The sequence below is a fragment of the Brevibacterium sp. LE-L genome (genome assembly GCF_050214925.1).
Taxonomy (GTDB): Bacteria; Actinomycetota; Actinomycetes; order Actinomycetales; family Brevibacteriaceae; genus Brevibacterium.
Genome location: NZ_CP189759.1, coordinates 1 through 56859, shown reverse-complemented (window position 1 = coordinate 56859; position 56859 = coordinate 1). Strand labels below are relative to the sequence as shown.

General features: G+C 67.0%; 52 protein-coding genes (1 of these 52 only partly in view). 28 read left to right on the top strand and 24 right to left on the bottom strand.

Features of this window, described 5'->3' with window-relative positions:
• From ACQE2J_RS00260 to ACQE2J_RS00240, 5 genes are all read left to right on the top strand, one after another.
• Positions 1–620: the 3' portion of an electron transfer flavoprotein subunit alpha/FixB family protein gene (locus ACQE2J_RS00260; protein ID WP_135537595.1), read on the top strand. The gene continues 361 nt to the left of window position 1, outside the view; the window shows 620 of its 981 coding nt (coding positions 362–981); its start codon lies beyond the left edge, outside the window; it ends in the stop codon at positions 618–620.
• A 1-nt stretch (position 621) separates the two neighbouring features.
• Positions 622–3042, top strand: coding sequence for a cytochrome b/b6 domain-containing protein (locus ACQE2J_RS00255; RefSeq protein WP_135537594.1), 2421 nt, complete (start codon positions 622–624; stop codon positions 3040–3042).
• Positions 3043–3265: 223 nt separating this feature from the next.
• On the top strand, positions 3266–4615 hold the full coding sequence (locus ACQE2J_RS00250; protein ID WP_135537856.1) for an MFS transporter: 1350 nt from the start codon (positions 3266–3268) through the stop codon (positions 4613–4615).
• Positions 4616–4682: 67 nt separating this feature from the next.
• Complete coding sequence (locus ACQE2J_RS00245; RefSeq protein ID WP_135537593.1) at positions 4683–5936, top strand: aminopeptidase P family protein; 1254 nt, start codon at positions 4683–4685, stop codon at positions 5934–5936.
• 28 nt (positions 5937–5964) lie between these two features.
• Positions 5965–6657: an IclR family transcriptional regulator gene (locus tag ACQE2J_RS00240; protein WP_135537592.1), complete on the top strand. Its 693-nt coding sequence runs from the start codon at positions 5965–5967 to the stop codon at positions 6655–6657.
• Positions 6658–6677: 20 nt separating this feature from the next.
• On the opposite strand, the gene ACQE2J_RS00235 is transcribed toward ACQE2J_RS00240, so the two are convergent.
• Positions 6678–7799: a YkvI family membrane protein gene (locus tag ACQE2J_RS00235; protein WP_135537591.1), complete on the bottom strand. Its 1122-nt coding sequence runs from the start codon at positions 7797–7799 to the stop codon at positions 6678–6680.
• A 168-nt stretch (positions 7800–7967) separates the two neighbouring features.
• Positions 7968–8630, bottom strand: a complete 663-nt coding sequence (locus ACQE2J_RS00230; RefSeq protein ID WP_135537590.1) for a GntR family transcriptional regulator — start codon at positions 8628–8630, stop codon at positions 7968–7970.
• Between the two features lie 136 nt (positions 8631–8766).
• Here ACQE2J_RS00230 and glyA point away from each other — a divergent pair, with 136 nt between their 5' ends.
• The 7 genes from glyA to purU are packed head-to-tail and all read left to right on the top strand — an operon-like array spanning position 8767 to position 17756.
• A complete protein-coding gene (gene glyA / locus ACQE2J_RS00225) occupies positions 8767–10146 on the top strand; it encodes a serine hydroxymethyltransferase (protein WP_135537589.1) in 1380 nt (459 codons plus the stop codon).
• A complete protein-coding gene (locus tag ACQE2J_RS00220; RefSeq protein ID WP_135537588.1) occupies positions 10146–11363 on the top strand; it encodes a sarcosine oxidase subunit beta family protein in 1218 nt (405 codons plus the stop codon). Before glyA ends, ACQE2J_RS00220 begins: the two co-directional genes overlap by 1 nt.
• A 26-nt stretch (positions 11364–11389) precedes the next feature.
• Positions 11390–11686, top strand: coding sequence for a sarcosine oxidase subunit delta (locus ACQE2J_RS00215; protein ID WP_135537587.1), 297 nt, complete (start codon positions 11390–11392; stop codon positions 11684–11686).
• A complete protein-coding gene (locus ACQE2J_RS00210; RefSeq protein ID WP_135537586.1) occupies positions 11683–14658 on the top strand; it encodes a 2Fe-2S iron-sulfur cluster-binding protein in 2976 nt (991 codons plus the stop codon). The genes ACQE2J_RS00215 and ACQE2J_RS00210 overlap by 4 nt, the downstream gene beginning before the upstream one ends.
• Complete coding sequence (locus ACQE2J_RS00205; RefSeq protein WP_135537585.1) at positions 14651–15388, top strand: sarcosine oxidase subunit gamma; 738 nt, start codon at positions 14651–14653, stop codon at positions 15386–15388. The genes ACQE2J_RS00210 and ACQE2J_RS00205 overlap by 8 nt, the downstream gene beginning before the upstream one ends.
• On the top strand, positions 15388–16857 hold the full coding sequence (locus ACQE2J_RS00200; RefSeq protein WP_135537584.1) for an L-serine ammonia-lyase: 1470 nt from the start codon (positions 15388–15390) through the stop codon (positions 16855–16857). The genes ACQE2J_RS00205 and ACQE2J_RS00200 overlap by 1 nt, the downstream gene beginning before the upstream one ends.
• 44 nt (positions 16858–16901) lie before the next feature.
• Positions 16902–17756 (top strand): formyltetrahydrofolate deformylase, encoded by an 855-nt coding sequence (gene purU, locus ACQE2J_RS00195; protein ID WP_135537583.1) that lies wholly within the window; start codon positions 16902–16904, stop codon positions 17754–17756.
• Between the two features lie 108 nt (positions 17757–17864).
• Here purU and ACQE2J_RS00190 read toward each other — a convergent pair whose 3' ends face one another.
• Entirely contained in the window at positions 17865–19409 is a 1545-nt protein-coding gene (locus tag ACQE2J_RS00190; protein ID WP_135537582.1) for an aminotransferase class I/II-fold pyridoxal phosphate-dependent enzyme, read from the bottom strand.
• Positions 19410–19483: 74 nt separating this feature from the next.
• Here ACQE2J_RS00190 and ACQE2J_RS00185 point away from each other — a divergent pair, with 74 nt between their 5' ends.
• Positions 19484–20398, top strand: coding sequence for a LysR family transcriptional regulator (locus ACQE2J_RS00185; protein WP_135537581.1), 915 nt, complete (start codon positions 19484–19486; stop codon positions 20396–20398).
• A gap of 79 nt (positions 20399–20477) precedes the next feature.
• On the opposite strand, the gene ACQE2J_RS00180 is transcribed toward ACQE2J_RS00185, so the two are convergent.
• A complete protein-coding gene (locus ACQE2J_RS00180) occupies positions 20478–21401 on the bottom strand; it encodes an IclR family transcriptional regulator (RefSeq protein ID WP_135537580.1) in 924 nt (307 codons plus the stop codon).
• A gap of 264 nt (positions 21402–21665) precedes the next feature.
• Between ACQE2J_RS00180 and ACQE2J_RS00175 the strand changes: the two genes are divergently transcribed.
• Both ACQE2J_RS00175 and ACQE2J_RS00170 read left to right on the top strand, forming a co-directional pair.
• Positions 21666–22502 (top strand): ABC transporter ATP-binding protein, encoded by an 837-nt coding sequence (locus tag ACQE2J_RS00175; protein ID WP_135537579.1) that lies wholly within the window; start codon positions 21666–21668, stop codon positions 22500–22502.
• A 339-nt stretch (positions 22503–22841) separates the two neighbouring features.
• On the top strand, positions 22842–23027 hold the full coding sequence (locus ACQE2J_RS00170; protein WP_135537578.1) for a hypothetical protein: 186 nt from the start codon (positions 22842–22844) through the stop codon (positions 23025–23027).
• A gap of 44 nt (positions 23028–23071) precedes the next feature.
• Here the strand turns inward: ACQE2J_RS00170 and ACQE2J_RS00165 are convergent, their stop codons facing one another.
• Together ACQE2J_RS00165 and ACQE2J_RS00160 are read right to left on the bottom strand one after the other, a co-directional pair.
• The gene (locus tag ACQE2J_RS00165) at positions 23072–24070 is read right to left on the bottom strand and encodes a serine/threonine dehydratase (protein WP_135537577.1); all 999 of its coding nucleotides are present in this window, start codon (positions 24068–24070) and stop codon (positions 23072–23074) included.
• Positions 24071–24168: 98 nt separating this feature from the next.
• Positions 24169–25536, bottom strand: a complete 1368-nt coding sequence (locus ACQE2J_RS00160; protein WP_135537576.1) for an MFS transporter — start codon at positions 25534–25536, stop codon at positions 24169–24171.
• Between the two features lie 328 nt (positions 25537–25864).
• Between ACQE2J_RS00160 and paaZ the strand changes: the two genes are divergently transcribed.
• Positions 25865–27901, top strand: coding sequence for a phenylacetic acid degradation bifunctional protein PaaZ (gene paaZ, locus ACQE2J_RS00155; RefSeq protein ID WP_135537575.1), 2037 nt, complete (start codon positions 25865–25867; stop codon positions 27899–27901).
• A 65-nt stretch (positions 27902–27966) separates the two neighbouring features.
• Here paaZ and ACQE2J_RS00150 read toward each other — a convergent pair whose 3' ends face one another.
• From ACQE2J_RS00150 to ACQE2J_RS00140, 3 genes are read right to left on the bottom strand one after another with little or no spacing between them, the layout of a single operon-like run.
• Positions 27967–28878 carry a diacylglycerol/lipid kinase family protein gene (locus ACQE2J_RS00150; RefSeq protein ID WP_167854329.1) on the bottom strand — a complete coding sequence of 304 codons (912 nt, stop codon included), beginning with the start codon at positions 28876–28878 and terminating at the stop codon, positions 27967–27969.
• A complete protein-coding gene (locus ACQE2J_RS00145; RefSeq protein ID WP_426936847.1) occupies positions 28875–30527 on the bottom strand; it encodes an FAD-binding oxidoreductase in 1653 nt (550 codons plus the stop codon). Before ACQE2J_RS00145 ends, ACQE2J_RS00150 begins: the two co-directional genes overlap by 4 nt.
• 5 nt (positions 30528–30532) lie before the next feature.
• Positions 30533–32089 (bottom strand): glycerol-3-phosphate dehydrogenase/oxidase, encoded by a 1557-nt coding sequence (locus ACQE2J_RS00140; RefSeq protein ID WP_135537572.1) that lies wholly within the window; start codon positions 32087–32089, stop codon positions 30533–30535.
• 77 nt (positions 32090–32166) lie between these two features.
• Between ACQE2J_RS00140 and ACQE2J_RS00135 the strand changes: the two genes are divergently transcribed.
• Entirely contained in the window at positions 32167–32799 is a 633-nt protein-coding gene (locus tag ACQE2J_RS00135; RefSeq protein ID WP_167854328.1) for a TetR/AcrR family transcriptional regulator, read from the top strand.
• Positions 32800–32891: 92 nt separating this feature from the next.
• Here ACQE2J_RS00135 and ACQE2J_RS00130 read toward each other — a convergent pair whose 3' ends face one another.
• The 3 genes from ACQE2J_RS00130 to paaI all read right to left on the bottom strand — a co-directional run bounded on the left by ACQE2J_RS00130 (position 32892) and on the right by paaI (position 35624).
• Positions 32892–33575: a TetR/AcrR family transcriptional regulator gene (locus ACQE2J_RS00130; protein WP_135537570.1), complete on the bottom strand. Its 684-nt coding sequence runs from the start codon at positions 33573–33575 to the stop codon at positions 32892–32894.
• 50 nt (positions 33576–33625) lie between these two features.
• Complete coding sequence (locus ACQE2J_RS00125) at positions 33626–34921, bottom strand: AMP-binding protein (protein WP_135537854.1); 1296 nt, start codon at positions 34919–34921, stop codon at positions 33626–33628.
• A 166-nt stretch (positions 34922–35087) separates the two neighbouring features.
• Positions 35088–35624 (bottom strand): hydroxyphenylacetyl-CoA thioesterase PaaI, encoded by a 537-nt coding sequence (paaI, locus tag ACQE2J_RS00120; RefSeq protein ID WP_426936846.1) that lies wholly within the window; start codon positions 35622–35624, stop codon positions 35088–35090.
• A gap of 647 nt (positions 35625–36271) precedes the next feature.
• Here paaI and paaA point away from each other — a divergent pair.
• The 9 genes from paaA to ACQE2J_RS00075 all read left to right on the top strand — a co-directional run bounded on the left by paaA (position 36272) and on the right by ACQE2J_RS00075 (position 44139).
• Positions 36272–37324 carry a 1,2-phenylacetyl-CoA epoxidase subunit PaaA gene (gene paaA, locus ACQE2J_RS00115; protein WP_167854327.1) on the top strand — a complete coding sequence of 351 codons (1053 nt, stop codon included), beginning with the start codon at positions 36272–36274 and terminating at the stop codon, positions 37322–37324.
• Positions 37321–37644 carry a 1,2-phenylacetyl-CoA epoxidase subunit PaaB gene (gene paaB, locus ACQE2J_RS00110; RefSeq protein WP_135537569.1) on the top strand — a complete coding sequence of 108 codons (324 nt, stop codon included), beginning with the start codon at positions 37321–37323 and terminating at the stop codon, positions 37642–37644. The genes paaA and paaB overlap by 4 nt, the downstream gene beginning before the upstream one ends.
• 13 nt (positions 37645–37657) lie before the next feature.
• Positions 37658–38638 carry a 1,2-phenylacetyl-CoA epoxidase subunit PaaC gene (gene paaC, locus ACQE2J_RS00105; protein ID WP_135537568.1) on the top strand — a complete coding sequence of 327 codons (981 nt, stop codon included), beginning with the start codon at positions 37658–37660 and terminating at the stop codon, positions 38636–38638.
• A gap of 5 nt (positions 38639–38643) precedes the next feature.
• On the top strand, positions 38644–39171 hold the full coding sequence (gene paaD / locus ACQE2J_RS00100; protein ID WP_426937534.1) for a 1,2-phenylacetyl-CoA epoxidase subunit PaaD: 528 nt from the start codon (positions 38644–38646) through the stop codon (positions 39169–39171).
• The gene (paaE, locus tag ACQE2J_RS00095) at positions 39171–40289 is read left to right on the top strand and encodes a 1,2-phenylacetyl-CoA epoxidase subunit PaaE (RefSeq protein WP_135537567.1); all 1119 of its coding nucleotides are present in this window, start codon (positions 39171–39173) and stop codon (positions 40287–40289) included. Before paaD ends, paaE begins: the two co-directional genes overlap by 1 nt.
• An 84-nt stretch (positions 40290–40373) precedes the next feature.
• Positions 40374–41540, top strand: a complete 1167-nt coding sequence (locus ACQE2J_RS00090) for a thiolase family protein (protein ID WP_135537566.1) — start codon at positions 40374–40376, stop codon at positions 41538–41540.
• On the top strand, positions 41537–42403 hold the full coding sequence (locus tag ACQE2J_RS00085) for an enoyl-CoA hydratase/isomerase family protein (protein WP_135537565.1): 867 nt from the start codon (positions 41537–41539) through the stop codon (positions 42401–42403). Before ACQE2J_RS00090 ends, ACQE2J_RS00085 begins: the two co-directional genes overlap by 4 nt.
• Complete coding sequence (locus ACQE2J_RS00080) at positions 42400–43284, top strand: 3-hydroxyacyl-CoA dehydrogenase family protein (protein ID WP_135537564.1); 885 nt, start codon at positions 42400–42402, stop codon at positions 43282–43284. Before ACQE2J_RS00085 ends, ACQE2J_RS00080 begins: the two co-directional genes overlap by 4 nt.
• A gap of 78 nt (positions 43285–43362) precedes the next feature.
• Entirely contained in the window at positions 43363–44139 is a 777-nt protein-coding gene (locus tag ACQE2J_RS00075; RefSeq protein ID WP_135537563.1) for an enoyl-CoA hydratase/isomerase family protein, read from the top strand.
• 4 nt (positions 44140–44143) lie between these two features.
• Here the strand turns inward: ACQE2J_RS00075 and ACQE2J_RS00070 are convergent, their stop codons facing one another.
• From ACQE2J_RS00070 to ACQE2J_RS00040, 7 genes are all read right to left on the bottom strand, one after another.
• Positions 44144–44740 (bottom strand): dihydrofolate reductase family protein, encoded by a 597-nt coding sequence (locus tag ACQE2J_RS00070; protein WP_135537562.1) that lies wholly within the window; start codon positions 44738–44740, stop codon positions 44144–44146.
• Between the two features lie 119 nt (positions 44741–44859).
• Complete coding sequence (locus ACQE2J_RS00065) at positions 44860–45639, bottom strand: TVP38/TMEM64 family protein (protein WP_425119186.1); 780 nt, start codon at positions 45637–45639, stop codon at positions 44860–44862.
• Positions 45640–45749: 110 nt separating this feature from the next.
• A complete protein-coding gene (locus tag ACQE2J_RS00060; protein WP_426936845.1) occupies positions 45750–47111 on the bottom strand; it encodes a S1C family serine protease in 1362 nt (453 codons plus the stop codon).
• A 134-nt stretch (positions 47112–47245) separates the two neighbouring features.
• A complete protein-coding gene (locus ACQE2J_RS00055; protein WP_135537559.1) occupies positions 47246–47854 on the bottom strand; it encodes a DUF998 domain-containing protein in 609 nt (202 codons plus the stop codon).
• A gap of 291 nt (positions 47855–48145) precedes the next feature.
• On the bottom strand, positions 48146–48316 hold the full coding sequence (locus tag ACQE2J_RS00050) for a hypothetical protein (protein ID WP_426936844.1): 171 nt from the start codon (positions 48314–48316) through the stop codon (positions 48146–48148).
• A 15-nt stretch (positions 48317–48331) separates the two neighbouring features.
• Complete coding sequence (locus ACQE2J_RS00045) at positions 48332–49702, bottom strand: L-lactate MFS transporter (protein WP_135537557.1); 1371 nt, start codon at positions 49700–49702, stop codon at positions 48332–48334.
• A 199-nt stretch (positions 49703–49901) separates the two neighbouring features.
• On the bottom strand, positions 49902–50678 hold the full coding sequence (locus ACQE2J_RS00040) for a SurA N-terminal domain-containing protein (protein ID WP_240689554.1): 777 nt from the start codon (positions 50676–50678) through the stop codon (positions 49902–49904).
• Between the two features lie 211 nt (positions 50679–50889).
• Between ACQE2J_RS00040 and ACQE2J_RS00035 the strand changes: the two genes are divergently transcribed.
• Positions 50890–51261: a VOC family protein gene (locus tag ACQE2J_RS00035; protein ID WP_425119191.1), complete on the top strand. Its 372-nt coding sequence runs from the start codon at positions 50890–50892 to the stop codon at positions 51259–51261.
• 106 nt (positions 51262–51367) lie between these two features.
• Here ACQE2J_RS00035 and ACQE2J_RS00030 read toward each other — a convergent pair whose 3' ends face one another.
• Together ACQE2J_RS00030 and ACQE2J_RS00025 are read right to left on the bottom strand one after the other, a co-directional pair.
• Positions 51368–52609 (bottom strand): epoxide hydrolase family protein, encoded by a 1242-nt coding sequence (locus ACQE2J_RS00030; protein ID WP_426936843.1) that lies wholly within the window; start codon positions 52607–52609, stop codon positions 51368–51370.
• A 56-nt stretch (positions 52610–52665) separates the two neighbouring features.
• Positions 52666–53499: an NAD(P)H-dependent oxidoreductase gene (locus ACQE2J_RS00025; protein ID WP_135537554.1), complete on the bottom strand. Its 834-nt coding sequence runs from the start codon at positions 53497–53499 to the stop codon at positions 52666–52668.
• Between the two features lie 67 nt (positions 53500–53566).
• Between ACQE2J_RS00025 and ACQE2J_RS00020 the strand changes: the two genes are divergently transcribed.
• The gene (locus tag ACQE2J_RS00020) at positions 53567–53902 is read left to right on the top strand and encodes a winged helix-turn-helix transcriptional regulator (protein WP_205683282.1); all 336 of its coding nucleotides are present in this window, start codon (positions 53567–53569) and stop codon (positions 53900–53902) included.
• Positions 53903–53976: 74 nt separating this feature from the next.
• Here the strand turns inward: ACQE2J_RS00020 and ACQE2J_RS00015 are convergent, their stop codons facing one another.
• From ACQE2J_RS00015 to ACQE2J_RS00005, 3 genes are all read right to left on the bottom strand, one after another.
• A complete protein-coding gene (locus tag ACQE2J_RS00015) occupies positions 53977–54639 on the bottom strand; it encodes a haloacid dehalogenase-like hydrolase (protein ID WP_426936842.1) in 663 nt (220 codons plus the stop codon).
• Between the two features lie 57 nt (positions 54640–54696).
• Positions 54697–55254: a dihydrofolate reductase family protein gene (locus tag ACQE2J_RS00010; RefSeq protein ID WP_135537552.1), complete on the bottom strand. Its 558-nt coding sequence runs from the start codon at positions 55252–55254 to the stop codon at positions 54697–54699.
• A gap of 126 nt (positions 55255–55380) precedes the next feature.
• Positions 55381–56754 carry an MFS transporter gene (locus tag ACQE2J_RS00005; protein WP_426937533.1) on the bottom strand — a complete coding sequence of 458 codons (1374 nt, stop codon included), beginning with the start codon at positions 56752–56754 and terminating at the stop codon, positions 55381–55383.
• Positions 56755–56859 lie beyond the last annotated feature (105 nt).

The window sequence follows — 56859 nt, the reverse complement described above, 5'->3', positions numbered from 1 at the left end:
CGATCGGCGTCGAGCGCGACTCCGAAGGCATCGTGGCCAATCACTCTGTCTACGGCGGCGGCTACACCGCCTCGTCGGCTCCGACCTTCGGCGCTCCCGTCATCACGGTGCGCCTCGGTGCGATCGAGACCCGTGCGGAAGCCCAGCCTGAGAACACGCAGGCCCTCGAGGTCGCCGATTCCGGCAAGCGTGCCGCCTCGATCGATTCGTTCGAAGCCATCGTCGAGACCTCCTCGCGGCCCGAACTGCGCGGTGCGCAGAAGGTCGTCTCCGGCGGTCGCGGCGTCGGCTCGGAAGAGTCGTTCGAACTCGTCGGCGAATTCGCCGACGTCCTCGGTGCCGCTGTCGGTGCTTCGCGTGCGGCCGTCGATGCCGGTTACATCGCGCAGTCGCATCAGGTCGGCCAGACCGGTGTCTCCGTGTCCCCGCAGCTCTATGTGGCACTCGGCATCTCGGGCGCGATCCAGCACAAGGCCGGCATGCAGACATCGAAGACCATCGTCGCGGTCAACAAGGATGCCGAAGCTCCGATCTTCGACATCGCCGACTTCGGCGTCGTGGGCGACCTGTTCAAGGTCGTTCCGCAGGCGATCGAAACACTGAACGAAAACAAGTCCTGATATGGCGACCTATTCCAGTTCACTGCGCTCGGGCCTGCCCCGGGTCGAAGGTGGTGACCCCTGGCCCCCGGAGGGCACCGTCGGTGAGCCCTTGGAAGAGGGCGCATCGTGGATCGCGGCGACGTCCGAGTCGGAGGAACTGGATGAAGGTTCCCCCGCCGAGGCGGCCGAGCCCGAGACGACCGACGTTGAGCAGACTGCCGCTGAGCCGGTGGCCGCTGAGTCGACTGCCGCTGAGTCCGTCGAGGTTCCGCTGCGTCGTGGGCTGCCACGCGTCGAAGGCGGCGAACCATGGCCGCCGGAGGGTCACGCTCCTGCCGGAGTGAAAGCCACCGGCGCGTCTGCGGCATCCGCTGCCGACTCGGACGTCGAGGCTGAGACCCCGAGCGATGAACCGACCGAAGAAGCCGACGAGCCGACCGAAGAGTCGGCGTCCGCAGCTCCGGCTGCAGCCGCTGCAACCGTCGGCGCCGGAGCCGCCGTTGCGACCGCTGCGACCGGCGCAGAAACCGAATCGGTCGAAGCCGAATCGTCGGCCGAACCTGCCGCCGAGGCTGCACCTGCGGCCGCGAGCGAGGTTCCGCTGCGTCGTGGTCTGCCCCGTGTCGAAGGCGGAGAGCCCTGGCCGCCGGAAGGCTTTGCGCCTGCCGGGGTCAAGGCCGCAGGAGGCACGTCCGCCGGCGCCGCCGCTCCGGCAGCGGCTGCGCCCGTCGACCGGGCCGCGGACGACACCGCAGCGCAGGCCGACTCTGCCGAAACCGCTTCAGCTGACACCTCAGCCGATTCCGCCTCCGAGTCGTCGTCCGCGGCTCCTGCAGCTGCCGCAGCAGGCGCCGCTGCAGCAGGCGCCGGTGCTGCCGCAGCCGCCGCGAGCGGTTCGGGCTCCGGAGAGCTCTCGGACGTTCCGCTGCGCCGCGGACTCCCCCGCACCGCCGGGGGAGACCCCTGGCCGCCGGAAGGCTTTGCCCCCGCAACGGCAGTGAAGACTGCCGGAGCCGGGCAGCCAGCCTCCGCTTCGGCACCGGGAGACGCGGCAGATTCGCCCTCGACCGACACCGCATCGGCTCAGGCAGACAAGCCTGCCGATGATGCGCAGTCGACCGCTGAGACGAAGCAGGACTCGAAGCCGACCCCCGGTGACGAATCGGGCGAGAAGAAGCCCCAGGGCCGACGCACCGGCATCGGCGGCGTAGGCGCCGGTGCGGCCGCCGCAGGTGCGGGAGCCGCCGCCGGTGCAGGTGCCGCCGCAGCGGGAGCCGCCTCGGCGAGTTCGGTGAAGTCCTCCGACGCGACCGAGAAGAAGCCCGCGCAGCGCCAACCCATGGGCAAGCCAGCAGCCAAGGCCACGGCCAAACCCACGCAGCGCAAGCCGATGGCCAAGCCCGCCGCGAAGTCGTCGGAGCAGTCCGCGGCACGCGCCGCGGACAAGCCGGCCGCAAAATCGGCACCGGCTGCGAAGGCCGCGTCTTCTGGTTCGGCCAGTACTGCCTCGGCGAAGCCTGCAGCGAAGAAGGAACCGGTAATGATCGGTTCGAAGTCGCTGGGACAGTGGTCCAAGCTCGTCGGGCTGGGGCTCGGCGGACTCATCGTCGTGGCCGGAATCCTCATCCTCGCCGCGCGCGGAGTCACGACTCTGCCGGGCGTGCCCGAGTTCCTCGAACGCTACCCGGGCGAATACCACATCCCGGACTTCGTTGATCCGGGCTTCCCGGGCTGGGTGCGGTGGACGCACTTCCTCAACATCTTCTTCATGGTGCTCATCATCCGCTCGGGTCTGCAGGTGCGCCATCAGCAGAAGCCGCCGGCGTTCTACACCCCGAAGAAGGGCGGGAAGAAGGTCAGCATCAACCTCTGGCTGCACACGGGTCTCGACCTGCTGTGGTTGGCCAACGGTGTCGTCTTCGTGGTGCTGCTCTTCGTCTCCGGACACTGGGCGCGCATCGTGCCGACCAGTTGGGAAGTGTTCCCGAATGCTCTGTCGGCGATGCTGCAGTACGCGACGATGGAATGGCCGATGGAAGACGCGTGGGTCAACTACAACGCGCTCCAACAGCTCATGTACTTCATCGTCGTGTTCATCGCCGCGCCTCTGGCAGCGATCACGGGCGTGCGCATGAGCGAATGGTGGCCGAAGGACGCTTCGACGCTGAACAAGATCTACCCGGCGCCGCTGGCTCGGGCGATCCACTTCCCGACGATGCTGTTCTTCGTGTTCTTCATCCTCGTCCACGTGTTCCTCGTGTTCACGACCGGACTGCGACAGAACCTCGGCTACATGTTCGCGGGAACCGACGTGGTCGGATGGGCCGGGCTGATCTGGTTCATCGTGGCCATGGTCGTGGTTGTGGCCGGGTGGTTCGCGGCCAGGCCGCTGCTGCTGGCACCGATCGCGAACCTCTTCGGGCGCGTCTCGAGCAGGTAGGCGGAAGCGCCCGATCCCGGTGCCGCGGCACCGGAGGGCTGGGACTCACAGGCGAAAGGCCCCGTCGGACATGCGGTCCGGCGGGGCCTTTCGCATGCCTTCTGCGCATTGCCGGGAAAAATCTCTTGACCGGGGACCGGTGACGCAATAGCCTTTAATGCAACCACGTTGTAAAGAATGCAACATGGTCGAAGCGTCACCGTTCACGACGATGGAGAAGACAATGAAGTCCGACCTCGCTCCAGAGGACAATGATGCGGCGAAGACCGAAGGGTCTTCACCCGCCCAGCCCACGCTCGAACAGAAGCGCACCCTGCGGCGCGTCGTCTCCGCAAGCTTCGTCGGCAACTTCGTCGAATGGTTCGACTACGGCGTCTACGGATACTTTGCGACCACCATCGCGCTCGTCTTCTTCCCCGCTTCCGAGGGCAACCTCGCTCTGCTGTCGACCTTCGCGGTCTTCGCCGTCTCCTTCGTCGTCCGTCCCATCGGCGGTTTCATCTGGGGGCACATCGGTGACAAGATCGGGCGACGTTCGGCACTGTCGATCTCGATCCTCATCATGTCCGTCGCGACCTTCGCGATCGGGCTCCTGCCCAGCTATGCCATGGCAGGCTTCTTCGCCCCGGTTCTGCTGCTCATCGTCCGTCTCGTGCAGGGCTTCTCGGCCGCCGGCGAATATGCAGGCGCTTCGGCGTTCCTCGTCGAATACGCCCCTCCTCGCCGCCGCGGACTCTATGCGGCCGTGGTGCCTGCCAGCACCGCGACGGGGCTGCTGCTGGGCTCTGTGCTCGCGGCGGTGCTTTCGGCCACGCTCAGCGATGGCCAGCTGGAGAGCTGGGGCTGGAGACTGCCGTTCTTCCTCGCCGCGCCCATGGGGCTGATCGGCCGCTACATCCGCACTCGGCTCGAAGACACACCGGCGTTTCGCGAACTCGCACAGCAGGACGAGGTCATCAAGGCGCCCGTCTTTGCGATGTTCCGCGATTACTGGCGACCGCTCCTCATCGCGATGTGCGCGGTTCTGCTCAACGCGGTCGGGTTCTACGTCGTCCTCACCTACATGCCCACGTACCTGACAACCGAACTCGGCTACGCGGCGACCGAGTCATTCATCGCCACGACCATCGCGCTCGTGACCTACATCGGCTTCATCCTGCTCACCGGGCTGGCCTCGGACCGGTTCGGTCGCAAGCGGATGCTCACCATCGCCTCCATTGCCTTCATCGTCCTCACGGTTCCCGCCTTCATGCTTCTCGACGCCGGCAGCTTCACCGTCGTCATCCTCGTCGAGGTCGGACTCGGCGCGATGCTCACGCTCAACGACGGGACGCTTCCCAGCTTCCTTGCCGAGATGTTCCCGACGAGGATCCGATACACCGGCTTCGCGGTGAGTTTCAACGTCTCGAACGCGCTGTTCGGCGGCACTGCCCCCTTCATGGCGACACTGCTCATCGGTCTGACCGATTCGAACCTGGCCCCCGGCTGGTATCTCATGGCTGCGGCCGCCATCTGTCTCGGCGCCGTCGTCTGCGCCAAGGAGACCTTCCACAAACCCCTGCGCGAAGTCTGAACCTGCGCAGAATCACCCTCACGGTTGGACCAAGTGTGCAACCGTGCCCAAGGAACAGGAGAAATCAATGACCACTTTTGCCGACAGCACCTCCGTCGCCGACCTCGACCGCCTCAAGGTCCTCCACAACGGGGCCAAGACGCCGTTGACCTTCTCCGATGCGGAGATGGAGCGGCGGCTGACCGGCCTGCGTGCGATCATGGCGGAGAAAGAGCTCGACGCAGTAGTCCTCACCTCGTATCACAACATCAAGTACTACTCGGACTTCCTCTTCACCTACTTCGGACGGTCCTATGCGATGGTCGTCACCGCCGATGACACGGTGACCATCACTGCGAACATCGACGCCGGAATGCCGTGGCGGACGAGCTACGGCGAGAACATCGTCTACACTGACTGGCGCCGCGACAACTACTACTACGCAATCCAGGAGGGTCTGCGCCAGCGCGGCATCGGCAATCCTCGCCGACTCGGCGTCGAAGACGACAACCTGCCGTTGGACAACCGCAACCGAATCCAAGCGGCCTTCCCCGATGCCGAGCTCGTCGACGTCGCACAGGCGGCCATGCGCCAGCGGATGATCAAATCGGCCGAAGAGATCGAGGTCATCAAGCACAGTGCTCGGATCGGCGACCTCGGCGGTGAGGCGATCAAGGCCGCGATCACCGAGGGCATCAGCGAGTACGAGGTCGCTCTCATCGGCACCGAAGCGATGGTCCATGAGATCGCGAAGACCTTCCCGGACCAAGAGGTGCGAGACACCTGGGTGTGGTTCCAGTCCGGAATCAACACCGACGGCGCGCACAACTGGGCGACGACACGGAAGATCCGCAAGGGCGATATCCTCAGCCTCAACTGCTTCCCGATGCCCTCGGGCTACTACACAGCGCTGGAGAGGACGCTCTTCTACGGTGAACCCGATGAGCGATCACTTCAGCTGTGGAACGTCAACGTCGAGGTGCATAAGCGCGGCCTCGAACTCATCAAACCAGGGGCGGTGTGCAAGGACATCGCTGCCGAACTCAACGAGATCTATATCGAGCACGGGCTGCTGGCCAACCGGACGTTCGGATATGGGCATTCCTTCGGTGTGCTCAGCCACTACTACGGTCGGGAGGCCGGGCTCGAGCTGCGTGAGGACATCGACACGGTCATCGAACCGGGCATGGTCGTTTCCATGGAGCCGATGATCACCGTCCCCGAGGGGCAGCCCGGCGCCGGCGGATACCGTGAACACGACATTGTCATCGTCGGCGAGAACGAGTCCGAAGACATCACGAAGTTCCCGTTCGGGCCCGAGCACAACATCATCCCGGCCTGATCCCTCGGGGGGCGAATATACTCACACTATGTCCCGACAATCGCCCGACAATCCACGCCGTGGTGCCTCGGTCATCGAGAACACCGTCGCCATCCTGCGCTGCTTCGCACCGGATCGACAGGAGCTCGGTGTCACCGAGATCGCACCGCGCGTGGGGCTGCACAAGAGTACGGTGTCTCGCATCCTCGCATCGCTCGAGCAGGAGGGCATCGTCGAACAGGGGGCATCACGGCGATACCGGTTAGGACTCGGAATCATTGCGATCGCCGGTCCCCTGCTGGCGGACCTGGATGTGAGACGAGCGGCCTATCCCATCCTGCAGGACCTCACGCAGAGGACCGGAGAGACGAGCGCCCTCATGGTCTGGGACGGGTCCGAAGCGATCACCGTCGAACAGATTCCGAGTCCGCAGCCGGTCAAACACACCTCGACGCTGGGCTCGCGCTATCGGACCGAGCAGAGCGCATCGGTCCAGGTCTTCCTCGCCGCAGAGAGCGGCGAGGAGGCGACCTGGGACGTCGGCTTCGCACTCAACGACGCCGAGACCTCCCCGCACGAGGTCGGGGTGGCCGCGGCCGTGCGCGATCATCGCGGAGAGGTCGTTGCGGCCGTACTCATCGCGGCGCCGAAATTCCGGGCAGATACCGCCCGGATCGCAGACCTCGGTGAGGCCTGCGTGCATGCGGCAGACGCCATCACCCGACGTCTGGGAGGCGGTTGAGTCGCATCACCTCGGTGAGGTCAGTGACTGCTGCGGGCAGTGAGATGTCTGATCGTGCGGATGATCATGAGTGCGAGGAGCACGATCCCGACATAGCCGTTGATGACATAGACGATGTTGACCATCTGCGAGAACGGTAGGACCAGGCCGACGATCGTGCCGAGGGCCGCGAGGGCGATCGTGAGGTACTTGAACTTCTTCGTCTTGTCATCGAAGAACCGTGCAGAAACCGTCCACAGCAGGGGAATGGCCGTGGTGTAGATGCCGGCGAGGATCATCGCCGAGATGAGCGCGCCGACCCAGGGGCCGAGGTCGCCGGCGAGGACGAGCATCGGGATCTCCGCATCGTAGACCTGTTCGATGTTCGCCAGCAGTCCGAGGCCGACGACCATGCACGCGGCCGAGAACGCGATTCCGCCGAGGAGTGCTCCGCCGGTGGCTTCACGTTGGTTCTTCACTGTCTTGCCCAGTGCTGAGAGGAAGGCCGCGAGCCAGAGCATGCAGAAGCCGACGTATGACAGGCCCGCCAGGAACCAGTTCGACGAGGCCTGCGTGACATCGAGGCTCGGAAGGATCGCATTCCCGGTCGAGATCCCCTCCGGGTCGCGCATGATGCCGTAGACGCCCAGAGCGATCGCCACGACGACGATGACGGGTCCGATCTTTCCGATGACATCGACGAGGCTCGTCAGCCCGAACCACACCGTGAGTCCGACGGCGGCGGCCAGGGCGACACCGCCGATGTACTTCGACAGACCGTAGTACTCCTCGAAAACTGCTCCGGCGCCGGAGATCATGACCGTGAAGCTCAGGAAGACGAACAGGATCGAGAAGAAGTCGAAGAACGTGCCGAGGTACCTGCCGCAGTAGTGGTAGAAGACTCCCGAGGGTTTCTCGAACTGCTCGCGGCGGCCGGTGAGGAAGAATTCGACAGCGACGTAGGAGATGAGCACGAGGACGAGCAGGCCCGTGCCGAAGACACCCCAGAATCCGTAGGACGCGTAGTACTGGAGGATCTCCTGACCGGTCGCGAAGCCCGAGCCGATGAGGAACGCGATGATCGCCCCCGCATAGGTGATGACGCGCAGGATGCTGGTCTTCTCGGTCGTGGCCAGATGGGCGGCAGCAGAGGTGTCAGTCATGGAAGTCCTTCTTCTTTGAGGGATGGAGCGATCGCCGATCATCAGATCGACAACTGATATATCACCTGGACAAACGTTAGTGCCGCAGCTCCGATGCGTCAACGGGCGGAGAGGGTGCGACGCGGATCGATCCCCTCCGACTGGAGTCGGTTCCGCCTCGGTGAGGGCTCAGCCCAGGGTGGAGCGGACGGTCTTGTCGAACTCGCGGACGTGCTCGGCGGCACGGGCGGCAACCGATTCCTCATCGCCGTCGAGGATCGCCTCGAGCAGATCGATGTGCTCGCGGATGTGGCCGATGAGATCGGGGATCCCAGGGATGACGAGGCACCAGATGCGGGTGGCCAGATCATCGAGCCGAATGAGCGTCTCGGACAGGTGCGGATTGTCGACTGAGCTGTAGATGAGGCGATGGACCTCGAGGTCGCGTTCCATGAGCGTGCGCTGCTCGTCGGTCGAGCCGAGGGCCCTGAGGTCGGAGATCGCTGCGGTGAAGTCCTGGCGTCGCTCGGGGGTGAGGCTGCGTGCGGCCCGTCTGGCCGCGATCGGCTCGAGAGCCTCCCGCATTTCGGAGATCGTCGCCAGATCCGTGAGATCGACATTGGTCGCGAAGGTCCCCCGGCGCGGGTAGGACACGACGAGGTGGTCGCGCTCGAGTCGCTTGAGGGCCTCGCGGATGGGGGTGCGGCCGACTTCGAGTTCCGCGCTCAGTGCCGCCTCGTTGATCGGGTCGCCGGGGCCGATGTCGAGCATGATGAGCCGGTGGCGAAGGATCTCATAGGCGCGATTCGCCAGAGTCGGCGTCGGTGACGTCGCGTCGGCGGGCGTGGCCATGGGGTGACTCCTGAAGAAAGTGCTGGCGAATCTGTTGCACTGAGCGGATTCCTCTGCATAGACTACAGGAACACAGCTGATATATTAGTTGCCGATCAGACGCCGAGGTCTGATCGCCACAGATCGAAGGAGATCCATGACAGAGCAGCTCGTCTCCCGTCCTGACAGCCTCGCCGAGGCGACCCCGGAGTCCGTCTTCCCCAGTCGTGAGCCTGTCGAACTGAGCACAGCGATCGCCGAACTCGATCCCGAGATCGCGGGCTTCATCGACGCCGAACTGGCCCGGCAGCGTGAGGGGCTTGAGATGATCGCCTCGGAGAACCACACCGCCGCAGCGGTCATGGCCGCACAGGGATCGGTGCTCACGAACAAGTACGCCGAGGGCTACCCGGGACGCCGCTACTACGGCGGCTGCGAACACGTCGACGAGATCGAACGCATCGCCATCGATCGGGTCAAGGCCCTCTTCGGCGCCGAGTACGCCAACGTCCAGCCGCACTCCGGCGCCCAGGCCAACGCCGCGGTCATGCACGCCCTCATCCGTCCCGGCGACACCGTGCTCGGCCTCAACCTCGCCCACGGCGGCCACCTCACCCACGGAATGAAGATCAACTTCTCCGGTCGCCTCTACTCGATCGTCCCGTACGGCCTCGACGAAGAGACCGGACGCGTCGACATGGCCGAGGTCGAACGACTCGCCAACGAGCACGAGCCGAAGCTCATCGTCGCCGGCTGGTCGGCGTACACCCGGCAGCTCGACTTCGCCGAGTTCCGCCGCATCGCCGATGCCGTCGGCGCCTACCTCATGGTCGACATGGCCCACTTCGCCGGTCTCGTCGCCGCTGGCCTCCACCCCTCACCGGTCCCGCACGCCCACGTCGTGTCCTCGACGACGCACAAGACCCTCGGCGGTCCCCGCGGCGGCATCATCCTCACCAATGAGGCCGACATTGCGAAGAAGATCAACTCCGCTGTCTTCCCCGGCCAGCAGGGAGGACCGCTGGAACACGTCATCGCCGGCAAGGCCGTGGCCTTCGGCCTGGCTGCCACCGACACCTTCGCCGACAAGCAGAGACGGACCCTGGCCGGAGCCTCGGAACTCGCGCGCCGCCTGACCGAAGACGATGTCGCCGAGCGCGGCATCGCGGTCCTCACCGGCGGCACCGACGTCCACCTCGTCCTCGTCGATCTGAGAGAGTCCGTCCTCGACGGCGCCCAGGCCGAAGACCTGCTCGCCGCCATCGGCATCACCGTCAACCGCAATGCCGTGCCCGACGATCCCCGCCCGCCGATGGTCACCTCGGGGCTGCGGATCGGCACCCCGGCCCTGGCCAGCCGCGGCTTCGGATCCGCTGCCTTCGCCGAGGTGACCGACATCATCGCCGAAGTGCTCAAAGCCGGTGCGACCGAAGGCGGCGCGAGCCCCGAGACCATTGCCGAACTGAGCCGCCGGGTCACCCGACTCGCGAACGACCACCCGCTCTACCCCACCATCTCAGAGATCGGAGCACGCTGATGGCTGACCAGCTACCCGAGCACCCAGACTTCCTGTGGCGCAATCCGGAACCGAAGAAGTCCTATGAGGCCGTCATCGTCGGCGGGGGCGGACACGGACTGGCCACCGCGTACTACCTGGCGAAGAACCACGGCATGAGAAACATCGCGATCCTCGAACGCGGATGGCTCGCCGGGGGCAACATGGCCCGGAACACGACGATCATCCGCTCGAACTACCTGTGGGACGAATCGGCCGCGATCTACGAGAAGTCACTCAAGCTGTGGGAACAGCTGCCCGAAGAGCTCGACTACGACTTCCTCTTCTCCCAGCGCGGTGTGCTCAACCTCGCCCACACCCTCCAGGACGTCCGCGAATCCCAGAGACGGGTCAACGCCAACGTCCTCAACGGCGTCGACGCCGAATGGCTCGACCCCAAACAGGTCAAGGAAGTCTGCCCCATCATCAACATCGGCGACGACCTGCGCTACCCGGTCATGGGCGCGACCTTCCAGCCGCGCGCCGGCATCGCCAAGCACGACCACGTCGCCTGGGCCTTCGCCCGCAAATGCGATGAGATGGGCGTCGACATCATCCAGAACTGCGAAGTCACCGATATCGAGCGCATCGGCGACAAGGTCGTCGGAGTCCAGACCACCCGCGGGCCGATCGCCACCGAGAAGGTCGCCCTGTGCGTGGCCGGAGACTCCTCGGTGCTCGCCGAGATGGCCGGCATCCGCCTGCCCATCCAGTCCCACCCGCTCCAGGCCCTGGTCTCCGAGCTCTTCGAACCCGTGCACCCGACCGTCGTCATGTCCAACCACGTCCACGTCTACGTCTCCCAGGCGCACAAGGGCGAACTCGTCATGGGCGCCGGAGTCGATCAATACAACGGCTACGGCCAACGAGGCGGCTTCCACGTCATCGAGGAGCAGCTGGCCGCCGCGGTCGAACTGTTCCCGATCTTCTCCCGAGCCCATGTGCTGCGCACCTGGGGCGGAAACGTCGACGTCACCCTCGATGCTTCGCCGATCGTGTCGAAGACCGAAGTCGAAGGACTCTACGCCAACTGCGGCTGGGGCACCGGAGGCTTCAAGGGAACTCCGGCGGCAGGTCTCACCTTCGCCCACACCATCGCGAACGACGAACCCCACCCGCTCAACGCCCCCTACGCACTCGACCGCTTCGAGACCGGCCACCTCATCGACGAGCACGGCGCTGCCGCCGTGGCCCACTGAGCCGATACGAGACGGAAAGGACCGACATGCTTCTCATCGACTGCCCGAACTGCGGGCCGCGCGACGAAACCGAATTCCACTACGGCGGTCAGGCCCACGTGCCCTACCCCGCCGACCCACACGCCCTGAGCGACAGGGAGTGGGCCGAATACCTCTTCTACCGCGACAACGACCGCGGTGCCTACGCGGAGATGTGGAGCCACAGCGCAGGCTGCCGCAAATGGTTCAACGCCGTCCGCGACACCGTGACCTATGACTTCATCGCCGTCTACCCGATGGGCGATAACCGACCGACAACACTCGAAGGCGAGGCCGGACAATGACAGACCCACGCTTGACCGACACCCGGATCGCCGGAGCCCGCGGCATCGATCGCAGCCGCCCGATCTCCTTCACCGTCGACGGACAGTCCTATTCGGGCTTCGCCGGAGACACCATCGCCAGCGCCCTCATCGCCGCCGGCCGCGTCGACTGCGGCAACTCCACCTACCTGTCGCGGGCCCGCGGAATCCTCGGCGCAGGCATCGAAGAGTCGAACGCTCTGGTGCGCGTCAAGGCCCGCGTCCCCGGGGACGTCTCCGAATCGATGCTGCCGGCCACACGCGTCGCCATCACCGAGGGGCTCGAAGCCGAATACCTCGCGGGTCTGGGCATCCTCGACCCCGGCCAGGACGAGCTCGTCTACGAACACAAGCACGTCCACACCGATGTCCTCGTCGTCGGAGCGGGACCGGCAGGCCTGGCCGCGGCCCGTGAGGCAGGCAGATCCGGTGCCCGGACACTGCTGCTCGATGATGGTCCCGCCCCCGGCGGATCGCTGCTGTCGGCATCGACGCCCTCCTCGGGCAGCTCGGCCGCGGAGACCATCGACGGACAGGACCCCGTCGAGTGGATCGAGACCACCCTCGCCGGATTCGCCGAGGACGAGGAACTGAGCTGCGTGCCGAACACCACGGTCTTCGGCAGCTACGACTCGAACTATTTCGTCGCCCTCGAAGACCGCACCGTCGAGCTCGTCGGCGCCGACGGGGCCGGAGATCCGGACAGCACAGGCACCGCATCGGCCCGCCCCGGCACCCGCCAGCGCGTCTGGCACATTCGAGCCGGACAGGTCGTGCTCGCCACCGGTGCCCATGATCGTCCGATCGTCTTCGCCGACAACGACCGCCCCGGCATCATGCTCGCCACGGCGGTGCGCACCTACCTCAACCGCTACGGAGTCGCCGCCGGTGACTCGATCGCCGTGGCCACGACGAACGACTCCGCCTACGAGCTCGTCTCGGACCTGCATGCAGCCGGCATCGACATCCCCGCGGTCATCGACTCCCGGACAACCGCCTCGGCGGCGGCGAAGCGCGTGAGCGAGGAGACGGGCGTACGACTCATCCTCGGCTCCGCCGTCAGCGGCACCGCAGGTGAGGGCCCGGCGGGACGGATCAGTGCGATCACGGTCTCCGGTCTCGACGAGGACGGTGTCGCAGAGGACGATGGTGAGGACATCGCCGTCGATCTGCTCGCCGTCAGCGGCGGACACTCACCGGTCATCCACCTCCACGGCCAGCGCAAGGGCCCGATCCACTGGCGAGCCGACATCGCCGCCTTCGTCCCGACGACCCCCGTGCCGAACCAGTCCACGGCAGGAGCGATCAACGGCGACTATTCGCTCGAAGCGGCCCTCAGGCAGGGGGCCGAAGCCGGCAATGCCGCAGCCGACCGCACCGGTTTCCCCATCGAACTCAACGTTCCGGCCGCCGCGCCGATGGCCTGCGCCCCGGCCCGCCCGCTGTGGCTGGTCACCTCGGCGAAGGACGAGCACACGGCTCTGACCACGCATTTCATCGACTTCCAGCGCGATCAGACCGTCGCCGACGTCCAGCGGGCGATGAATGCGGGGATGCGCTCGGTCGAGCACATCAAGCGCTACACCTCGATCTCGACGGCGAACGACCAGGGCAAGACCTCGGCGGTCAACGCGATCGGCGCGATCGCCTCGGTGCTGGGCGAAGCCGCGGACCTCGGACAGGTCGGTCACACGACCTTCCGCGCTCCCTTCGCCCCCGTCCCGTTCGCCGCTCTGGCCGGACGTCGCAAGGGCGAGCTGTTCGACCCGGCCCGCATCACGTCGATCCACTCGTGGCATGTCGCCCACGGCGCCGAGTTCGAGGATGTCGGACAGTGGAAGCGTCCCTGGTACTACCCGAAGCCGGGTGAGGACATGGACGCGGCGGTGCTGCGCGAGGGCAAGGCCGTGCGCGAATCCGTCGGCTTCCAAGATGCCTCGACGCTCGGCAAGATCGAGATCCGCGGCACGGATGCCGGAGAGTTCCTCGGTCGGATCTACACGAATGGGTTCAAGAAGCTGAAGGTCGGCAAGGGCCGCTACGGGCTGATGTGCAAGCCCGACGGGATGATCTTCGACGACGGCGTGACCCTGCGCGTGGCCGAGGACCGCTACTACATGACGACGACGACCGGCGGGGCGGCGACCGTCCTCGAATGGCTCGAGGAATGGCACCAGACCGAGTGGCCCGAACTCGACGTCGTCTTCACCTCGGTGACCGAACAGTGGGCGACCGTCGCCGTGGCCGGCCCCCGGTCGCGTGAGGTCATCGCCAAACTCGCCCCCAACCTCGACGTGTCGAACGAGGCCTTCGAGTTCATGGGCTTCCGGGAGACGACGCTGGTAGGCGGCATTCCCGCACGGATCTGCCGGATCTCGTTCTCCGGTGAGCTCGCCTTCGAGATCAACGTCGACACGTTCTACGGACTCGCCGTCTGGGAGGCCGTCGCCGAGGCGGGGGCCGAGTTCGACATCACCCCCTACGGCACCGAGGTCATGCACGTGCTGCGCGCCGAGAAGGGCTTCATCATCGTCGGCCAGGACACCGACGGCACCGTGACCCCGGCCGACGCCGGCATGGAATGGATCGTCTCGAAGTTCAAGGACTTCATCGGCAAACGCTCCTACTCCCGTGTCGACACGGCCCGGGAGGACCGCAAGCACCTCGTGGGCGTGCTGCCCGTCGACGGAACCACGCGTCTGGCCGAGGGGGCACAGCTCATCACCTCGGCCACGCCGGTGACGCCGGACGAGGGACCCGTGCCGATGATCGGCCACGTCACCTCCTCCTACATCTCGCCCAGCCTCGACCGTCCCTTCGGACTCGCCCTCGTCGAGAACGGCCGCAACCGCGAAGGCGAGATCGTGAAATCCCCGTTCGGCGACACCCTCGTCGACGTCGAGATCACCTCGCCCGTCTTCTACGACCCGGAAGGAAACCGCCGCGATGGCTGACACCACCTATTCCACCGACACCGCCCGCACTGCTCAGGGGAGTGCTGCCCAAACGGTTCGCGACCGCACCGATGCCGGTTCGCTCGAGGACCTGCGCATCTCCCCGGCGGCTCACCTGGCCGACGAGATGGCTCAGGCATCGGCCGCTGGGGGCCGAGCCGTGGCCCTGCGCGAACTGCCGTTCGCCGTCCAGCTCGGTGCCCGAGCCGAACCCGACTCAGCCTCGGGGCGAGTGCTCGAAGACGCCTTCGGTCTGCCGCTGCCCCGCCGGGTCGGCGAGGTCACCGGCGACAGTGCAGGGCTGCACATCCTGTGGCTGAGCCCCGACGAATTCCTCGCCGTCGACGTCTCCCGCCGGCAGCAGCCGGGGGAGACCCTCGTCGCCGAGGCGGGCCTCGAAGGGCTACCCGGACAGGCCGTCGACCTCTCGGCCAACCGCACGATCCTCGAACTCTCCGGTGGGAGAGCTCGCGAGGTGCTCGAGAAGAGCTGTCGCGCCGACCTCCACCCGCGCGCCTTCGGAATCGGCACCGCGATCGTCACCCAGCTGGGCCCCGTGCCGGTCATCCTCCACCACTCCTCGGAGGAGGCCTACCGTGTTTACCCGCGCGCGAGCTTCGCCGACTACCTGGTCCGCTGGCTGCTCGACGGCATGGCGGAGTTCCTCGGCGACGGTGCCGACGGTGCGACCGGCGCCGACCGCGGCGTGACAGCGGAGAGGACCGGCTGATGGCGCTCGGGGTCCTCGACCTGTTCTCCATCGGCATCGGCCCCTCCTCCTCGCACACGGTGGGGCCGATGCGAGCGGCGGTGCGCTTCGTCCGGGAACTCGAGGCCGCAGGGCTGCTCGGCCGCGTCGAAGCGATCCGGGTCGGACTCTACGGCTCGCTCGGAGCGACGGGAATCGGACACGGTTCGGATTCCGCCGTGCTCGCGGGACTGAGCGGATTGGAACCCGAGACCCTCGACCCGGATTCGGTGGGACCGCTGGTCGCCGAGGTGCGTGAGAAGGGCACGCTCCACCTCGGCGGGCGAATGTCCGTGCCCTTCGACGCACAGACCGACCTCACCCTGCACCTGCGCGAATCGCTGCCCGGCCATCCCAACGGGATGCGGATCAGCGCCGAGGTCGACGGTGGGCTCATCGAGCGCGAGTACTACTCGGTGGGCGGGGGATTCGTCGTCACCGCTGAGGAGCTCGCCGCGGAGAAGGAGGCCGCCGAGGCGATTGACACAGTCGGGGACGATCGGGACGGGCATGGTCGGGACGGGGACACCATCGAGTTCTCCACGGCCGATGAGCTTGTCGCACAGTGCCGTGCGCACCAGCTGAGCATCGCCGAGCTGATGGCGGTCAACGAACGTCAGCGCCAGGACGACGAGCTGCTGCGCAAACAGCTGCTCGACATCTGGGCGGTGATGCGCGAATGCGTGCACAACGGGTGCACACGCACGGAGACGACCCTGCCCGGCGGTCTCAAAGTGGGGCGGCGGGCCCCGCAGCTGCGATCGACGCTTGAGGCCGCCGAATACCGTGCCTCGGGTTCCCTCGATGCCCTCGAATGGGTGAATCTCTATGCCCTGGCCGTCAATGAGGAGAACGCCTCGGGCGGGCGCATCGTCACCGCCCCGACGAACGGGGCGGCGGGCATCATCCCCGCGGTGCTCCACTACATGGACCGGTTCGTCATCGGGGACGGGCCGGGTGGCGAGGGCGCCGTCGATGACGACGCCCCCGGTGATCCCGGCGCGGCGAGCGACGACGCGGTCGTCGAGTTCCTGCTCACGGCTGGGGCGATCGGGATCCTGTTCAAACGCAATGCCTCGATCTCCGGCGCCGAGGTGGGCTGTCAGGGGGAGGTCGGGTCGGCCTGTGCGATGGCTGCCGCGGGCCTGTGCGCCGTGCTCGGCGGGACGCCGGAGCAGGTGGAGAACGCCGCCGAGATCGGTCTCGAGCACAACCTCGGACTCACGTGCGATCCGGTCGGCGGAACCGTGCAGGTCCCCTGCATCGAGCGCAATGCCATCGCCTCGGTGAAGGCGATCAACGCCGCGAGGCTCGCCATGCACGGCGACGGCTCGCATCGAGTGAGCCTCGACCAGGCGATCGAAACCATGCGGCAGACTGGAGCCGATATGAAATCCAAGTACAAGGAGACATCGCGCGGTGGCCTCGCCGTCAACGTCGTCGAATGCTGAGCGGCCGCGATCCAGCCGAACCCCGACTGCAGAAGGAAAGAGACATGCAGGACTTCATCTTCACTCTCGAATGCGCCGAGCGTCCCGGTATCACCCATGCGGTGACCGGTGCGCTGCTCACCCACGGCGGGGACATCAAGGAGTTCAAACAGTTCGATGACCAGTCGACGCAGCAGCTGTTCCTGCGCATCGACTTCCGCGTCTCCGAGGAGCCGGGCAACGGGATCGAGGCGCTGCGGACCGACTTCGCGGCGATCGGCGAGGAGTTCGGGGCGACCTGGCAGCTGTGGCCGCAGGGCGAGAAGCGACGGGTGCTCATCATGGTCTCGAAGTTCGAGCACTGCCTCAACGATCTGCTCTTCCGCGCCCGCGTCGGCGAGCTGCCGATCGAGATCGCCGCCGTCGTGTCGAACCACCCCGACCACCGTGAACTCGTCGAATGGCATCACATCCCGTTCTTCCGGATCCCAGTGACGAAGGAGACGAAACCGGCGGCCGAGGCGAAGCTGCTCGAACTCGTCGACCGCTTCGAAGTCGACCTCGTGGTGCTCGCCCGCTATATGCAGATCCTCTCCGATGACCTCGCCCGCGAGCTCACCGGACGCGCGATCAACATCCACCACTCGTTCCTGCCTTCGTTCAAGGGCGCCAAGCCCTACCACCAGGCGTGGGAGCGCGGGGTCAAGACCGTCGGAGCGACCGCGCACTTCGTCAACAGCGAGCTCGATGAGGGGCCGATCATCGCCCAGCAGCTCGTCGAGGTCGACCATTCCTTCGCCCCCGAGGATCTCGTCGCTGCCGGCCGCGACGCCGAATGCAAAGCGCTGTCCAGTGCCGTGAAGTGGCATTGCGACGGTCGTGTCTTCCTCTCGGGCAAGAGGACGGTGGTTCTGCGCTGAGTCTGCGCTGAGTGCGGGGCGCGAGCCCGCTTCGCCGAGCGGACCACTTGGCTTCGAGCGAGCGGGTTGCGCCTGGTCCGGTCGACACCAAGTGGTCCCCTCGGTGCTTCAGGCTCGGGCCCGGGAGCGATCGCTCACGACCCGGAAGGTGTCCATCCGTGAGTCCTGGGCGCCGCGGACGTATCCCGACGGTGCGGCCGCGGTCATGCGGAGGAAGGAGACCACCTCGGCGCTGAGGACTTCCCCGGGCAGCACATTGGGCACTCCGGGCGGATACGCGGCCAGGGCGTCGGCCGAGACCTGACCGATGGCCTCGGCGGAGTCCACGACCTGTGAGTCCGCGAAATGCGCCTGGCTGATCTCCATGCGCTTGACGCAGCTGCCGGGGACGACGATCGGACGCTCCGGCTCGGACTCCGATCGCGGCAGCGCCTGCAGGGCGGACCAGAACCGTTCGACGTCGACCGGCGAGGTGGCACCGATGAGCAGGAGCAGCGCCGAGGGGGTTGCGAGTTCGCAGTAGATGCGGTGGTCGCGGATGAGCCGGTACTGGGCCTCGGCACCCGTGATTCCGGCGCCGCGGGTGTCGATGACGACCTTGAACGGATCGTGGTCGATCGCATCGTGTCCGCCGAGGATATCGGGCGTGGCATCACGGAAGCGGGTGTCGCTCTTCACCCGGGAGCGCAGCTCCGCGGCGGTGTCCAGGGCCGCGCCGATCGCCTCGGGGCGGGTGACCAGATGGCGTCTGGCCTCGTCGAGCGAAGCCAGCAGCAGAGAGCTGCTCGAGGTCGACTGGTAGGACTTCACGACCCGATCGACGAGACCGTCGATGCGGCGGGCGTGCCGGGAGTGGCCGAGGTGGATCATCGCGGACTGGGCCAGCGAACCCGCACCCTTGTGCGTGCTCGAGATGACGAGGTCGGCGCCGAGGCGGACTGCGTTGACCGGCAGATCCGGGTGCATGCCGAAGTGGGAGCCCCAGGCCTCATCGACGATGAGCGGGACATCGTGGGAGTGGGCCGCCTCGGCGATGGCGGCGATATCGGCCACGGCGCCGAAGTAGCTCGGAGAAACGAGGTAGACGGCGGAGCTGTCGGGATGCTGCCGGAGTGCGGATTCGACCTGGGCGACGGTGACGCCGTGGGAGGATCCGAGGCCGGCGTCGACCCGGGGGTGGACGAAATGCGGGCTCAGCTCGGCGTGGATGATGCCGTCGATGACGGAGGAGTGGACGCTGCGCTGGAGCACGAACTCTCGTCCCAGCCCGCGCACGACGGTGGTAGCGATGTGGTTGCCGCCGGAAGCGCCGTTCGTGATGAACCAGCTGCGCGAGGCTCCCCAGGCCTCGGCGGCGAGCTGCTGGGCGGCCGCGATCGGAGTCCGGCGATCGTGATCGATCATCCTCCAACTCTGCTGATCGATGCCGCTGAAGAGCATCGGGAAGTCGATGCTCATGCCGCTCTCACCGACGATGTCCGCCAGGCCCGGGGCATGTGCGCCCGAGCCCTGATGAGCCGGGACGTGAAGACGCTGCCAGTCCTGGGCGGCCAGAGCGCGGAGGGCATCCGCGTACGGGGCCTCGTGCTGGCGCGGGTCGATGTGGGCCACGGTGCCGGAGGGCAGTTCGGAGAGCTGGGAATCGGTGCGCATGGAACTCACGCTACGGAAGCGAAGAAACCTACGCTATAGCAAGAAATCGATCACACTGTCATAGTGTCTATACCATGATGAATCTGCAGCAGTTCCGGGTCCTCCAGGCCGTCCGGGAGGTGGGGAGCCTCAACCGCGCCGCCGAGGTGCTCGGCCACGGAGTGCCGACCGTGACCCACCACCTGCGAACACTCGAATCGCATCTGCGTGTGCAGCTCGTCGAGCGGGCCCGGAGCGGTGCCCGGCTGACGCCCTTGGGCGAGTCCTTCGCCGCGGAGATCGCGCCCGTGCTCGAGCGCATCGACCGCGCCGAACAGCTCGTGACCGCGCAGCGCGACGCGGGCGTGGTCACCCTGCGGATCGGGTCCTTCTCCTCGATCGGCTCACGCCTGCTGCCGGCCGCGATCGCCGAACTGCAGGCACAGAAGTCGGTGCGCGTCGAGGTCGTCGAGGCCGAGCCCAGCGAGGTGGTGCGCATGTTGCACAGCGGTGAGGTCCATGCCGGCCTCATCTACGACATCCCCGAACTGCCCGAATTCGCCGGGCCCGAACTGAGACTGCGCACCCTGCTCGACGAGCCCTACCGGGTCATGGTCGCCCGTGACGGGCAGCTGGCGAAGCAGGACGTGCTCGACGTCGAGCAGATGGGTGAGGTCGCGTGGGTGTCGAGCCGCAATGAGTCCGAAGCCTCGGTGCGCGTGCTCAATCGCGTCTACCGGTCACTCGGACTCGAGGTCCGTGAGCTCATGCGCAGCGACGACCTCTATATGATCCACGGACTCGTCGCCGAAGGACTCGGCTGTGCGCTGACGACGGAGGCCGCCGTCGATACGGGCTTCGCCGTTGAGATCAGACCGGCGAAGCAGGACCTCGGCACCAGGCGGGTCTCCTTCGTCACCCGCACGGGACCGAACCCGGCGGCGGTCGGATGGATGGGCGAGATCCTCGAAACGGTGGCAGCCGAACGCGGGGCCGCCTCGGCGGGGTGAGGTGTGCCGGCGGAACGAAAGGGCCGCGCGGCGGGGCGGAGCGAAGGGGCCGGGCGGACGAGCCAGATGAGACAGGGCCTCAGAGGTCGCCGGAGTCCGGGGCCGGGTCGGTCTGCGAGCTCAGCGCCTCGGAGATGGCCTTCGCCTCACGACGGAGCAGGGCGACGAGGCGTTCGACCCGGGGCCCGGTGACGCGGTCGGCGATGCTCGCGATCGACAGAGCCGCGCGCGGTCGGGAGCCGCGGATGCGCAACGGCACTCCCACGGCCCACGATCCCTGAGCGAAGAGTCCGGGATTGTGGACGAAGCCGTCGATGCGGGCCTGGTCGATGATGTCGCGCAGGTGCGGGACCGAGACCTTCGGATACCGTTCGGCGAGGATCTCGGCGTTGGCTTCGAACTGGGCGTCCACCTCGGCGGGGGAGAGCTCGGACAGGATCGCCAAAGACCCGGCCCCGATGCCCAGCGGGTGCCGGTCGCCCACGGACAGGGCGTTGTTGAAGATCTCGCCGAAGCCCTCCTCGCGGCGCGCGCAGATCGAGTAGCTGCCGGTGCGCAGGGTGAGGAACACGGTGTCGTGGCTGAGCTCGGCCAGGCGCAGCAGGCTCGACTCGGACTCCGTGACCAGGGGGTCGACCGATTTCTGCGCCAGCTGCCCGAGGATCTGGGACTGCACGCCGAGGCGGTACCCGCCTTCCTCGAGCCGTTCGACATAACCCATGGCGATGAGCGCCTGGAGCATGCGGTGGACGCTGGCCTTCGGACGGCCGCTGATCGAGGCGAGTTCGGACAGGCTTGCGCCTTCGCGTCGCTCACCGGCGATGAGGCCGACGAGGTTGAGCAGCGTCAGTGCGCGCTGGATGCTCTGGGCGCCGGTGCCGGGCTCGAGCGAGTCGACGGCATGAGCGACATTGAACGACGCGGAGCGGCGGAGGAGTCGACCACGCATCCTGATGCGATGTTCCTCGCGGAGTTCCTCATTCGGGTCGGCGCCATTGTGCATGCCCCCATTATGGCCCGTGCGCCCGAGCGGCGGAATGAAGGGTCGGACCGCGGGGCATCAGGCCAAGAACGCGCGTCGAGCGTCTCATTCTGCGATCGTCGACGAGTCAGAGGTCTTACTCCGCGATCCAATATGTGGAACGCGGCCGCGACCGATGGCGGCGGCTTCGACAAGGGGTGGGCCTAGACTCGAATGGGCCCGGCCGAACGGCGGGACCTTCGGCGTGGAACCCGCCGAGCAGCGAACTCAAGAGGAGAGTGGGACGTGGCCGAAACCGTCCTCGATATTGCCGGGGTGACGTTCCGACGGGGGCAGACGCATATCCTCCACGGCATCGACCTGCGCATGCGAGCCGGCGAACACTGGGTGCTCATCGGACCGAACGGGGCCGGAAAGTCCACTCTGCTCAGCTTCGCCTCGGCGCAGGTGTTCCCGACCTCCGGCACCGTCGACATCCTCGGATCCCGGATGGGCCGCGTCGAACTCGCCGCCCTCCGCCGCTTCATCGGGCACGTGAATCCGCGCCATCCGCTGCGCTCGAACCTGTCCGTGCGCGAGGTCGTCCTCACCGGCCTGACCGGCACCGTCGAACGCCCCCTGCGCTGGGAACCGGAACCGCACGAGGTGGCGAAAGCCGACTCCCTCATCGCCGAGGTGGGGCTGACCTCGCGTGCGGACGCGGGCTGGAAGGTGCTGTCGCAGGGGGAGCGGGGGAAGACGCTCGTGGCTCGTGCGCTCATCGCCGATCCGCAGCTGCTGCTCTTCGACGAACCGACCACCGGCCTCGACGTCGCAGCACGCGAACAGCTGCTCGAGACCATCGACGACCTGTCGGTGCGCTCGCCGCAGCTGGCGACACTGCTGGTCACACACCACCTCGAGGAGATCCCCGAGACGACGACGCACGCCGCACTCATCTCCGAAGGACGACTGACCGCCGCGGACTCCATCGGCGAGGTGCTCACCTCCGAAAAGGTCTCCGCCGCCTTCGACCATCCGATCGAGGTCGGTTTCGCCGACCGTCGCTGGTCGGCCCGCGCCGTGCGTACGGCCGGAGCCGTGCGAGCCGTCAGCACCGCCGGTGCCGAGCCGGTCGGCTGACCCGGCGCTCTGCCGAGGCGGCGCTCTGCTGGGGCGCCGGCCGACGTCGCGTCGCACTTCCACATCTCGTCCATATCATCATGACGCGAACTGATGGCCCGTACGTAATGTGACGGTGTTCTGCACCAAACCTGATGGCGAAGTGCACTAAAGGGGTGAGACCAGCCAGCTGGCGGGATGAGGGGTGCCGGAACGCCAGCTGGCGGGATGAGGGCGGGTATGTCAGCCGCTGGGATGAGGGCTGCCGGGATGAATCGCCATATGAGCCGGAGCTGGTGATCGGCTGGGATGGTGCGGGCCGTCATTGCACCCACCCGCGCTCGAGCCTAGGCTTGAGGCATGAAGATGAGTACCGTGTGGAGCATCATCGGCGCGATCATCGCCGTCATCATCGCCTGGTGGGTGGTCAACATCGCGTTCTCGATCGCGTGGTTCCTCGTCAAGGCCATCATTGCCGTGGTTGTCGCGATGGCGATCTTCGGTCTCATCAAAGCCTCGCTGAGGTCGAAGGACCGCCAGAGTTAAGGACCGTCAGCACTGGAATCATTCGGGCCGGGAATCCGCCGGCGTCACAGATCTCCGAGGCTGGTGTTCGCCCCGCACAGGATGACGCAGACCTTCTCGCCCGCAGCCGGCACATAGGCGCCTGGGCCAGAGGCGCCTGAACTGTCGGAACGGTCCGATCCACGCGACTGACCGGAGCGGTGCGGTCCGTCGATCCCCGCAAGTGCAGTCGCCGCCGCATGTTCGACGGCGAGCCGATGCTCGTCCCACAGGTGCTCCCGAGCGGCGTTGATCGCCGCATCGTCGACCAGCACCGAGGTGACCAGATCCGACCGCGCAGCCGCCACCCCCAGCGGCGTCGCCCGCCGGGCTCCGAGCGAATCCGCTGCCACCGAATCGACCGTGACATCGACCGGTTCGCCCGCTTCGAGTGCAGCATTGAGCGCCCGACAGTTCTTGGGCTCGACCGCGACCGTGCGCACTCCGTGATGGGCAGCGGCCGTCGCGACTCCGGCGAACAGCCCGCCCCCGCCGACCGAGACGACGACCGTGTCGAGATCGGGCACCTGCCCGAGGATCTCGGTCATGAGCGTGCCCGCGCCGGCGGCGATGAGCGGGTGGTCGTAGGCATGGGAGGCCAGCGCCCCGGACGACTCGACGAACTCGTCGCAGGCGGCGGCCGCCTCGGCGAATTCGCTGCCGACGAGCTCGACGCGAGCCCCGTAGGAGCGCAGCCGATCGACCTTGACGCTCGGGGCCGTGGTCGGCAGGAACACGGTCGCGGGCACCCCGGCCGCACGGGCCGCCCACGCACACGCGAGCCCCGCGTTCCCGCCCGAGGCGATCGTCACCCCTGCCTCGGGGAAGGTGCCGGCATCCAGGTGTGCGCGGATGAAATTCTGCGCACCGCGGGCCTTGAACGTGCCCGTGTGCTGGAGGAACTCGAGCGCGAAGAAGATCCCGTCCTCCGGCGCCGAGGTGACCGTGACCGGCCGTACCCGCCCGCCGGTCCGTGCGGCGGCCGCCTCGATGTCGGTGTGGCTCAGCTCCGTGGCCGGTGGCATGCGGGCATCCTCCTCGTCGTCGATCCAGGGCTCGTCCTGCCGGTCAGATCGGGCCCGTCACCAGCATAGAGGCAGCGAACGGGACCACTCCGGGCGTTTCAGCTCGTGTGCTTGGTGATGCCGAGGTCGACGCCCTTGGTCTCCTTGACGAGGCTGACGCCGATGAGCGAGATGATGCACACGATGATCATGTAGATCGCGATCGAGATGGACTTCCCGGTCTCCGCGAGCAGCGTTTCGGCGATGGTCGGGGCGAAGGCGCCGCCGAGGATCGCGCCGAGCGCGTAGCCGATCGACACACCGGAGTAGCGGACCTGGGCGGGGAACATCTCCGCGTACATCGCCGACATCGGACCGTAGGACAGGCCCATACCGACGGTGAGGACGAAGATGCCGATGCCGTAGGCCCAGATGTTGGCCATGTCGATCATGAGGAACGTCGGGATGAGCCAGACGATGAGGAGGATGTAGCCGATCTGGAAGGTGCGCACGCGGCCGAGCCTGTCAGACAGCGCCCCGCCCCACATCGTGAAGATCAGCCAGCCGAAGCTTGCCAGCGTCGTCGCCAGCAGCACGGGTGCGCGGTCGAGGCCGACGGATCCGCCGTCCTCGATCGGTCGGGAGGCGTAGGCGGCGAAGAACGCGATGATCATGTAGCCCACGGCGTTGTTGCCGATGAAGATGAGCGCGGAGAGGACGACTTCCTTCGTGTTCTTCTTGAACAGGGTGCCCAGCGGCGCGGAGGATTCGGCCTTGCGTTCGGCCAGCTCAGCGAAGACGGGGCTCTCTTCGACCTGGCGCCGGATGTAATAGCCGACGAGGACGAGGACGACGGAGAAGAGGAACGGAATGCGCCAGCCGAAGCTCGCGAACTGTTCGGGGCTGAGCACGGTGGTCAGGATCCAGATGACGCCGGTGGCCAGGATCATGCCGACCGGCACGCCGATCTGCGGGTAGGCACCGAAGATGCCGCGCTTGGAGATCGGTGCATGCTCGACCGACAGCAGTGCGGCTCCGCCCCACTCGCCGCCGGCGGAGAAGCCCTGAAGGATCCGCAGCAGAGTGAGCAGGATCGGGGCGCCGACGCCGATCATCGCGTAGTTCGGCAGCAGACCGATGAGCGAAGTCGCCGCCCCCATGAGAATGAGCGTGAGCACGAGCATCTTCTTGCGTCCGATGCGATCGCCGAGGTGGCCGGCGATGATCGCGCCCAACGGTCGGAAGAGGAACGAGATGCCCAGAGACGCCCACGCCATGATCTGGCCGAGTGCCGGATTGTCTGAGGCCAGCGGCCCGAAGTACTGGGCCGAGAGGACGAGCCCGGCGGCCTGCGCGTAGATGAAGAAGTCGTACCACTCGATGGTGGTGCCGACGAGGGTGCCGGCGAGGACCTTGCGCTCTTCGCGGGTGATCGATGCGGGTGCTGCCGGATGCGATGCGGACGGGCCGGATGCTGTCGTGGACATAAGCGGATCTTTCGGTTGCTGGGCGACATTGCCGTGCACCTCACCGGTGGCGGTGATACTCGACCGTGAGTGATCGCCGGTGCCGTCGGTGAACAGGTGGCGGGGGACTGACTGTCTGGTCAGTAATTGGTCTCGATCATAGGGCAGAACATGCGCCGTGTCACTCCTGCGCAGAGGCGTCGGCCGCATCCTGAGCGCGGCTCCGCCTCCGCCGTCGTCCGATGACAATTACCGACCGATTGGTTAGTATATTGTGGAGGAATCGGCAGCGGTGCCGAATGCGGTCGCCGTGAACCGGGAGACGTCGTTTCACCAGGGAGAGCAAAGCATGACCGAAATTCTCAGTTCCTATGTGGCAGGATCCTGGCACACGCCCGGTGCGACCGAGTCCGCCCGCTCCGTCCACGACGCCGCCACCGGTGAGCTCCTTCACCAGGTCAGTTCGGCCGGCCTCGACTTCGCCGCCGTCGACGAACATGCGCGCACGGTCGGCATCCCCGAACTGCAGAAGCTCACCTTCCATCAGCGCGGTGTGATCCTCAAACAGCTCGGCGCCCACCTCATGGAGCGGACGAAGGACTACCACGAGATCTCCTTCACCACCGGCACGACGAAGCGCGACGCCTTCGTCGACATCGAGGGCGGCATCGGCACCCTCTTCACCTACTCCGGCGTCGCCCGTCGCCAGATGCCGAACTCGACCGTCCACCTCGACGGCGGTGTCGAGCGACTGTCGAAGAACGGCACCTTCGTCGGTCGCCACATCCTGACCTCCCGACAGGGTCTGGCACTGCAGATCAACGCGTTCAACTTCCCCGTCTGGGGCATGCTCGAGAAGTTCGCCCCGATGTTCGTCGCCGGCGTCCCCGTCGTCGTCAAGCCCGCCACCGACACCGCTCACCTGACGCGCGCGGTCGTTGCCGACATGATCGATTCCGGCCTGCTGCCCGAAGGTGCCATCCAGCTCGTCAGCGGCGACGTCACCCCGCTCTTCGACCACCTCGCCGAGCAGGACGCCATCGCCTTCACCGGCTCGGCGGACACCGCCCGCCGCCTGTCCGGGCTCGACTGCGTCACGGAGCGCGGCACCCGATTCTTCGCCGAGGCGGACTCGCTCAACTTCTCCCTGCTCGGTCCCGATGCCGGACCCGGCACGCAAGAATTCGACCTGTTCGTCTCCGGCGTCGTCGCCGAGATGACGGTCAAAGCCGGCCAGAAGTGCACCGCGATCCGCCGCACCTTCGTCCCCGCTGCCCACGCCGAGGCGGTCAGCGAAGCCATCGTCGCGAAGCTCGCCACCCAGGGCGTCGGCGATCCGCGTGAGAAGTCGACCCGCCTGGGCCCGGTGGTCTCCGACAAGCAGCGCGCCGACGTGCTCGACTCCATCGACGAGATCCTCGCCGGCGGAGCGCACCTGCTCACCGGCGGGCGTGAGGAGTCAGATCGCCTCGCCGCCGAACACGGCGGCGCCTATGTCGCAGCCACCGTGCTCCAGGCCGATGACGCCTGGGCCGATGCCGTCCACGACATCGAGGCCTTCGGCCCCGTGACCTCGATCATCACGTATTCCGACACCGAGGAGGCCGTCCGTCTGGCCGCCCGCGGACGCGGTTCCCTGGTCGGCTCGGTCGTCACCCACGACCGCGAGTTCGCCACCGAATTCGTCCGCAGGATCGCACCCTGGCACGGGCGAGTGCTCGTCCTCGACCGTGACGACGCCGAGGAGTCGACCGGCCACGGTTCGCCTCTGCCGAACCTCATCCACGGCGGTCCCGGACGGGCCGGGGGCGGCGAGGAGATGGGCGGACTGCGCGGTGTCGAACACTTCATGCAGCGCACCGCGATCCAGGCCTCCCCGGACATGCTCACCGCGATCGGCGGGGAATGGGTGAGCGGATCGCAGCGCCGCCTCGGCGAGCATCCGTTCACGAAGTCGCTTGCGGACCTGCGCCTCGGCGACACCCTCGACTCGGAATGGCGCGAGGTCACGCTCGACGATATCGAGCACTTCGCGAACTTCACCGGGGACACGTTCTACGCACACATGGATGAGGAGGCGGCCGCCGCGAACCCGTTCTTCCCGGGACGCGTGGCCCACGGCTACCTCATCGTCTCCTTCGCCGCCGGACTCTTCGTCCAGCCGGACCCCGGCCCGGTGCTCGCGAACTACGGCCTCGAGGGGCTCAACTTCATCACGCCCGTCTCCCCGGGCGACAAGCTCAAGGTGACGCTGACCGCCAAGCGCATCACCCCGCGCGAGACCGACGAGTACGGGGAGGTCCGCTGGGACGCTCAGGTCGTCAACCAGAACGAGGAGCCCGTCGCGAACTACGATGTGCTCACCTTGGTGGCCAAGGAGTACTGAGGGCATCCGGGCTCGCGTGGGGCAACCCCGTCTCTGCCTGCGGCAGACGAGGAGCATCGGGTCGGTTACGCTCTCCGGTCCTGTGGAACGCGGACCTTGAGTGAGGCCGGTCGGATCGTGAGCGTGGCCGGCGTCCGAGCGACCGCATCGCCGTCGGCCATGATGACGACCGGATCCACGCCCGGGGGTGTGTCGATGCGGATCTCGGTGGCGTGACTGAGGCTGATGTGCGGGTGCCACCCAAGCCTGACCAGCATGAACGAGACCAGCTCCGCGGCCAGGCGCGGCACGAGCGTGTCTTCGAAGAGGACCACGTCGATGAGTCCGTCGTCGACCTGCGCATCGGGGGACAGCTTCAGCCCGCCGCCGTAGCGGCCGGAGTTCGCGAAACCTGCCGAGAGCCCATGGAATCCGCGCCTCTCGCCGTCGACTGTGAGGACGAGGTCGATGGGCGTCGGTCTCCTGATCGCGCGGATGAGTCCGTACAGGTAGACCCAGTGCCCCTTGATGCGGCGAGTCGAATCGGCGTAGTCCTGCACCGTCGTGTCCAAGCCGAGGCTGACATTGCCGACGCAGATGAGCCCGTCGAGGTCGAGGGTGTCGATGGCAAGGTCATATCCGTCGGCGATGACGGAGACGGCCGCCTCGACGTCCTTCGGAATGCCGAGCTTCGCAATGAAATCATTGCCGCGGCCACCGGCAATGATGCCCAGGGACGTCTGCGTCCCGAGGAGTCCGGCACCGACGGCGCGGACCAGGCCGTCTCCACCGAGCGAGACGACGAGGGGCGCACCGCGGCCGGCGAACTCGGCGGCGAGCTCCCCCGCGTGCGCCTCGCTGCGGCTCTCGACAACCTCGACCTGCAAGCTCCTCCGAGCGAAGGCGGCCTTCATCGGCCCGATCCGCCGCCCCACCTCTCCGTGACGGGCGGTCGGGTTGAGGATCACCGGCAGCGGCGGAGGCGAAGCGGCTGTCACAGCTGATCCGGTCCGTTCATGAGCTTGCCGGGATTCATGATCCCCACCGGATCCGCTTCGGCCTTCGCCGCGCGCAGCATCCGCACCCACAGCTCACCGGTCTCACGGGGAATCCACGGAGCGTGGTCGCGGCCGGTGGCATGGTGATGCGTGATCGTGCCGCCGCCGGCGATGATGGCATCGCTGGCCGCGGTCTTCAGCGCCTTCCACTGGGCGATCTCCCGGCCCTCCTCCTGGCGCGCGAAGATCGTGTAATAGAGGGAGCAGCCGGTCGAGTAGAGGTGGGAGATGTGGCACAGCACGAGTGCAGGGGTGCCCCGCTTCGCCAATGACTCCTCGATCTCCTGACCGATCGAGTCGTGGAGCTGTTCGATCGCGCTCCACGGAGCCGAGGTCTCCAAGGTGTCGACGAGCGTTCCCTCCGTGAGCAGCTGATCGCGCAGATACGGCGTCGAGAAGCGGTGCTTCTCCCACATGGTCTCCGGGGAGCCGCCGACGCTCACGCCCTTGTGTCTCTTGGCGATGTCGCGTCCATCGGCCCGCCGCATCCGCGCCGAGGCCCTCTGCCCGTCATAGCGCAGCACCAGCAGGCACGGGGTCGTGATGCCGCGGGCCCTGAGGACGGCGAGAACACCCTTGCGCTGAACCCCGCTGCCGAGCTGCGCGAGCCCGAAGGCCGTCTCGTTGACGTCGGAGAGCCGGGCGATATCCGGTCGCAGACCGGTCTGCTCCATCTCCCGCAGCGCCGCCGCACCGGAATGGAAATCGGGGAAGAACCAGGCATCGGGCAGGCTGACCTCCGGCAGGCGCGAGATGCCCAGCGTCACCTCGGTGATGATGCCGAGGGTGCCTTCGGAGCCGACGATCAGCTGCCGAGGATCGGGGCCGGCCGCCGAGGCGGGGGAGGGGCGCAGCTCGACGGGACCGGTGGGCGTCGAGCAGCGCAGACCGAGGACCTTGGCGTCGATGCGTCCGTATCCGGTCGACTGCTGACCGGCCGAACGGGTCGCGACCCAGCCTCCGACGGTGCTGAACTCGAATGACTGCGGGAAATGTCCGAGCGTGAAGCCGACTGCCTGAAGCCTCTCCTCGAGGTCGGGGCCGAAGACGCCGGCCTGAACGGTCACTGTCAGCGACTCCTCATCGATGTCGACGACCTCATCGAGCCGGGCCAGGCTGATGCACACGCTGCCGCTGAACTCGCCGCGCACGGTCTCGATGCCGCCGACGACGCTGGTGCCGCCTCCGAAGGGGACGACCGAGATCCGCTCCTCCTGGCAGATGGCCAGGAGCTCGTCCACCTCGGCGTCGGTGCCGGGATAGAGCACAGCATCCGGGGCCGAGCTCAGCACACCGCTGCGCAGACGGATGAGGTCAGGGGTGCTGCGACCGACGGAGTGCGAGACCCGCCGGGCATGATCGTCGCGGATGTGACCGGCGCCGAGCAGCTCGGCGATGCGCGCGAACGCCTCGGGCGGAAGTGCCGGGGCGGGCAGCTGCACGTCGTCGAGATCGATGGGCGGATTGACGACGCCGGCGGACCGACCGCAGACCTTGTTCAGCATCTTCTTCGCTCCAGGTTTGACGGGACCGTCGTGTCCGTCCTCGCCCCAGCCCCACCAGCGCATCCTCGGTTGAGGGGTGTCCATCAGCGTCATCCTTCTTCCTGTGTGTTCACGATCAGTTCGGGTGCCAGCCTGCGAACGGCAGAGGCGAAATCGGCGCGGTCGGCCTCAACGAGCCCCCACCGCGAACGGCGGTCGATGACATCGTCGACGGTGATGGCCAGTTCGTGGTCGACGGCGAAGCGGACCTCGGCGCCGCTGTAGGGGATGCCCGTGCGCACCGGGCCGCCGAGGGTCGGATCGGACTCGGCATAGGCCGCGACGCTGGCCGCGTCGGTGCCGTAGCGGCGGATCAGCGCCTCCGGCAGGTTCGGATCGGGGGTGCCGATGCCGACGAGTCCGAGCGACTTCGTCCGAGACGGGCCGGCCGTGAGGCCTCCGCCTTCGACGACGGCGTCGACGGCATCCTCGGCCATGCGCCGATACTCCGTGAGTTTGCCTCCGACGATGGTCAGCGCATCGGTGCGCGGGTCCCGCAGCAGTGCGTGCCTGCGGGAGAGATCGGCGCTGGAAGAGCCCGAGGTTTTCAGCAGCGGCCGGAACCCGGCGTAGCTGCCGACGATGTCGTCCAGGGCGAGAGGCTCGGCCAGGGCGGTGTTGATGGTTGCGAGCAGGAAGTCGAGGTCCTCGTCATCGGGCATCGCCCGGTCGGGAACCGCACCATGGTGCGGGGAATCGGTGAGACCGACCATGACGAGCCCCTCGTGCCAGGGGACCGCGAAGACGAAGCGACCGAAATGGCCGGGCACCGGTGCCGTGATCGCGACCTCCGGGTCGCCGAGGCGCTCGGCTCGAACCAGCAGGTGGGACCCCTTGCTGGGTGCGAGTTCGACCTCATCGGCCAAGGTATCGGCCCAGACTCCGGTGGCGTTGACGATCTGCTTCGCACGCACCGTGTGCCGGTCGCCGGTGAGCTCGTCGACGAAACCGACCTGACCGGGTTCGATATCGGTGGCCTCGGCGTAGGTGATGATGCGTGCGCCGTGGACGGCGGCAGTGCGGGCCAGGGCCACCACGAGGCGGGCGTCGTCGATGAGCTGACCGTCCCAGCTGAGCAGGCCGCCGCGGAGTCCCTCGGCGTCCGCGGCGGGAACCTGCTCGCGCACGGCGGCGGCCGAGACGCGACTGGGACGGGGCAGCAGGGATGCCGGAGTGCGTGCGAGCCTGCGCAGGACGTCGCCGGCGAAGAAGCCGATTCCGAACATCGCGGCATCGAGGCGGCCGACCCCGGAATGGAGGGGCATGACCAATGGCAGCGGACGGATGAGATGCGGTGCGATCCTGCCCATCAGCCGACCGCGTTCGAGGGCGGATTCCCAGGCGATGGAGAAGTCGAGCTTGGCCAGATAGCGCAGACCGCCGTGGGCGAGCTTCGATGACCAGCTGCTCGTGCCCGAGGCGAGGTCGCCGCGTTCGATGAGGACCACGCTGAGTCCCCGGGTCACGGCGTCGAGGGCGACGCCGACACCGGTGAATCCGCCGCCGATGACCACGAGGTCGACGGTGTCGTCGGCGGTGGCCGCCGCGAGGTCCCGCGCTCGCCGAGCGGCATTGAGCGCCGCGTCTCCATGGGTTCTGTCAGGCATCCTCGGGCATCCTCGCTCCTTCTGGTACTGAGTCGTACCAGTTTGCAATCGGCGTGGAATGTTGTCAACATCACAGTGTGAGCGACCATGGACGACCTTATGCCGGTGCCAGCCGCCGAGCCCGCGAGAGTGCACGGCGCGAACGAATCATCGCCGCCGGTGCGCAGATCTTCGGCCTCCACGGCTATCGGGCCGCGACCGTCGGTGCGGTCTGCGCCGAGGCGGGGCTGAATAAGCGCTATTTCTATGAGTCGTTTGCGACGCTCGAGGACCTTCTCTGTGCCGTCTATGCGCGGGTGGTCGCCGATCTGCGCGAGGCGGTGCTCGCAGGCGGCGGTGGTGAGGCTCGCGAGGTGCTGCGCGGTTTCGTCGCCGGCTTCCTCGATTGGGTGCAGGCCAACCCGGTCTGGGCGCGCGTCCACCTCTTCGAGGTCCTGGGAGTCAGCGCCCGGGTCGATGAGCTGTACCGCTCATACGCTCGCGCCATCGGCGACGAGCTCGTGGGTCGTCTGGCGGAGGTGACTGCGGGCCCGCCGCTGACGCCGGCCCGAAGGCGAGTCCTCGGCGACGTCCTCGTCGGTGCCGGGCTGCAGGTGGTCGTCGACTGGGTCATCAGCGGCTACGAGCCTCCGCGCGATCGGCTACTGGCCGAGACGGAGGCGACGCTGGGGTGGATTCTCGCTGCCGGTGCGGCGACCGACTTCGACTGAGTGCCCCACAATTTCGCAACCGAGTGCCCCACGGCCCGCAACTGAGTGCTCCGCAAGCCCGCAACTTTGTTGGGCGGGCCAGGGCCGGTGGTTCAGGCCTCGAGCCCTTGGAACGCCATCGTGGTGACCGCCTCGGCGATGGTGTCGGGGTCGATGGGGTAGCTCGAGCGGTACCACTCGGTGATCGAATTGACCATGCCGAAGAGCAGGCGAGTGATGAGCCCGGGGCTGAAGTCCGAGCGGAGTCCGCCCTCGTCGATCGCCGCGGAGACGAGACTGCGGATCTTCTCGTCGATGGCGCGACGCGCATCGAGGGCCTCGAGCTCGATGGCCGAGTTCCCGCGAACGCGCAGCAGCAGAGTCACCGAATGGTGGTACTCGATGAGAATGAGCACACTGGCCCGCACGGCCAGACGCAGCCGTTCGAGGGCGGTGATCCCGGTCCGATGGCTCTCGGCTTCGACGGCTGAGTCCAAGGCGTCGATGCCGCGGTTGATCGCCAACCGCAGCAGCTCTTCCTTCGACTTCACATGATGGTAGATCGCCGACTTCGTGATGCCGAGCTCCCGGGCGACGGTGTCCATCGAGGTGCCGTCGTAGCCGCGGGAGACGAACACCTCGGTGGCCCTGTTGATGAGCGTCTCCCGGTCATAGCCGGGGCGACCGCGGCGCGAGCGCTTGGGGGCGGCGGTCGACGATGTCGACTCGGCGGAGCGCGGGGACCGGGCGGCCGCCTCGGCGAGGGAATCCGACGCGGATGAGGACGATTCGGGCATGCTGATCAGTCTAATCGGCTGCCGCGTGACGCACGGAGACGCACGTCATCTCAGCGGATGCCTTCGCGGCGGTCGATGATGCGCTTCATCTTGCCGACCGAGCGCGGCAGGTCGCCGGGCAGCTTGATGTCGACGCCGCAGGAGACGCCGAGGCGCTCCTTGATGCGGGCCGCGACGAGACGGTCGAGGCCCTCGAGTTCGATCGCACCGACGCCCTCGCGGGCTTCGACCTCGACGGTCATCTCGTCCATCCGGCCGGGGCGGGTGAGGAGGAGCTGGAAATGCGGGCTCAGCGGGCTGAACTCGAAGAGCACGGATTCGACGTTGGCCGGGTAGACATTCACCCCGCGGATGATCATGAGGTCGTCCGAGCGGCCGGTGATGCGCGAGATCCGGCGGAAGTTCGGGCGTGCGGTTCCCGGCAGCAGGGTCGCGAGATCGTGCGTGCGGTAGCGGATGATCGGCAGCGCCTCCTTCGTCAGCGAGGTGAAGACGAGCTCGCCCTCCTCGCCGTCGGGCAGCGCCTCTCCGGTGAAGGGGTCGACGATCTCCGGGTAGAAGTGGTCCTCCCAGATCGTCGGACCGTCCTTCGTCACGGCCGACTCGCAGGCCACACCGGGTCCCATGACCTCGGAGAGGCCGTAGATGTCGACGGCGTTGATGTTGAAGGACTGCTCGATCTCCTTGCGCATCTCGTCCGTCCACGGCTCGGCACCGCAGATCGCGGTCTTCAGGCTCGTCGACGTCGGGTCGATGCCCTGGCGGTGGAACTCGTCGAGGATGGTGAGCAGATACGTCGGCGTGGCCGTGATGATGTCCGGTTTGAAGTCCTGGATGAGCTGCACCTGGCGCGGAGTCTGCCCGCCGGAGATCGGCACGACGGTGAAGCCGTGACGTTCGGCGCCGTGGACGCCCAGGCCGCCGGTGAACAGTCCGTAGCCGTAGGCGTTGTGCATCATCTGTCCGCGCTCGCCGCCGGCGCCGAGGATGGACCGCGCGATGAGGGCACCCCACCGGTCGAGGTCGCCCATCGTGTACCCGACGACCGTCGGCAGGCCGGTCGTGCCCGAAGAGGCGTGGATGCGTGCGACCTGCTCCTGCGGCACCGCGAAGAGCCCGAAGGGATAGTTGTCGCGCAGATCCTGCTTGGTCGTGAAGGGCAGCTTCGCGATGTCGTCGAGGCTCGTGATGTCCGCAGGGCTGACGCCGAGTTCGTCGAAGGCCTTCCGGTAGAAGGGCACCTGCTCATACACGGAGGTCACCGTGGTCTTGAGGTTCTTCAGCTGGTCGGCGCGCAGCTCGTCGAGGCTCATCCGTTCGCCGGCGTCGAGGTCGGTGTCAGTCATCATCGTCTCCTTGCGAAATTCTTCTCTGTGCCGGATCCGGACGGGGCGTCCGATCCGCTGACCGCCGAGGAGGGGCACCGACTCCGGCGTCGTGTCCTCTGCGGGTGGTTGGGGGTGGGCAGGCGGCGGCATCGGCCACGTCAGCGCTGCGCCCGCCTGCTGCCGGTCACGGTGTGCGGGGAGGCAGGGTGCGGGAGCGACCGCGGTAGGTGGCGACGATCTCGTCACCGCGGGTGACGGTGACGTCGTAGATGCCCGAGCGTCCCTGCTTGATGACCTCACGGCCGTGGGCGATGAGTTCGTCGCCGATGAAGGTGGGTTTGAGGAAGTCGATGTCTCCGCCCGAGGCGACCGTGATCGAGCCCGGGTAGTTGCAGGCCATGGCGAAGGTGGTGTCGGCGAAGAGGAAGACGTAGCCGCCGTGCGTGATGTCGTGGCCGTTGGTCATGATCTCGGTGATCGTCATCGAGCACTGCGCCCAGCCGGGTCCGTGGTCATCGACCTTGATGCCCAGGTGCTGTGAGGCGCGGTCATTGGCGAACATCGCGGCGGCGCCGGTGGGTGCGGGAGCGTGTGGGGCTGCCCCGGTGCTGGATGCCTCGGTGGATCCTGTGGGATCGGGCTGTGGAGCCGCCTCGGTGGGGGTGGAGGTGTTCGGGGTCTGTGACTCCGCGGTCGTCGTATCGTGGGTGGGCTGTCCCAAGGTCGGCTCCTCCTCGAGTCGCGGGTTCTGGCGCCGGTGCACGAGGAGTGCCTGCGCCGCTGCGTGTGGACGACGGTGAGAGTTCCCCGTGATCCCGGACGGTCAGCCCGTCGGAGAATAAACGACCATCTGGTCAATAAATATCGTTCCGATAGTCGCCGCTGTCAAGTCACACGATGATCCGGCCTGCGAATCGCGCACGCATCGTCAAGCGGAGGCGGGAATAGGTCGCTATCGGATAGTTTCCGAGAAATATAGGTCGCTATCGGACGTTTTCCGGCGCTGAAAGTATCCGATGCTGACCTAAATTCGACAGGCGCCGCTTGGGCCGGAGGAAGTTTGTCTGGTCGATCCGACAGGTGTTGCGACGACTCCTTGAACCCAAGGCGCCGAAACCGCTGTGGATCGACCGGCACATGCGCCGGGTGGGCGCCTGTTTGCGAAAGATAGGCGCATAGAAGCCGTTCGCGTGGGCGGCATTGCACCCGGGCCGGGGGTGTGCGACACTGGTGGCAACAATACAGAACAAATGGTCAGTAAATGGATGCCCTGGATCAGAGGTCTGACGATGGTCGGACCGATGGGGAGGTCGGCAGCCGCTGACCGAGGCAGGTCCTGACAAGGGCACATCCAAGGGCGGAGTGGTCATGACGACTCAAGTGAACGACAATCGCTACGACGAAGCGAAACTCGAAGCGCAGTTCGACGCGACGATCGAGGCCAAGGACCGGATCGAACCGCGGGACTGGATGCCCGAGGCCTACCGCAAGACGCTCATCCGCCAGGTCGCGCAGCACGCGCACTCGGAGATCATCGGCATGCAGCCCGAGGGCAATTGGATCTCCCGTGCCCCTTCGCTGCGGCGCAAGGCGATCCTGCTGGCCAAGGTCCAGGACGAAGCCGGTCACGGCCTCTACCTCTATTCGGCCGCAGAGACCCTCGGCGCCACGCGCAACGAACTCACAGAGAAGCTCATCGCCGGCCGCCAGAAGTACTCCTCGATCTTCAACTACCCGACCCTGTCCTACACCGACGTGGGCACGATCGGCTGGCTCGTCGACGGTGCGGCGATCTGCAACCAGGTGCCGCTGTGCCGGACGTCCTTCGGCCCCTACGGGCGCGCCATGATCCGCATCTGCAAGGAGGAGTCCTTCCACCAGCGTCAGGGTTACGAACTGCTCATGACGATGATGCGCGGCACCGACGAGCAGCGGGCCATGGTCCAGGAGTCGGTCGACCGCTTCTGGTGGCCTTCGCTGATGATGTTCGGCCCTCCCGATGACAACTCCCCGAACACCGAGCAGTCGATGGCCTGGGGTATCAAGACCCACACGAACGACGAACTGCGCCAGAAGTTCGTCGACATGTCCGTTCCGCAGGCCGAGGCGCTGGGCGTGACGTTCCCCGACGAGAACCTCAAGTGGAACGAAGAGCGCGGACACTATGATTTCTCGACACCGAACTGGGACGAGTTCTGGGCCGTCGTCAAGGGCGACGGGCCCTGCAACGAACAGCGTGTGTCCCACCGCAAGCGCGCCTGGGACGACGGTGCCTGGGTGCGCGAAGCCGCGCTCGCCTTCGCCGAGAACCAGAACGCCGAGGCGGCCGCCCCCACCGCGGGCAACGCCGCCACTGCGGCCGCCCCCACCGTGCCGTCGGCCGACGGCTCCACCACCACCGCCGAGGAGGCAGCGAAATGACCGAGACCAACCCCGGCTCCGCCTCGGCGAGTGCGACCCGCGGCGAATGGCCGCTGTACGAGGTCTTCGTGCGCGGCAAGCGCGGACTCAACCACGTCCACGTCGGGTCGCTGCACGCGACCGATGACCAGATGGCCATCCACCATGCCCGCGACGTCTACACCCGACGCAACGAGGGCGTGAGCATCTGGGTCGTCCGCTCCGCCGATGTCACGGCCTCGAGCCCGGACGAGAAGGACCCGATGTTCGCCCCCAGCGGCGACAAGGTCTACCGGCATCCGACCTTCTACGACATCCCCGACGATGTCCCCCACATGTGAGAAGGGGAGACGAATGACTGCGAACAACGAACCCACCGTTCACGTCGAACACGATGAAGCGGGAACCAACGTCGACCACGGCACCCACGACAACGCCTACTCGGGCCTGCTCGTCAACGATGCGAACTGGGCCTTCGGCACCGACTTCGAGGACCCGCTGGCCGGCGTCGACACGACCGTGCCCGACGGGGTCGACGCGAAGGACCTCGGCGCCTACTGCCTCATGCTCGGCGATGACGCGCTCGTGTTCTCCCAGCGGATCTCCGAATGGTGCTCGAACGCCCCCGACCTCGAAGAGGACATCGCGCTGGCGAACATCGCCCTCGACCTCCTCGGGCAGGCCCGACTCCTGCTCGCCCGCGCCGCGGCCGCCGATCCGGAGCTCGTGCCCGAACTGCCCGGGGGCTCACCCGTGCCCGATGAGGATCGGCTCGCGTACTTCCGCAACGACCTCGCCTTCCGCAACGTCCGCCTGGCCGAGGTCCCCAACGGCGACTTTGCCGAGGCGGTCGCGAAGATCCTCATCTACTCCACCTGGCGCCTGTCGATCTTCGAACGCCTGACGACCAGCCGCGACACCGTGCTCGCCGCGATCGCGGCGAAGGGCGTCAAGGAGATGTCCTACCACCGCGACTTCGCCGGACGCTGGGTCCTCACCCTGGCCCGCGGCACCGAGGAATCGAAGTCCCGCTTGATCAGCGCCCTGAACGGGCTGTGGCCGCTGTGGACCGAACTCTTCGAATCCCACCCGGTCGAGGCCGCCGTGGCCGAAGCCGGAATCGGCGTCGACCCCGCCGAGGTGGCCGACGAGGCCGGAGTCATCATCGACCAGGTCTTCGCCGCCGCCGGCATCGATCGTCCCGACCGCGGATCGCTGGCCGGGGTCGGCGTGCACGGTCGCAAGGGCCGCGACGGACTCCACACCGAAGCCCTGTCGAAGCTGCTCGCGGAGATGCAGGTCGTCGCCCGGGAGCATCCGGAGGGACAGTGGTGACCGCCATGCTGCGGACCCACCCGACCGGCACCGACGCCGAGGCGATCGAGCGTGCCCGTGCCGCCGCCGAACGCGTGACGGACCCGGAGATGCCGATGCTCACGCTGCTCGACCTCGGCGTGCTCCGTAATGTGAGCATCGAGGACGGCCGCGTCATCACGACGATCACCCCCACCTATTCGGGGTGCCCGGCGATGGCGACGATGCGCGATGACTTACAGCGCGAACTCCTCGACGCCGGCTTCCCCGACGCCGAGGTGCGCGTGTCCCTGTCCCCGGCGTGGACGAGCGACTGGATCACCGAACGCGGCAAGAAGGCACTCAGGGATGCCGGCATCTCCCCGCCCGGAGCCGCACCGCACCGGCAGGGGCCGGTGGCACTGACCCTCATGCCCACCCGCCGCGCCGTGAGCTGCGTGCTGTGCGGGTCGGAGAACGTGAGACTGTCCTCCGAATTCGGCCCGACCGCGTGCAAGGCCATGTACCAGTGCCTCGACTGCCTGGAACCGTTCGACCATGTGAAGGAGATCTGATGACCCAGACGATCGATCAGACCGCCGAGGCGGCCCCCACCGCCCAGCGCGCCGACGGCTCCTCCCGGTCGAGCTTCTACCCGCTGACCGTGAAGTCCGTCGACCACCTCACCGAGGATTCCGCGGCCGTGACCTTCGATGTGCCCGAGGAGTACGCCGAGCTCTTCGACTTCGCCGCCGGACAGTCGCTGACCCTGCGCCGGCTCATCGACGGGCAGGAGCACCGCCGCACCTACTCGATCTGCGCCCCGGCCGGATCCGACCCGCGCATCGGTGTGCGTGAGGTCCCCGAAGGGCTCTTCTCCCTCTGGCTCGTGCGTGAGGTCCGTGCCGGCGACGTCATCGAGGTCCAGCCGCCCTCGGGCAGCTTCCGGGCCGACCCGGACCAGGGCGGACGGCATCTGTGCATCGCGGCCGGATCCGGGATCACCCCGATGCTCTCGATCGCGTCGACCGTGCTGTCGAACCCCGAAGCCTCGGTGACCCTGCTCTACGGCAACCGGAAGACGAACACCGTGATGTTCGCCGAGGAGCTCGCCGACCTCAAGGACGCCCGCAACCAGCAGCTCGACCTCGTCCACGTCCTCTCCCGCGAACCCCGCGAAGTCGAACTCTTCTCCGGCCGCCTCGACGAGGAGAAGCTGCGGCAGCTGCTGAGCGCCATCGTCCCGATCGGCAGCATGGACCATGTGTGGCTGTGCGGTCCCTTCGGGATGCTCGAAGACGCCCGCAGGGTGCTCGCCGAGTTCGACGTGCCGAAGGAGAGGATCCACTTCGAACTCTTCTACGTCGACGAACCGCCGCCGGAGGTCGTCCACGCCGACAAGGTCGTCGAAGGCGCCACCAGCGAGGTCACGGTCGTCATCGACGGACGCCGCACCACCTCGGCGATGTCGCAGGGCAAGACCATCCTCGATTCCGCACAGGAATCGCGCTCCGATCTGCCGTTCGCCTGCAAGGGCGGGGTGTGCGGAACCTGCCGCGCGAAGATCTGCGGCGGCGAGGTCGACATGGTCCGCAACTACGCCCTCGAGGACGCCGAGGTCGAGGCGAACTTCGTCCTCACCTGCCAGACCTTCCCCGTCAGCGATGAGGTCGTCGTCGACTTCGACTCCTGAACGACCCTGAACGGTCGCGTCCCGCGCCCACCCCGGACTCGACCGTCACCCACCTGATCGTCACCCCTGTCAACGAGGAGACCCATGCCTGAGGCATTCATTCTGGACGGACTGCGCACCCCCATCGGCCGCTACGGAGGTGTCCTGGCCGATCAGCGCCCCGACGACCTCGTCGCCACGACGATGAGGACCGTCATCGACCGGACGGGAATCGACCCGGCCGACATCGACGAGGTCATCCTCGGCTCGGCGAATCAGGCCGGTGAGGACAACCGGAACATCGCCCGCATGGCCGTGCTCCTGGCCGGCCTGCCCGAGTCCGTGCCCGGCTTCACCGTCAATCGCCTGTGCGCTTCGGGAATGACCGCGATCACCACCGCTCGTGCGATGATCGCCGCCGGAGACGCCGAGGTGGTCGTGGCCGGAGGCGTCGAATCGATGACCCGCGCCCCGTGGGTGAGCGAGAAGCCCAGCCGGGCCTGGTCGAAGCCCGGCCGGACCTGGGACACCTCGATCGGATGGCGGTTCACGAACCCCGCCTTCGACGAGGACACGACCCTGTCGATGCCGCAGACGGCCGAACGCGTCGCCGAGAAGTGGAAGCTGACCCGCGAGGCCCTCGACGAATTCGCCTTTGACTCGCACCAGAAGGCGCTGGCCGCTGCCGCCGCAGGCAGCTTCGATCCGGAGATCCTGCCCATCGGCGAGGTCACCGCCGATGAGGGACCGCGTGCGGATACGACCGTGGACAAGCTCGGCAGGCTGCGGCCCATCCACGGCCCAGGCGGGCTCATCACCGCCGGCAACTCCTCCTCGCTCAACGACGGTGCCGCCGTGGTCGTGCTCGTCAGCGAGGACTATGCGAACAGGCACGGCCTCAACCCCCGCGCCCGCGTCGTCGCCGGTGCGAACGCCGGAGTGTCCCCGGAGATCATGGGCGTCGGTCCCGTACCGGCAACCCGGAAGGTGCTCGAACGCACCGGATGGAAGGTCGGCGAACTCGAAGCCGTCGAACTCAATGAAGCCTTCGCCTCGCAGTCGCTGGCGTGCATGGGAGATCTCGGACTCGACCCGGCCACCGTCAACGGCTTCGGCGGAGCGATCGCACTCGGCCACCCGCTCGGCTGCTCGGGCACCCGCATCACCGTGACCCTGCTCAACCGGCTCGAACAGGCCGGGGCGAAGAAGGGGCTGGCGACGATGTGCGTGGGCGTCGGCCAGGGTTCGGCCCTGCTGCTGGAGCGCGCATGAGTACGGGCGGCGACGCAGCGAACGGAGCGGGCGCCGGCACGAACGGATCGGCCTCCCCGCTGCTCGTCGAACGCCATCCCGACCGCACGATCATCCGGCTCAACCGGCCTCAGGTGCGCAATGCCATCGATCAGGCGATGGTCGACGCCCTCCACTCCGTGTGCGCCGAGCTCGAAGCCGAACCGAAGGTCGCGATCCTCACCGGCACCTCCGGGGTCTTCGCCGCCGGCGCCGATATCGCCCAGCTGCGCAACCGCCGCCGCGACGATGCCCTGGCCGGCATCAACTCGAAGATCTTCACCCGCATCCAACAGCTGCCGATGCCCGTGATCGCACTCGTCGAGGGATTCGCCCTCGGCGGCGGTGCCGAACTCGCCTTCGCCGCAGACTTCCGCATCGGGACACCGTCGACGAAGATCGGCAACCCGGAGACCGGACTCGGCATCCTCGCCGCCGCCGGAGCCGCCTGGCGTCTGCGCGAACTCGTCGGCGAACCCCGGGCCAAGGAGATCCTGCTCGCCGGTCGCACCCTCCAGGCCGATGAGGCCAAGGCGATCGGACTTCTCAACGACGTCGTCGACCCCGAGGATCTCGAACTCGCCGGCCAGGCGCTGGCCGATCGGATCGCAAGCTTCGCGCCCTTGGCAGTCCGGTTGAGCAAATCCGCCTTCCACGCTCCTCGTGAAGCCCACCCGCTCATTGATAATCTGGCCCAGGCCGTGCTGTTCGAATCGCAAGAGAAGTTCGCCCGCATGGATGCGTTCCTGTCCAAGCGCGAGGCGAAGAGGGCGAAGAAGGCCGCCGAACGGGCCGCCCAGGCCGAGACCGGTGCGCAGACACAGCAGGAAGGCGAGAGCGAATGAGCGAGTCCACCCCCGACACCCCGGCCGCAGATGCTGCGGCCGCCGGCACCCCTGCCGCGCGCGTGCCCGAAGCCGTCGGAGTCTACGGCGGCGGCCGGATGGGAGCGGGCATCGCCCACGCCTTCGCCACCGCCGGCGCCCGGGTCATCGTCATCGAGAACACCGAAGACACCGTCGCAGCCGCACGGGAACGCATCGAGGCCTCGGTCGAGAAGTCGAAGTCCAAGGGCATCGACGTCCCCGGCACCGTCGAAGTCGTCCGCGACCCGACCATGCTCGACCAAGCGCTCCTCGTCGTCGAAGCCGTACCCGAGGTCCTCGAACTCAAACAGGAGATCCTCGCGGCCATCGCGAAGCACGCACCAGCGGCAAGCATCGGCACGAACACCTCGGCGCTGTCCATCGACGAACTCGCCGCCGCCCTGCCGCGCCCCCAGGCGCTCATCGGCCTCCACTTCTTCAACCCGGTTCCCGTCTCCGAACTCGTCGAGGTCGTCGTCGGCACCCACACCGACCCCGGCCTCGTCGAAGTCGCCAAGGGATGGATCGCGGGACTGTCGAAGACGGCGATCACGGTCAAGGACTCACCCGGATTCGCGTCCTCCCGCCTCGGCGTGGCACTCGCCCTCGAAGCGATGCGGATGGTCGAAGAAGGCGTCGCCGAGCCTGCGGACATCGACCGTGCCATGACGCTGGGCTACCGGCATCCGGCCGGGCCGCTGAAGACCACGGACATCGTCGGACTCGATGTGCGCCTGGGCATCGCCGAACACCTCGCCGCCGAGGTCGGTGAGCGTTTCGCCCCTCCGCAGATCCTGAAGGACAAGGTCGCGGCCGGCGAACTCGGCCGGAAATCCGGGCAGGGCTTCTACGCCTGGTGACACCCCGCGCTCACGGGCGCACTCCGGAGTCCCGCCACGGGCGCCGGCACCACTGTTAGGACACGCAAAGGAGCATCCATGACCGAGATCCAGCTGAAGAACCGCGGCCGCATCGCCGAGATCATCCTCGACGGGCCCGCCTCCCGCAACGCTCTCGATGCGGACAACCTCCGCGACCTTGCGGCAGCCGTGGCCAAGGTCGCCGAGGCGGTGCCCAGTGTGCGCGTGCTCCTCATCCGCGGGGAGGGCAAGGTCTTCTGCTCCGGTCGCGATATCAGCGGCGTCGACGCCGAGACCGATGACGCACACGCGTTCCTCGCCGAGTCCTTCGCCCCCGTCTTCCAGGCGATCAGGGCGCTGCCGATCCCCGTCATCGCCCAGGTCCAAGGGGCCGCTCTCGGGCTGGGCTTCGGTGTCGCGGCGGCCGCGGACATCATCTTCGCCGCCGATGACGCGAAGTTCGGGTCCCCGTTCGCCGCGATCGGTGCGATGCTCGATTCCGGTGCCCATCACGTGTTCCTCGATCGGGTCGGCTACCACCGGACCATGGACCTCATCGTCACCGGTGACTTCATGACCGGCGCCGAGGCGGCCGTCGCCGGGATCGTCTCCCGCGCGGTCCCAGCCGCGGACCTGAGCGAATTCGTCGAAGCGAAGCTCGAGAAGATCGTGTCCGGTCCGGCTGAGGCCTTCGCCATGGAGAAGGGGTTCGTGCAGAAGATCGCCGACGAACGTCCGAGCATGGCCGATCTGCTCGCCGAGGAGGCCGTCCTCCAGGAGTCGGCCCGGCAGACGCCGGACTACGTCGAGGGGTTCCGGGCCTTCCAGGAACGTCGGGCTCCGAACTTCGAATGAGGTCTCAGCTGTGCCGGCCGTCGTGGAGCGTTGGCCGGTAATTCACTTCGGCGATGCCGTCGTCCAGCGTCACCGTCTCGAGCAGCTCGAGGTCGAGATCGGGTGCGCCCGCGAACATCGGCACGGCCCCGGTGCGGCCGCTGATCACGGGGAACATCGTCACCTGGATGCGGTCGATGAGACCGGCGGCCAGGAGTGCGCGGTTGAGTGTGGGACTGCCATGGGAGCGTAGGGGGATCGTCGATTCCCGCTTCAACCGGGCGACCACCTCGGCGGGGGCGCCGGTCTCGACCGTCGCATCGGGCCAGTCGACGCCCGGGCTCAGGCTCGTGGAGATGACGGTCGTGGGCAGGTGCTTCATCCGGGTGTTGATCGGGTCCTCCGCCTCGGATGCGGGGGTGAGGTGGGCGAGGAACTTCTCGAACATGCAGAAGGTGCGTGCCCCGATGACCAGCCGCTGCTCCTGACCGTACTGGGCGGCACGGCGGGCGAGGAACTCCGGTCCCTGCTTGCCCCAGTAGCCGCCCCAATCGCCCTCCGGTGTGAAAGAGCCGAAGCCGTCGACGGTGGTGAAGAGATCCCAGGTGTAGGTGGCGGTCATCGCGTCGTCCTCTCTGCGCGGCGTCGCGTAGCCCACGTCGGGAGGGAGGATGGCTCACCGGATGTCCGGGGAGGGGCGATGCTGCACCGTCTCAGCGTGCGCCGATCACCGGGGCGAAGTCAATGATCGCTGCTCTGCTCAGGCGAATCGTCGTGGCGGGCGGACTTCCACCGACGCATCGTGATGATCGTCAGGATGATGACAAGCACCCAGGAGACGCCGACGGCGACGGCGTTGATGAGATTCGGCTCGCCGATGAAGGCGCCGACCGCCACGAGTGAGAGCTGGCCGGGCAGGGAGGAGACGACGGTGGCGGTGAGGAACGTGCGGTTGTCGATGCCCAGCGCCCCGCTGCCGTAGTTGACCGGCCAATAGGGGAAGCCGGGCATGAGCCGCAGTGCGCACACGGCGTAGAACCCACCGCCGGTGAGGCGGGACTCGACGGCCTCGGCGTGGGAGCCGAGCAGCCGCATGACCGTCTCCCGGCCCAGTGCCCTGGCGATCCAGTATCCGATCCAGCAGCCGGCGACGACCCCGATCATCGACAGCAGGGTACCGAAGGGCAGACCGAAGATCAGGCCGCCGGCGGTGGCCATGATCGTCACGGGGATCGGGGTGGCGGCGACGGCCATGTAGATGAGGATGAAGACACCGAAGCCCCAGAAGCCGGCGGCGAGGATGTCTTCCTGGAGTACGTCGATGGAGGGCAGGCGGACATTGAAGACCGCCCACACTCCGGCCAGCAGCGCGAGGCCGAGGGCGATGTTGCGCAGGATCGTCGGCCAGTCGAGGCGGGAGCGGCTGTTCCGCGTGCGCTGGGCAGCGGTATCGCGGGCACGAGCGGCTTGGCCGGGGCGGTGCGGTCGCTCCGGGGGTGGGCTGTCTTCGTGTCCGGGCATGGACCGATCTTACGTCCCGGCCGGGGTGGGACGGCAATCGCGGGCACACGGGCCGGGCCTCTGCCTGCGGTCGAACTGCAGGCAGAGGCCGAAGCGTGGCCGGCTTGGTGTCAGGACGCGGGACCTTCGGTCAGGGTCACCTCGGTGGTATGGCTCTGACCGGTGGTGTCCGTCCAGGTCAGGGACACTCTGTCGCCGGGTTTGTGCTCGGCGATCGCACTCGAGGCCGCGGTGCCGTCGCTGATCTGCGTCGAATCGATCGCGGTGATCGTGTCACCGGCGGTCAGTCCGGCCTTCGCGGCGGGGGTGTCCTCATAGACCCCGGCGACGACGGCGCCTGCGACCGCATCGGTTCCGGTCTGCCCGGACTGCGTGCCCTGCCCGGGCTGGCCGGACTGCGTGCCCTGCCCGGTCTGCCCGGACTGCATGCCCTGCCCGGGCTGGCCGGACTGTGCTGGCTGTCCGGATCGGTCCTGCTGGTCCGACCGTTCGGTCCGGCCGACGCCGATACCGAGGAAGGCCGGATAGCCGAGCGTGTTCGTGCTCGTCTGCTGACCGGCGATGATCGACTCGGCGGTCGTCAGTGCGGAATCGATCGGGATGGCGTAGCCGGTGACCACCGGGGTGCCGGAGGAGGCTGCGGTGTTCATGCCCACGACCTCGCCCTCATCATCGAGCAGGGCTCCGCCCGAATCGCCGGAGACGATATCGGCTTGGACTTGGATCATGCCGTCCAGGGTCTCCGAATCCTCGGTGCCCTGAGCGGTCGTGGTGACCGAAGCGCCGAGGTCGGTGACCGTTCCATCGGCTGCCTGGAGCTGCCCGCCGCCCTCGGAGTTGCCGACGGCGGTGATGTCGTCGCCGACATGGACGGTCTCGTCGTCGACGGCGGCCGGTGTGAGGTCGGTGGCGTCCTTGAGTCTGAGCACGGCGACGTCATGAGCCGAGTCGGAACCGACGACGCTGGCTTCGTAGGTTTTGCCCGTCGTGGCCACGGTGACCGCGATCTTGGTCGAGTCCGCGATGACGTGATTGTTCGTGAGGATGAGACCGTCCTTGCTCAGCACGATGCCGGTGCCGGCCGCTTCGGCCTTCTCGTAGCCGAGCTGGATGTCGATGAGGACGACACCGGAGGACTCTTCCGCGCTCGCCGGTGCGGCGTCCTGCTGCGTCGAACCGTCGCCGCCCTGGCTGGGGTCGGTGGGCTGACCGGTGAAGGGGATGACTGATTGGGTGGTCCCGGCCGCGACCGTGCGGGCGTGTCCCGTGGCGGAGGCCGACAGGCCCGCGGCAGACCCGATGCTCAGCGCCAGAGCCGCGGCCGCTCCTGTCACTGCCAGGGCGAATCGATGCCTGTGCGGGCGGGAGCGGGTGACGGCTGTCGCCGCCGTCTCGGTGCCGGATGTGTTCTCACCCGTGTGCCCAGCGCCGGTCCGTGCCTGTGCTGACCCCGTGCGCTTCGACTCGTTCATGGCTCTGCCTTTCTGTGCTGAGTGGGAGTGTCCGATGACTCCTATTCAGTACCCGGAGGCTGTGGCCAGGCTGTGGCGCAGCTGGAGCGAAGCTTCGACTTTGCCAGTCGAGTGCTGAGAGGGGTGAGACCAGCTCAGGCGGCGATGACGATGATGCCGAGGGCCGTGCCGATGTAGAAGAGGCTGACGGAGAGGATGAAGACACGTTCTGCGATGCCGAAGGCCTTCGCGCGAAGGGGCCTGATGATGAGCGCGACGACGCTGATGACCAGCGACACGAGCGCGATCCAGGAGACCGCGTGCAGGGTCTGCGCCAAGGGTGCTGGCCCCTCGGCGGTGAAGAGCCTGACGAAGTTGCCCATGCAGGCGTAGCTGATGGCGAACCAGGCGATGGCCATCAGGTAGTGCAGGCGGCCGGTCGTGCTCAGCTTCTCACCTTCCAGGTCGGTGGGGACGAAGGGCAGGAAGGCGAAGATGAGCGCGAGGACGGCAAGGGCGATGCTCACGAGCGTCGAATCGGGCCATTCCGGTATGCCGATGGCGACGGCCGCGGCCAGCAGGCCCCAGAACGGCACCGTCACCCAGGTCATCGCGCTGCTCAGGCGCCTCGTGCTGCCGACGGCATAGTCGCTGACGGCATGGCTGATGATCGAATACTCGCTCCGTACGAGGTGGAGGGCGAGGAAGAGAACGAGACGGGCCAGTCCGCAGGCGGTCGCGAGTGCAGCGAGGATGAGGGTCATGAGCGGTCCATGGGGTTGTCGGAGCGGATGCTGCGGACCTCGTCGTGGAGTGCGCGGATCGTGGAGGCCAGTGAGCTCGGATCGATGCCGATCGCTCGGGCATTTTCGTCGAGGGAGTGTCCGAGCAGGCGTGCGCAGTGCGCGTGCTTGTCCTCGCCCGCCGAGGTGAGTCGCAGTTCCCGTCGATTGCCGGACCCCGGCAGAACCGTTATCGGTTCAGCCGGGGCCCGAAGGTGGGCCTGCGAGGAAGACGGTGTGCGCGCGGCTGCCCAGGGCTGCCTCGGCGAGGGGTCAGCCGGTGAAGATCGCCACTGCCTTGATCGCGGTCAGGGACAGGCCCCAGACGAGGCCGCCGGCCACGACGACGGTCAGGGCCGTGCCGACGGTCTTGTAGGCGCCGCCGACGGGTGACTGCGGCGAACCGGATTCGGGGACGTGGGCGATGGGGGTGGAGTCAGTCATGATCGTTGCTCTTCCTCAGTTCTCTTCGAGGGCGGCGGCCTGCCTGGCGGCGACGTCCTCTTCGCGTTCGAAGTGCTTTTCGCTGACCGGGCGGATCAGCGCGTTGGCGATGAAGCCGATGATCAGGGCGCCGACCATGATGAACATGCCCGGGGTGTAGAGCTCGGGGCCGGACTTGCCGGCCGCCTCGCCGGCCTCGACGACGGAGTTGACGATGAGCGGACCGGCCACCCCGGCGGCCGACCAGGCGGTGAGCAGCGCACCGTGGATGGCCCCGACCTGGTACACGCCGAAGAGGTCCTTGAGGTAGGCGGGCACCGTGGAGAAGCCGCCGCCGTAGAAGGAGATGATGATGAGCGTGGCGAGCACGAAGAGGATGATCGATCCGCCGCCGAAGAACGCGACGAGCAGGTAGAGCACCGCTCCACCGCCGAGGTAGAGCATGTAGTTGTTCTTCCGACCCAGGTAGTCCGAGGTCGTCGACCAGATGAAGCGACCGCCCATATTGCCGATCGAGAGCAGACCGACGAAGCCCGCGGCCGCGGCGGCGGTGATGCCGAAGTAGGCCTGGATCATCGGGGCGGCGTTCTCGAGGATGCCGATGCCCGCGGTGACGTTGAGGAAGAGGGCGACCCACAGCAGCCAGAACTGCGGAGTGCGGATGGCGTTGCGGACAGCGACATTGCCCTCGGTCTGCATCGGCTTCGCCGCGACCGTCGAGGGGTCGAAGCCCTTCGGCGTCCACTCCGGGTGGGGGACGCGGATGACGAATGCGCCGGCGGCGATGACGACGGCGTAGACGATGCCGAGGGTGATGAACGTCGGGGTGAGGCCGGCGACGAGATTCTCGGGTTCGACACCGCCGCCGTAGAAGGCCATGAGCTGGTTCGACATCGGGCTGGCGATGAGCGCACCGCCGCCGAAGCCCATGATCGCCAGACCCGTGGCCAGGCCCGGACGGTCCGGGAACCACTTCATCAGGGTCGACACCGGCGAGATGTAGCCGATGCCCAGTCCGATGCCGCCGATGACGCCGTAGCCGAGGTAGACCAGCCACAGCTGTCCGGACACGATGCCCAGCGAGGCGATGAAGAAGCCGACGACCCAGCAGGTTCCGGCCGCGACCATCGATGCGCGCGGACCCTTCTTCTCCACCCAGGGACCGAAGACGGCCGAGGAGATGCCGAGCATGAGGATCGAGATCGAGAAGATCCAGCCGATCGAGACCTCACCGGCGTCGAAGTGCGTCATGAAGGGGATCTTGAACACGCTGAATGCGTAGACCTGCCCGATGCACAGGTGGATGGCCAGGGCCGCCGGCGGGATCAGCCACCGGTTGAAGTGCTTCGGCGCAACGATCGCCGAACGCGTGAGAATGGAAGCCACGGGAAGTCCTTCTGTTGGTGGAACTCGTCTCGCCGTCGACAACGGAGAGCGGACGAACGCGGGGTCTGTGAAGAATCAACCGACCCGATATTCCACTAAAGGGTAGAGCTCACACAAGCAGATTGCGAGGAATGCTCAGCGTTTTCTCCGGAAAACGCCGAAGTTTCCCGTCAGATGGGACTTCCGTGCCGGGGTGGTCTCAGAGGTGGAGCGTGACGTCGGCCTGCTTGCGCAGCTTCTTCGCGAACTTCTGCGTCGCCTCGTCGGTCTTCTGGCTCTTCACCTGTTCCTTGAGCTGAGGCCGCATCTCGTCCAGCGAGGGCATCTCCTGCTGCTGCCCGCCTTGCTGCGCCATCTGCTCCTGCTGGGCCTTGGCCTGTTCATAGGCCTGCCCGATCTCTTCGCCGCTGACCTCGAACTCGCCGTACTCGTCCTCGACGAGGCCCTCGATCTTCAGCTGATTCTTCAGTTCCGAGCGGACCTTCTTCTCGTCCATGCCCTGGTCCTTCATGGCTTTGAGGAAGTCCTTCTCGCTCATCTGCCCGGACTTGGCGGACTCCTTGAGCCCCTTGTCGATGTCCTTGTCCGTCACCGAGATCTTGCGCTTGTCGGCTTCCTGGACGAGCACCTCGGTGCTCACGAGGTTCTCGGCGGTCTGCTTCTTCAGATCCTTCTCATCGACGGGCTGTCCCGACTGCTGCGCCTGCATCTGCATCTGCTGGTACTGGGTCTCGAAGAGAGGGACGAAGTCGTCCTTCATGATCTTCTCGCCGTTGACCTCGGCGACCACCTTGGGGATGTCCTTCGTGTTGGGCTTGCCCTGCTGGCCCTGCTCGCCGGAATCGGCGCCGGGGGACTGCTCGGCGGCAGCCGAGGACTCCTGCGGTTTCGCGTCGTCGCCCTGACTTCCGCACGCGGCCAGCGCCACCACGGAGACGGACATGGCCAGGCCCAGCAACCACCGGTTGGTTCGCACAATCACTCCTGCTCTCGGATACAGCCTGCCAGGCTAGCAGGGGCGACTCCCCGAAGAATGTGTGGAGTATGTGTGTCGCTTGGCAAGGGTGTTTGCATCGGGGTCTCGGGAGGCACATCAACCCAGCCGGCGGGTCCGCGATGAGGACTGCCCCGCGTCCGCCTCGGCGGGTACACTTCGGCTACCGGTCGGATGCGACCGGAGATCGACCATGAAGGGGGCCGAAATGGAGTCGACGTTCCGTGGGGTGTTCCTCACCTGCGCCGACGCCGAGGCGACCGCCGCCTTCTACCGTGACATCGCCGGTCAGCCGCTGACGACGGCCGGCAGTGATGAGTACACCTACTTCCTCGTTGAGACCGAGGGAGTCCAGATCGCCTTCCACTCCGCCGAAGCATTCGCCGACTATGCGTTCCCGCCGGTGGCCGAGTCGAACCTCACGCACCTGTATTTCCGGATCCCCGATCAGGCGGGGTTCCTCGAGCGGATCCGCCATGCGGGTGTGCCGATCGTCGCGGTCGACGATGTCGTCGTCACCGTCGAGGACCCCGACGGCCGAAAGGTCATGTTCGGCACCGCGTGAGGCACAGTTCTGCTCGAGACACAGGCAGAGAGCCGAGACCACGGTGCACACAGGTGTTTCGGCGCTCCACCGTTGTCTCGAAGGCAGATGCATGGTTCCAGGTGCTTCAGCGGTCCGCAGCGAGGATCGCTGAGAGTCCGGCTCTGAGATCGGCGACGAACTCATCGGGCATTTCGAGCGAGGGAAAGTGTCCGCAGCGATCCGCGGCTCTCCAGCGCACAATGGAGCGGTACCGGTGCTCTGAGAGGGCACGCGGATACTTTTCGATGTCGTACGGGTACATAGTGATCGCGGTGGGAACGTCGACGCGCAGGTCGGGGTCGAGAGAGTTGTGGCTTTCGAAGTAGATCCGCGCCGACGAGGCGCCTGTGCGCATCAGCCAATACAGGGAGACGTTGTCGAGCAGGCGGTCGCGGGAGATCGTCTCGAACGGGGAGTCTACGGTGTCCGTCCACTCGGCGAACTTGTCGAGGATCCACGCGAGTTGGCCGACGGGTGAATCGACGAGGGCGTAGCCGATGGTCTGCGGTCGCGTCGCCTGCTGGTGGGCATAGGCGGCCCGATGCGTCCAGAAGTCTTCGGCGTCGAGGGCCCAGGCACGCTCGTCTGCCGTCAGGCCCTCCAGTGAGGCTCCCGGGATTCCGGGCGCATAGGTGGTGTGGATTCCGATCAGGTGGTCGGGGAAGCGCCCACCGAGGATGGTTGTGATCACCCCACCCCAGTCGCCGCCGAAAGCCGCGAACCGGTCGTAGCCGAGCCTGCTCATGAGTGTCACCCACGCCTCGGCGATTCGATCCGTGGACCAGCCGGTGACACTCGGTCTGTCGCTGAACCCGAAACCGGGCAGCGAGGGCACGACGCAGTGGAACGCCGGTGCATCGGGATCTGTCGGCTCGGCCAGTTCGTCGACGACGTCGATGTATTCGGCGATGCTGCCTGGCCATCCGTGAGTGAGGATCAGCGGGGTCGCGTTCGATCGGGACGAGCGACGGTGGAGGAAGTGGATGCCCAGGCCGTCGATGGTGGTGCGGAATTGGCCCATGTCGTTCAGGCGGTCTTCGAAGTCCCGCCACGAGTAGACCGTTCGCCAGTAGTCGACGAGCTCCATGAGGTCGTTCAGCGGTATGCCTTGGTCCCACCGTCGCGGGTCGGGGCTTGGTCGAGCGACGGTCTCGGGTTCGGGCAGGCGGGCCGATTGCAGTCGGGCACGGAGATCGTCGAGGTCGGCTTCGGGAATGCGTGAGTCGAATCCCTGGATGGCTTCACTACTTAGGGCGGCGTCGGCTGCTTGGGCAATGTCGGCTGGTTGGACTTCGGTGGCTGGACGGGCGTCGTCGGAGTTGGGCATCACGGGTTTCCTCCTGGAGTCGGTGGCGGTTGCACGGAGAGCGCGAATGTGTTCGGTCAGCCGGCGGTGTGGATGCGAACCCCGTGTTCGTCGGGGCAGACACGGGGTGCGAGTTCCCATTCAGGTGTGTAGTCACCGGTGAATTGCGGTCGGTAGGGGATGACGGGTTCGGTGAAGAGTCCGTCGAGGCGTCCGACGAGGCGGTCGCGGACTGCGTCGAAGTCGTCGATCCGGTCGGCGCTGGGGGCGGCGAAGGGCTCGAGTACGCTCATGCCGGTGTAGGCGAAGGTGCCGTGGAGGAGGCCGAAGAGGAGTTCCCGGAGTTCACCGGACTTGCCTCGGGGCCCGATGGCCAGAGGACGATCGCCGAGGGTGGTGACGACGAGAGCCCGCTTGCCTGCGAACGGTCCCTGTTCGAAGCGAAGGCGGCGACCCGTGGGCGAGTCGGTGCCGAAGGCGAAGCCGCTGACAAAGACACGGTCGAACCAGCCTTTGAGGATCGCGGGCATCCCGTACCACCACAGGGGGAACTGAACCACAACAGCGTCGGCGCGCTGAAGCTTCTCCTGTTCGCAGGTGATCTCGTGCGGTTGGGTGCCGTCGACCTGGGCGGTGCGGGTGTCGGCGCTGACGCGGAAGCGGGCGGGGGCGCGGACGGAATCGGTGTCGGTCGCCTCAGCGCTCGGTTGATCGGTGCTCGCGAGATGAGCACCGTCGCTCCGATTCAGGACCGGATCCCAGCCCATGGCGTAGAGATCGGATGTCAGGACGGCATGGCCTGCCTCCCGCAGATGGGTGATTCCCGCGCTGCGCAGGCTTCCGTTGAGTGACCAGGGTTCGGGATGCGCGCTGAGCCAGAGGACTGTCCGAGGGGTGTTGTCTCCTTGCATGGTTCCATGGTTGCCGCTTAGCATAAGACTGTCTAGTACGGACATTTATGTCCCTGTGGAGGTGTGTATGCGGTTGCCTGTGCGTCGTGCGATGGAGGTCTGTCCTGTCGAGGTCGCGGTTTCGGCGGTCGGCGGCACGTGGAAGCTCACCATTGTCAAGCATCTCCTTGACGGGACGCGTCGATTCAATGAACTCGGTCGGTTGGTGCCGTTGGCGAATACGAAGACCCTCACTAGGCAGCTGCGGGAGCTCGAGGAGGACGCTGTGGTGTTGCGCACCGCCTACCCGGAAGTGCCGCCGAGGGTCGAGTACTCACTGACGGACCTGGGGCGCAGCCTTGAGCCGATCGTGATGGCAATGAATGAGTGGGGGAAGGACTTCGCGGCGAACCAAGCGGACTGAGCCTCCGAGAGAACTGAACCGGCAGGGCGAGCTGCTGGGCGGTGCAGGCAGCAGGGTCGATCGATCAATTCAGGTCAGGACGTTCTCGATACTCGGATACCGTGTTTGTCGAATCGTCGTCGTGTGTGAGCTGACGCTCCCATGAGCACTACTCGGGCGGCCGCTCGGGCAGTGGGTAGGTCGGTCAGCGAATCGGTGACAAATTCCACACGTTCGAGAGGAATGCCCAGACTGCGCAAGGCGTCCGCTTTTCGTGCTCCGACCCTGTGATCGGCAACTTTGGGTCCGGCTGTGGTGACTTCGAGTCGCGACGCGGAAAGCTCGTCGAAGGGGATTTCCGCGGTTGCAAGCAATGCCGAAGCGAGTCGATGCTCTGTCGCAGTGGCGATGACGATCCGTGAACCGTATGCGTGTTGGCGGCGAACGCGTTCGACGGCGTCACTGCGCATCCATCTCGAATCCGCACCGAACTTTTGGCCCAAGCGTTCGGCAAGCGTGCTGTAGTCGTCGTCGGACATGCCGGACAATGCGATCTCGGCAATGCGTCGTGAAGCCTGTGCCTTCCGCCCAGACAAGAAAGTCAGGCATGCCGGCAGCGCCCGGAGGAAACGCGATGGGGAGCGGACGAGTCGACCTATGACGAGAGCGGTGAACGTGTCCTTGCGAGTGATGACGCCGTCGAGGTCATAGACGACAAGCTCGGTTCTCTCCATGAACAGAAACGCTAGCAGGCTCACAAGATTGGCCGGGGACGAGAGTGGGACGAATACAGACGAGTTCCTGGAGGATGCTCGTCACTCGCTCGGTTCGTAGGCCGAATACACGATGCCGCTGGGGAAGGCTTTCGAATCGATGAGCCGCAGTCGGGGCGGTCTGGCCGAGTGTGCTCCGTCGTGGAAATAGCCGCGACCGCGGCCCTGCCAGACCGGGTAGGTGAACATCCGATACTCATCGATCAGCCCCTCGGCGATGAGCTCGTGGGCGAGGGTGATGCTGCCGGTGACGATGACGTCGCGGCCCGGTTCCTCGCGCAGGTCGGCGACCGCCCGCATGGGATCGGAGCTGATGATCTGCGTGTTCTGCCACCCCGGTTCGGCCAACGTCGATGACACGACGCGTTTGTCGACCTGATTCAGATGCTCCGCGATCCCGGTGGTGTCGTCGGTCTGGTCGGGCCAGTAGCCGCGGAAGTCCTCGAAGGTCCGCCGCCCGAGCAGCAGCACATCCTCATTCGCGGACTGCCGCATGAGTTCGGCGGAGAGTTCCTCGTCCTGGGCCTGCGGGTCGAACCAGTCGTCGAGCATCTCGACGCGACCGTCGAGGGTGATGTTCTGAGTGATGATGATGCGCACGGTCGGTCTCCTCGTTGAGTGACGTGGGGGGCCCACACTACTCACCGGCGGAGACCGGCGAAAGGGGCCGCGTCGACGTCTGGGAACTCGGTTCGAAGGCGCGATGCCGTTGGGGGACGGGAGTCGTCAGGTGAGGGATTCGGCGTGCTCGGACGTCTCGACCACCTCGGCGCGGGGGTGGTTGCGGCGGATGAACAGGACGACCAGCGCCCCGGCCAGGGCGGCACCGGCGCCGATGATGAAGCAGGTGCGGAAGGTCGTTTCGGCGGGAATGGCGACCGAGCCCATTGGGATCGTCCGGCTGGTGAGGACGATGGCCATGACGGCACCGGCGACGGTCGTGCCCATCGAGCGCATGAGCGAGTTTACGCCGACTCCGGCGCCGGCTTCCGAGGCGGGGGAGTTCTCGAGGATGAGCGTGGGCATGGCCGCATAGCCGATGCCGACTCCGGCCGAGGCGATGCACGTGGCGACCATGAGCTGCCAGGGTTCGCCGTCGAAGAAGACGGCGAAGACGTAACCCGCAGAGATGACGAAGGCACCCAGGGCCAAGGTCGCACGACCGCCGAGCGTGCTGAGCAGACGGCTCGAGATCGGAGTGAACGCAAGCATCATCAGTCCGCCCGGAGCCATCCACAGTCCGGCCTGCAGGATCGTCTGCCCGAGTCCGTAGCCGACCTCGGTCGGCATCTGCAGCAGCTGCGGGACGACGATCGACTGCGCCATCATGCCGAAGCCGATGAGCAGCGCGGCGATATTCGTCAGCAGGATCGGGCGTTTGACGCTGGTGCGCAGATCGACGAGCGGATGCGGGTGGCGGACCTCGTAGAAGCCCCAGCCGATGAGGACGATGAGGCCGCCGAGGATCGTCACCAGGGTCGACGGCGCGGTCCATCCCCAGTCGTTGCCCTTTGAGACTCCGGTGAGGATGCCGACGACGCCCAGGGCCAGGCCGATCGCACCGAGGGTATCGAATCCGGCACGGTCGACGGGTGCGACATGGGGCAGGGCCAGGGCCGAGAAGACGGTCATGAGGACGGCGAGGACGGCGGAGAGCCAGAAGAGCATGTGCCAGTCGAAGTCCTGTGCGATCCATGCCGCCAGCGGCAGTCCGAGTGCGCCGCCGACGCCGAGGGTGGCGCTGATTCCGACGACCGCGGAATTGCGCATGTGCGGCGGGGTGATCTCGCGGACGAAGCTGATGGCGACGGGGATGTAGCCCATGGCCACACCCTGGAGGACGCGGCCGATGAGGGCGGGGCCGATGCTCGAGAACAGGGCGCAGACGAGGGAGCCGACGACGAGGATCATCGCCGAGGCGACGAGGATCGGCTTGCGGCCGTGGATGTCGGCCAAGCGGCCGGAGACCGGCATCGACACGCCTCCCGCCAGGAGGGTGGCGGTGACGACCCAGGAGGCGTTCGCCGCCGAGGTGTTCAGCAGGTGCGGCAGCTCCGGTTGGATCGGAATGACCAGGGACTGCATGAGCGAGGCGCACAGGCTCGAGAATCCGAGGACGAGGACGACGAGAATCGGCGCCGAGGCTGTCGGTGCGTCTTCGCCGTCCGGTGCGGTCGCCGACGTGGCCGGGCTCGTGGGGGCGGA

Excerpts from the sequence above, each read along its gene's own strand:
- ACQE2J_RS00025 (WP_135537554.1), bottom strand. The coding sequence starts at position 53,499 with ATGCAAGGAGACAACACCCCTCGGACAGTCCTCTGGCTCAGCGCGCAT.
- ACQE2J_RS00230 (WP_135537590.1), bottom strand. The coding sequence starts at position 8,630 with ATGGCCACGCCCGCCGACGCGACGTCACCGACGCCGACTCTGGCGAAT.
- paaD (WP_426937534.1), top strand. The coding sequence starts at position 38,644 with ATGCTGCGGACCCACCCGACCGGCACCGACGCCGAGGCGATCGAGCGT.
- ACQE2J_RS00080 (WP_135537564.1), top strand. The coding sequence starts at position 42,400 with ATGAGCGAGTCCACCCCCGACACCCCGGCCGCAGATGCTGCGGCCGCC.
- paaZ (WP_135537575.1), top strand. The coding sequence starts at position 25,865 with ATGACCGAAATTCTCAGTTCCTATGTGGCAGGATCCTGGCACACGCCC.
- ACQE2J_RS00055 (WP_135537559.1), bottom strand. The coding sequence starts at position 47,854 with ATGACCCTCATCCTCGCTGCACTCGCGACCGCCTGCGGACTGGCCCGT.
- ACQE2J_RS00130 (WP_135537570.1), bottom strand. The coding sequence starts at position 33,575 with ATGCCCGAATCGTCCTCATCCGCGTCGGATTCCCTCGCCGAGGCGGCC.
- ACQE2J_RS00170 (WP_135537578.1), top strand. The coding sequence starts at position 22,842 with ATGAAGATGAGTACCGTGTGGAGCATCATCGGCGCGATCATCGCCGTC.
- ACQE2J_RS00030 (WP_426936843.1), bottom strand. The coding sequence starts at position 52,609 with ATGCCCAACTCCGACGACGCCCGTCCAGCCACCGAAGTCCAACCAGCC.
- paaA (WP_167854327.1), top strand. The coding sequence starts at position 36,272 with ATGACGACTCAAGTGAACGACAATCGCTACGACGAAGCGAAACTCGAA.
- ACQE2J_RS00035 (WP_425119191.1), top strand. The coding sequence starts at position 50,890 with ATGAAGGGGGCCGAAATGGAGTCGACGTTCCGTGGGGTGTTCCTCACC.
- ACQE2J_RS00190 (WP_135537582.1), bottom strand. The coding sequence starts at position 19,409 with ATGCGCACCGATTCCCAGCTCTCCGAACTGCCCTCCGGCACCGTGGCC.
- ACQE2J_RS00050 (WP_426936844.1), bottom strand. The coding sequence starts at position 48,316 with ATGACTGACTCCACCCCCATCGCCCACGTCCCCGAATCCGGTTCGCCG.
- ACQE2J_RS00250 (WP_135537856.1), top strand. The coding sequence starts at position 3,266 with ATGAAGTCCGACCTCGCTCCAGAGGACAATGATGCGGCGAAGACCGAA.
- glyA (WP_135537589.1), top strand. The coding sequence starts at position 8,767 with ATGACAGAGCAGCTCGTCTCCCGTCCTGACAGCCTCGCCGAGGCGACC.
- ACQE2J_RS00180 (WP_135537580.1), bottom strand. The coding sequence starts at position 21,401 with ATGCACAATGGCGCCGACCCGAATGAGGAACTCCGCGAGGAACATCGC.
- ACQE2J_RS00060 (WP_426936845.1), bottom strand. The coding sequence starts at position 47,111 with ATGAACGAGTCGAAGCGCACGGGGTCAGCACAGGCACGGACCGGCGCT.
- ACQE2J_RS00090 (WP_135537566.1), top strand. The coding sequence starts at position 40,374 with ATGCCTGAGGCATTCATTCTGGACGGACTGCGCACCCCCATCGGCCGC.
- ACQE2J_RS00145 (WP_426936847.1), bottom strand. The coding sequence starts at position 30,527 with ATGGACACCCCTCAACCGAGGATGCGCTGGTGGGGCTGGGGCGAGGAC.
- ACQE2J_RS00220 (WP_135537588.1), top strand. The coding sequence starts at position 10,146 with ATGGCTGACCAGCTACCCGAGCACCCAGACTTCCTGTGGCGCAATCCG.
- purU (WP_135537583.1), top strand. The coding sequence starts at position 16,902 with ATGCAGGACTTCATCTTCACTCTCGAATGCGCCGAGCGTCCCGGTATC.
- ACQE2J_RS00065 (WP_425119186.1), bottom strand. The coding sequence starts at position 45,639 with ATGCCCGGACACGAAGACAGCCCACCCCCGGAGCGACCGCACCGCCCC.
- ACQE2J_RS00255 (WP_135537594.1), top strand. The coding sequence starts at position 622 with ATGGCGACCTATTCCAGTTCACTGCGCTCGGGCCTGCCCCGGGTCGAA.
- ACQE2J_RS00125 (WP_135537854.1), bottom strand. The coding sequence starts at position 34,921 with ATGACTGACACCGACCTCGACGCCGGCGAACGGATGAGCCTCGACGAG.
- paaE (WP_135537567.1), top strand. The coding sequence starts at position 39,171 with ATGACCCAGACGATCGATCAGACCGCCGAGGCGGCCCCCACCGCCCAG.
- ACQE2J_RS00245 (WP_135537593.1), top strand. The coding sequence starts at position 4,683 with ATGACCACTTTTGCCGACAGCACCTCCGTCGCCGACCTCGACCGCCTC.
- paaB (WP_135537569.1), top strand. The coding sequence starts at position 37,321 with ATGACCGAGACCAACCCCGGCTCCGCCTCGGCGAGTGCGACCCGCGGC.
- ACQE2J_RS00215 (WP_135537587.1), top strand. The coding sequence starts at position 11,390 with ATGCTTCTCATCGACTGCCCGAACTGCGGGCCGCGCGACGAAACCGAA.
- ACQE2J_RS00085 (WP_135537565.1), top strand. The coding sequence starts at position 41,537 with ATGAGTACGGGCGGCGACGCAGCGAACGGAGCGGGCGCCGGCACGAAC.
- ACQE2J_RS00185 (WP_135537581.1), top strand. The coding sequence starts at position 19,484 with ATGATGAATCTGCAGCAGTTCCGGGTCCTCCAGGCCGTCCGGGAGGTG.
- ACQE2J_RS00235 (WP_135537591.1), bottom strand. The coding sequence starts at position 7,799 with ATGACTGACACCTCTGCTGCCGCCCATCTGGCCACGACCGAGAAGACC.
- ACQE2J_RS00240 (WP_135537592.1), top strand. The coding sequence starts at position 5,965 with ATGTCCCGACAATCGCCCGACAATCCACGCCGTGGTGCCTCGGTCATC.
- ACQE2J_RS00210 (WP_135537586.1), top strand. The coding sequence starts at position 11,683 with ATGACAGACCCACGCTTGACCGACACCCGGATCGCCGGAGCCCGCGGC.
- ACQE2J_RS00020 (WP_205683282.1), top strand. The coding sequence starts at position 53,567 with ATGCGGTTGCCTGTGCGTCGTGCGATGGAGGTCTGTCCTGTCGAGGTC.
- ACQE2J_RS00200 (WP_135537584.1), top strand. The coding sequence starts at position 15,388 with ATGGCGCTCGGGGTCCTCGACCTGTTCTCCATCGGCATCGGCCCCTCC.
- ACQE2J_RS00070 (WP_135537562.1), bottom strand. The coding sequence starts at position 44,740 with ATGACCGCCACCTACACCTGGGATCTCTTCACCACCGTCGACGGCTTC.
- paaC (WP_135537568.1), top strand. The coding sequence starts at position 37,658 with ATGACTGCGAACAACGAACCCACCGTTCACGTCGAACACGATGAAGCG.
- ACQE2J_RS00140 (WP_135537572.1), bottom strand. The coding sequence starts at position 32,089 with ATGCCTGACAGAACCCATGGAGACGCGGCGCTCAATGCCGCTCGGCGA.
- ACQE2J_RS00205 (WP_135537585.1), top strand. The coding sequence starts at position 14,651 with ATGGCTGACACCACCTATTCCACCGACACCGCCCGCACTGCTCAGGGG.
- ACQE2J_RS00160 (WP_135537576.1), bottom strand. The coding sequence starts at position 25,536 with ATGTCCACGACAGCATCCGGCCCGTCCGCATCGCATCCGGCAGCACCC.
- ACQE2J_RS00075 (WP_135537563.1), top strand. The coding sequence starts at position 43,363 with ATGACCGAGATCCAGCTGAAGAACCGCGGCCGCATCGCCGAGATCATC.
- ACQE2J_RS00165 (WP_135537577.1), bottom strand. The coding sequence starts at position 24,070 with ATGCCACCGGCCACGGAGCTGAGCCACACCGACATCGAGGCGGCCGCC.